52 protein-coding genes, 1 other RNA gene and 1 pseudogene (1 of these 54 running past the window's edge) are annotated in these 57,671 nt (G+C 39.9%); 24 read left to right on the forward strand and 30 right to left on the reverse strand.

What is annotated here, in order from left to right; genetic code table 11:
* Together ACTF6W_RS08685 and ACTF6W_RS08690 are read right to left on the reverse strand one after the other, a co-directional pair.
* Window positions 1-190: pseudogene (locus tag ACTF6W_RS08685) on the reverse strand (IS3 family transposase); the annotation flags it as partial.
* A gap of 57 nt (window positions 191-247) precedes the next feature.
* The gene (locus ACTF6W_RS08690) at window positions 248-1,186 is read right to left on the reverse strand and encodes a hypothetical protein (protein WP_438994147.1); all 939 of its coding nucleotides are present in this window, start codon (window positions 1,184-1,186) and stop codon (window positions 248-250) included.
* 222 nt (window positions 1,187-1,408) lie between these two features.
* On the opposite strand from ACTF6W_RS08690, the gene ACTF6W_RS08695 reads away from it, so the two are divergent.
* Window positions 1,409-1,912 (forward strand): ureidoglycolate lyase, encoded by a 504-nt coding sequence (locus ACTF6W_RS08695; RefSeq protein ID WP_438994148.1) that lies wholly within the window; start codon window positions 1,409-1,411, stop codon window positions 1,910-1,912.
* Between the two features lie 22 nt (window positions 1,913-1,934).
* A complete protein-coding gene (gene hydA, locus ACTF6W_RS08700; protein WP_438994149.1) occupies window positions 1,935-3,350 on the forward strand; it encodes a dihydropyrimidinase in 1,416 nt (471 codons plus the stop codon).
* 368 nt (window positions 3,351-3,718) lie between these two features.
* Here hydA and ACTF6W_RS08705 read toward each other — a convergent pair whose 3' ends face one another.
* The 10 genes from ACTF6W_RS08705 to ACTF6W_RS08750 all read right to left on the reverse strand — a co-directional run bounded on the left by ACTF6W_RS08705 (window position 3,719) and on the right by ACTF6W_RS08750 (window position 15,023).
* Window positions 3,719-4,618, reverse strand: a complete 900-nt coding sequence (locus tag ACTF6W_RS08705; RefSeq protein WP_438994150.1) for a dienelactone hydrolase family protein — start codon at window positions 4,616-4,618, stop codon at window positions 3,719-3,721.
* A 97-nt stretch (window positions 4,619-4,715) separates the two neighbouring features.
* Window positions 4,716-5,183 (reverse strand): hypothetical protein, encoded by a 468-nt coding sequence (locus tag ACTF6W_RS08710; protein WP_438994151.1) that lies wholly within the window; start codon window positions 5,181-5,183, stop codon window positions 4,716-4,718.
* Window positions 5,184-5,427: 244 nt separating this feature from the next.
* A complete protein-coding gene (rlmD, locus tag ACTF6W_RS08715; RefSeq protein ID WP_438994152.1) occupies window positions 5,428-6,684 on the reverse strand; it encodes a 23S rRNA (uracil(1939)-C(5))-methyltransferase RlmD in 1,257 nt (418 codons plus the stop codon).
* A complete protein-coding gene (locus tag ACTF6W_RS08720) occupies window positions 6,674-7,417 on the reverse strand; it encodes a TlyA family RNA methyltransferase (protein ID WP_438994153.1) in 744 nt (247 codons plus the stop codon). Before ACTF6W_RS08720 ends, rlmD begins: the two co-directional genes overlap by 11 nt.
* Window positions 7,410-9,347, reverse strand: coding sequence for a 1-deoxy-D-xylulose-5-phosphate synthase (gene dxs, locus ACTF6W_RS08725; RefSeq protein ID WP_438994154.1), 1,938 nt, complete (start codon window positions 9,345-9,347; stop codon window positions 7,410-7,412). Before dxs ends, ACTF6W_RS08720 begins: the two co-directional genes overlap by 8 nt.
* A gap of 20 nt (window positions 9,348-9,367) precedes the next feature.
* Window positions 9,368-10,270: a polyprenyl synthetase family protein gene (locus ACTF6W_RS08730; RefSeq protein WP_438994155.1), complete on the reverse strand. Its 903-nt coding sequence runs from the start codon at window positions 10,268-10,270 to the stop codon at window positions 9,368-9,370.
* Window positions 10,271-10,540, reverse strand: coding sequence for an exodeoxyribonuclease VII small subunit (locus ACTF6W_RS08735; protein ID WP_438994156.1), 270 nt, complete (start codon window positions 10,538-10,540; stop codon window positions 10,271-10,273).
* 51 nt (window positions 10,541-10,591) lie between these two features.
* Complete coding sequence (locus tag ACTF6W_RS08740) at window positions 10,592-11,518, reverse strand: histone deacetylase family protein (RefSeq protein WP_438994157.1); 927 nt, start codon at window positions 11,516-11,518, stop codon at window positions 10,592-10,594.
* Window positions 11,515-13,209 carry a long-chain-fatty-acid--CoA ligase gene (locus tag ACTF6W_RS08745; RefSeq protein ID WP_438994158.1) on the reverse strand — a complete coding sequence of 565 codons (1,695 nt, stop codon included), beginning with the start codon at window positions 13,207-13,209 and terminating at the stop codon, window positions 11,515-11,517. The genes ACTF6W_RS08740 and ACTF6W_RS08745 overlap by 4 nt, the downstream gene beginning before the upstream one ends.
* Window positions 13,210-13,235: 26 nt before the next feature.
* Window positions 13,236-15,023 (reverse strand): acyl-CoA dehydrogenase, encoded by a 1,788-nt coding sequence (locus ACTF6W_RS08750; RefSeq protein WP_438994159.1) that lies wholly within the window; start codon window positions 15,021-15,023, stop codon window positions 13,236-13,238.
* 96 nt (window positions 15,024-15,119) lie between these two features.
* Here ACTF6W_RS08750 and ACTF6W_RS08755 point away from each other — a divergent pair, with 96 nt between their 5' ends.
* From ACTF6W_RS08755 to ACTF6W_RS08775, 5 genes are all read left to right on the forward strand, one after another.
* Window positions 15,120-16,091 (forward strand): L-threonylcarbamoyladenylate synthase, encoded by a 972-nt coding sequence (locus ACTF6W_RS08755; RefSeq protein WP_438994160.1) that lies wholly within the window; start codon window positions 15,120-15,122, stop codon window positions 16,089-16,091.
* A gap of 2 nt (window positions 16,092-16,093) precedes the next feature.
* Window positions 16,094-17,521, forward strand: coding sequence for an FAD-binding oxidoreductase (locus ACTF6W_RS08760; protein ID WP_438994161.1), 1,428 nt, complete (start codon window positions 16,094-16,096; stop codon window positions 17,519-17,521).
* 10 nt (window positions 17,522-17,531) lie between these two features.
* Window positions 17,532-18,653: a DSD1 family PLP-dependent enzyme gene (locus tag ACTF6W_RS08765; protein WP_438994162.1), complete on the forward strand. Its 1,122-nt coding sequence runs from the start codon at window positions 17,532-17,534 to the stop codon at window positions 18,651-18,653.
* 18 nt (window positions 18,654-18,671) lie between these two features.
* Entirely contained in the window at window positions 18,672-20,720 is a 2,049-nt protein-coding gene (locus ACTF6W_RS08770) for a molybdopterin-containing oxidoreductase family protein (RefSeq protein WP_438994163.1), read from the forward strand.
* Window positions 20,721-20,782: 62 nt separating this feature from the next.
* On the forward strand, window positions 20,783-22,861 hold the full coding sequence (locus tag ACTF6W_RS08775; protein ID WP_438994164.1) for a pyrroloquinoline quinone-dependent dehydrogenase: 2,079 nt from the start codon (window positions 20,783-20,785) through the stop codon (window positions 22,859-22,861).
* A 59-nt stretch (window positions 22,862-22,920) separates the two neighbouring features.
* Here the strand turns inward: ACTF6W_RS08775 and ACTF6W_RS08780 are convergent, their stop codons facing one another.
* A complete protein-coding gene (locus tag ACTF6W_RS08780) occupies window positions 22,921-23,652 on the reverse strand; it encodes an SOS response-associated peptidase (RefSeq protein WP_438994165.1) in 732 nt (243 codons plus the stop codon).
* A 51-nt stretch (window positions 23,653-23,703) separates the two neighbouring features.
* On the opposite strand from ACTF6W_RS08780, the gene ACTF6W_RS08785 reads away from it, so the two are divergent.
* The 4 genes from ACTF6W_RS08785 to ACTF6W_RS08800 are packed head-to-tail and all read left to right on the forward strand — an operon-like array spanning window position 23,704 to window position 25,130.
* A complete protein-coding gene (locus ACTF6W_RS08785; RefSeq protein WP_438994166.1) occupies window positions 23,704-24,141 on the forward strand; it encodes an NUDIX hydrolase in 438 nt (145 codons plus the stop codon).
* The gene (locus tag ACTF6W_RS08790; protein ID WP_438994167.1) at window positions 24,116-24,277 is read left to right on the forward strand and encodes a hypothetical protein; all 162 of its coding nucleotides are present in this window, start codon (window positions 24,116-24,118) and stop codon (window positions 24,275-24,277) included. Before ACTF6W_RS08785 ends, ACTF6W_RS08790 begins: the two co-directional genes overlap by 26 nt.
* Before the next feature lie 11 nt (window positions 24,278-24,288).
* On the forward strand, window positions 24,289-24,522 hold the full coding sequence (locus ACTF6W_RS08795; RefSeq protein ID WP_438994168.1) for a DUF2842 domain-containing protein: 234 nt from the start codon (window positions 24,289-24,291) through the stop codon (window positions 24,520-24,522).
* Window positions 24,519-25,130, forward strand: coding sequence for a DUF1134 domain-containing protein (locus ACTF6W_RS08800; protein ID WP_438994169.1), 612 nt, complete (start codon window positions 24,519-24,521; stop codon window positions 25,128-25,130). The genes ACTF6W_RS08795 and ACTF6W_RS08800 overlap by 4 nt, the downstream gene beginning before the upstream one ends.
* Window positions 25,131-25,135: 5 nt before the next feature.
* Here ACTF6W_RS08800 and yaaA read toward each other — a convergent pair whose 3' ends face one another.
* Window positions 25,136-25,912 carry a peroxide stress protein YaaA gene (gene yaaA, locus ACTF6W_RS08805; RefSeq protein ID WP_438994170.1) on the reverse strand — a complete coding sequence of 259 codons (777 nt, stop codon included), beginning with the start codon at window positions 25,910-25,912 and terminating at the stop codon, window positions 25,136-25,138.
* 166 nt (window positions 25,913-26,078) lie between these two features.
* Here yaaA and ACTF6W_RS08810 point away from each other — a divergent pair, with 166 nt between their 5' ends.
* Entirely contained in the window at window positions 26,079-27,449 is a 1,371-nt protein-coding gene (locus ACTF6W_RS08810; protein ID WP_438994171.1) for an MATE family efflux transporter, read from the forward strand.
* Window positions 27,450-27,495: 46 nt separating this feature from the next.
* Here ACTF6W_RS08810 and ACTF6W_RS08815 read toward each other — a convergent pair whose 3' ends face one another.
* The 4 genes from ACTF6W_RS08815 to ACTF6W_RS08830 all read right to left on the reverse strand — a co-directional run bounded on the left by ACTF6W_RS08815 (window position 27,496) and on the right by ACTF6W_RS08830 (window position 29,856).
* Window positions 27,496-28,032, reverse strand: a complete 537-nt coding sequence (locus tag ACTF6W_RS08815; protein ID WP_438994172.1) for a cytochrome b — start codon at window positions 28,030-28,032, stop codon at window positions 27,496-27,498.
* Window positions 28,033-28,103: 71 nt separating this feature from the next.
* A complete protein-coding gene (locus ACTF6W_RS08820) occupies window positions 28,104-28,307 on the reverse strand; it encodes a DUF6460 domain-containing protein (protein ID WP_438994173.1) in 204 nt (67 codons plus the stop codon).
* A 151-nt stretch (window positions 28,308-28,458) separates the two neighbouring features.
* The gene (locus tag ACTF6W_RS08825; protein ID WP_438994174.1) at window positions 28,459-28,794 is read right to left on the reverse strand and encodes a hypothetical protein; all 336 of its coding nucleotides are present in this window, start codon (window positions 28,792-28,794) and stop codon (window positions 28,459-28,461) included.
* A 36-nt stretch (window positions 28,795-28,830) separates the two neighbouring features.
* Window positions 28,831-29,856: a threonine aldolase family protein gene (locus ACTF6W_RS08830; protein ID WP_438994175.1), complete on the reverse strand. Its 1,026-nt coding sequence runs from the start codon at window positions 29,854-29,856 to the stop codon at window positions 28,831-28,833.
* A gap of 98 nt (window positions 29,857-29,954) precedes the next feature.
* Between ACTF6W_RS08830 and ilvD the strand changes: the two genes are divergently transcribed.
* The 3 genes from ilvD (at window position 29,955) to ACTF6W_RS08845 (ending at window position 33,884) form a co-directional block, all read left to right on the forward strand.
* Window positions 29,955-31,802, forward strand: a complete 1,848-nt coding sequence (ilvD, locus tag ACTF6W_RS08835; RefSeq protein ID WP_438994176.1) for a dihydroxy-acid dehydratase — start codon at window positions 29,955-29,957, stop codon at window positions 31,800-31,802.
* 4 nt (window positions 31,803-31,806) lie between these two features.
* A complete protein-coding gene (locus ACTF6W_RS08840; RefSeq protein WP_438994177.1) occupies window positions 31,807-33,066 on the forward strand; it encodes a threonine synthase in 1,260 nt (419 codons plus the stop codon).
* A gap of 80 nt (window positions 33,067-33,146) precedes the next feature.
* Window positions 33,147-33,884, forward strand: coding sequence for an SIMPL domain-containing protein (locus ACTF6W_RS08845; protein ID WP_438994178.1), 738 nt, complete (start codon window positions 33,147-33,149; stop codon window positions 33,882-33,884).
* On the opposite strand, the gene ACTF6W_RS08850 is transcribed toward ACTF6W_RS08845, so the two are convergent.
* A complete protein-coding gene (locus ACTF6W_RS08850; RefSeq protein WP_438994179.1) occupies window positions 33,881-34,390 on the reverse strand; it encodes a dihydrofolate reductase in 510 nt (169 codons plus the stop codon). The two genes, ACTF6W_RS08845 and ACTF6W_RS08850, sit on opposite strands and share 4 nt — an antisense overlap.
* Window positions 34,390-35,184 (reverse strand): thymidylate synthase, encoded by a 795-nt coding sequence (locus tag ACTF6W_RS08855; RefSeq protein WP_438994180.1) that lies wholly within the window; start codon window positions 35,182-35,184, stop codon window positions 34,390-34,392. Before ACTF6W_RS08855 ends, ACTF6W_RS08850 begins: the two co-directional genes overlap by 1 nt.
* Before the next feature lie 58 nt (window positions 35,185-35,242).
* Between ACTF6W_RS08855 and ssrA the strand changes: the two genes are divergently transcribed.
* From ssrA to ACTF6W_RS08875, 4 genes are all read left to right on the forward strand, one after another.
* Window positions 35,243-35,558, forward strand: a transfer-messenger RNA (tmRNA) gene (gene ssrA / locus ACTF6W_RS08860).
* A gap of 106 nt (window positions 35,559-35,664) precedes the next feature.
* A complete protein-coding gene (locus ACTF6W_RS08865) occupies window positions 35,665-36,153 on the forward strand; it encodes an SspB family protein (RefSeq protein ID WP_438994181.1) in 489 nt (162 codons plus the stop codon).
* 23 nt (window positions 36,154-36,176) lie between these two features.
* Window positions 36,177-37,787 (forward strand): fumarate hydratase, encoded by a 1,611-nt coding sequence (locus ACTF6W_RS08870; RefSeq protein ID WP_438994182.1) that lies wholly within the window; start codon window positions 36,177-36,179, stop codon window positions 37,785-37,787.
* 22 nt (window positions 37,788-37,809) lie between these two features.
* Entirely contained in the window at window positions 37,810-38,034 is a 225-nt protein-coding gene (locus ACTF6W_RS08875) for a ribbon-helix-helix domain-containing protein (RefSeq protein ID WP_438994183.1), read from the forward strand.
* Here ACTF6W_RS08875 and ACTF6W_RS08880 read toward each other — a convergent pair.
* Complete coding sequence (locus ACTF6W_RS08880; protein WP_438994184.1) at window positions 38,024-41,665, reverse strand: AsmA family protein; 3,642 nt, start codon at window positions 41,663-41,665, stop codon at window positions 38,024-38,026. The genes ACTF6W_RS08875 and ACTF6W_RS08880 overlap by 11 nt on opposite strands.
* A gap of 150 nt (window positions 41,666-41,815) precedes the next feature.
* On the opposite strand from ACTF6W_RS08880, the gene ACTF6W_RS08885 reads away from it, so the two are divergent.
* The gene (locus ACTF6W_RS08885; RefSeq protein ID WP_438994185.1) at window positions 41,816-43,597 is read left to right on the forward strand and encodes a chloride channel protein; all 1,782 of its coding nucleotides are present in this window, start codon (window positions 41,816-41,818) and stop codon (window positions 43,595-43,597) included.
* Between the two features lie 58 nt (window positions 43,598-43,655).
* Window positions 43,656-45,950, forward strand: a complete 2,295-nt coding sequence (locus ACTF6W_RS08890; RefSeq protein WP_438994186.1) for an ATP-dependent helicase — start codon at window positions 43,656-43,658, stop codon at window positions 45,948-45,950.
* Here ACTF6W_RS08890 and ACTF6W_RS08895 read toward each other — a convergent pair.
* From ACTF6W_RS08895 to ACTF6W_RS08905, 3 genes are read right to left on the reverse strand one after another with little or no spacing between them, the layout of a single operon-like run.
* Window positions 45,947-46,729, reverse strand: a complete 783-nt coding sequence (locus ACTF6W_RS08895) for a head GIN domain-containing protein (protein ID WP_438994187.1) — start codon at window positions 46,727-46,729, stop codon at window positions 45,947-45,949. The genes ACTF6W_RS08890 and ACTF6W_RS08895 overlap by 4 nt on opposite strands.
* A 12-nt stretch (window positions 46,730-46,741) precedes the next feature.
* Window positions 46,742-47,524, reverse strand: a complete 783-nt coding sequence (locus tag ACTF6W_RS08900) for a head GIN domain-containing protein (protein WP_438994188.1) — start codon at window positions 47,522-47,524, stop codon at window positions 46,742-46,744.
* A gap of 38 nt (window positions 47,525-47,562) precedes the next feature.
* The gene (locus ACTF6W_RS08905) at window positions 47,563-48,216 is read right to left on the reverse strand and encodes a GIN domain-containing protein (RefSeq protein WP_438994189.1); all 654 of its coding nucleotides are present in this window, start codon (window positions 48,214-48,216) and stop codon (window positions 47,563-47,565) included.
* 165 nt (window positions 48,217-48,381) lie between these two features.
* Here ACTF6W_RS08905 and ACTF6W_RS08910 point away from each other — a divergent pair, with 165 nt between their 5' ends.
* The gene (locus tag ACTF6W_RS08910; protein ID WP_438994190.1) at window positions 48,382-49,320 is read left to right on the forward strand and encodes a 50S ribosomal protein L11 methyltransferase; all 939 of its coding nucleotides are present in this window, start codon (window positions 48,382-48,384) and stop codon (window positions 49,318-49,320) included.
* A 36-nt stretch (window positions 49,321-49,356) separates the two neighbouring features.
* On the opposite strand, the gene ACTF6W_RS08915 is transcribed toward ACTF6W_RS08910, so the two are convergent.
* From ACTF6W_RS08915 to ACTF6W_RS08930, 4 genes are all read right to left on the reverse strand, one after another.
* Window positions 49,357-49,617, reverse strand: a complete 261-nt coding sequence (locus ACTF6W_RS08915) for a hypothetical protein (RefSeq protein WP_438994191.1) — start codon at window positions 49,615-49,617, stop codon at window positions 49,357-49,359.
* A gap of 131 nt (window positions 49,618-49,748) precedes the next feature.
* Window positions 49,749-51,836, reverse strand: coding sequence for an NAD-dependent DNA ligase LigA (ligA, locus tag ACTF6W_RS08920; RefSeq protein ID WP_438994192.1), 2,088 nt, complete (start codon window positions 51,834-51,836; stop codon window positions 49,749-49,751).
* A 15-nt stretch (window positions 51,837-51,851) separates the two neighbouring features.
* A complete protein-coding gene (gene recN / locus ACTF6W_RS08925; RefSeq protein WP_438994193.1) occupies window positions 51,852-53,525 on the reverse strand; it encodes a DNA repair protein RecN in 1,674 nt (557 codons plus the stop codon).
* Between the two features lie 15 nt (window positions 53,526-53,540).
* Window positions 53,541-54,311 (reverse strand): outer membrane protein assembly factor BamD, encoded by a 771-nt coding sequence (locus tag ACTF6W_RS08930; protein WP_438994194.1) that lies wholly within the window; start codon window positions 54,309-54,311, stop codon window positions 53,541-53,543.
* A 191-nt stretch (window positions 54,312-54,502) separates the two neighbouring features.
* Here ACTF6W_RS08930 and ACTF6W_RS08935 point away from each other — a divergent pair, with 191 nt between their 5' ends.
* Window positions 54,503-55,459 (forward strand): zinc ABC transporter substrate-binding protein, encoded by a 957-nt coding sequence (locus ACTF6W_RS08935; RefSeq protein WP_438994195.1) that lies wholly within the window; start codon window positions 54,503-54,505, stop codon window positions 55,457-55,459.
* On the opposite strand, the gene ACTF6W_RS08940 is transcribed toward ACTF6W_RS08935, so the two are convergent.
* A complete protein-coding gene (locus ACTF6W_RS08940; RefSeq protein WP_438994196.1) occupies window positions 55,440-55,919 on the reverse strand; it encodes an Lrp/AsnC family transcriptional regulator in 480 nt (159 codons plus the stop codon). The two genes, ACTF6W_RS08935 and ACTF6W_RS08940, sit on opposite strands and share 20 nt — an antisense overlap.
* A 155-nt stretch (window positions 55,920-56,074) precedes the next feature.
* On the opposite strand from ACTF6W_RS08940, the gene hppD reads away from it, so the two are divergent.
* On the forward strand, window positions 56,075-57,103 hold the full coding sequence (gene hppD, locus ACTF6W_RS08945; RefSeq protein WP_438994204.1) for a 4-hydroxyphenylpyruvate dioxygenase: 1,029 nt from the start codon (window positions 56,075-56,077) through the stop codon (window positions 57,101-57,103).
* A gap of 75 nt (window positions 57,104-57,178) precedes the next feature.
* Here the strand turns inward: hppD and ftsZ are convergent, their stop codons facing one another.
* Window positions 57,179-57,671 carry the 3' end of a cell division protein FtsZ gene (gene ftsZ / locus ACTF6W_RS08950; RefSeq protein ID WP_438994197.1) on the reverse strand. It continues 1,172 nt past the right edge of the window, so only the last 493 of its 1,665 coding nucleotides appear in the window; its start codon lies beyond the right edge, outside the window; the stop codon is at window positions 57,179-57,181.

The following is a 57,671-nucleotide window of genomic DNA, read 5'->3' on the forward strand; positions in this document are numbered from 1 at the left end:
AATAAAGGTTTTGATTAATGCCTTCTATCCGACATAGCTCGGCTATGCTATGTTCACCGCGCAAGCCTTCAAGTACAATACGTATCTTTTCTTCTGAACCATAGCTCTTACGGGTTGCACGGCGTATATCTTTAACCGTCTCCTCCGCGCTTCCAGTTCTATTTGATTTGTTAGAGTGTTTACGTGTCATCTTCGTTCCTTCGTCATTACGATGAAACAAAAACAATCTCTTATGCAATACCCTTAATTAGTCCAACTTGGTCTGACGGGATACAGAAGTACCAATGGTTCTGTGCTTTGCTTCGATATGATTAATAACAATATCCGCATGATCTTCACCGTCCGGTACGACATCAATATTAACCCCTGAAAAAAGATTACTTTCAATAATACGATTTCTTAACTGATCAACATGTCTTTGCTCATAATAACTGTCCTTCGGCCAAATTATAAACTTCCTGAGGTATTCCTCTTTAACGGAACTAAGCCCTTCAAATTTAACATTGCCCATTCGGCGGCGGGTTCCGGGATCAGCGGAAAATGTGACATTTAAGACCTGCTCTCTATGATCAACTATAATATCGCTATCAACTTCGCCCGCAAAGGAGAAGCCATATTTAGGTAAGCTATTTGCAATATTTCTTTCCGAAATGATAACCGGAACCGCACGGGCAGTCTCACCTTCATTAATAATAAGCGCATCATTAATATTTCTTGATATTTCGTCATCAACACTGTTTCCGGTAAAGATAACTTCGATTTTACCATAGGAATAAACCGGCCCCGGCTTTACCTGAAAGGAAATAGAAAAATGATTATCATTTCGCATAAACTGCGGCTCAACTAAGCCATTATAATACCCTTCAGCACGTAGAATTTTTTCAAGAATTTCAACATCAGCATTAATATTACTTCTTAAATTAGCCACTGATACAAATGGGGCACCACTTCTATTTTTTAAAATCGATGCTTCTTCAAATGTTGATGAATTCTCATTAAATTCGGCATTTTCAATTCCTAAAATATTTATGTCATATGAAATTTCGTCCGCGGCATGGCTTAACGAAAAACTGCAAACCATAAAGACCAACAAACAAATAGCAGAAAATTGACGCAGCACGAGATATCCCCGCATCTTTTTCTTCGCTATTTGAAGACAATTATTTAAATGTAAATTATTGAACACAATAAATGGCCGTTGTTGTCATTAAGAACAGATTTGCACTTTCTTAACATTCTTTTTGAAAATTAAAAAACAATATATCAATCAATATATCAGAATTGTGGAATTTATGAGATGGGAATAGAAATCTATCAACAACCAAATTAGGCGCTTGCATCATGATTGCTTAGTCGCTTATTATCAACACATATATTAATGAATGATTTAAACTTTAAAGGGTCTTTTGTGAAATCTATTACCACGTCGAAAATAACACAGAATAGTTTTTCTGAATTTGGTAATATTATTGATACGTCAAACCCCACGGGCGAAGGGTTTTCAGTAAACGAAGGACGCGGAAAACGTTTTAATTACCCTAATATTTTTGATCATAAGAATGGTATGAATGATCCGGAGATTTCAATCTATCAAATTAAACCAAGCACATTACCCGTTGAAATCGCGATACTCGAACAACATCCGGATACAAGTCAACTTTTCTTGCCAATCACAGGTGGCGATTATTTGGTTGTTGTTGCACCAACAAATTCTGATGGATTACCTGACATTTCAAATATAAAGGCCTTTATAGCACCGCCTGATATTGGCATATCATATCATCAAGGGATCTGGCATTTACCGATGATGTCTCTTGAAAAGGCTGGCTCTTTTGCCATGCTGATGTGGGAAAGCGGCACAAACAATGATTGCATTATTCATCATTTAGTTGAAAAAATAACAATATTATAAATTGACCAGTGGGAGGAATAACATGACACAATTTGATACTATCATTCGAGGTGGAACAGTCGTAACTGCATCCGATACAATTCTATGTGATGTTGGTATCAAGGGTGAAAAAATTATCGCCCTTGGTGAAAATTTAACGGATGATAATGCAAACATTATTAATGCAGAAGGCTTGCTTGTTATGCCGGGCGGTGTCGATAGCCATGTTCATATTGACCAAGCGTCTGGTCCTGGTGTTGTTATGGCCGATGATTTTGATACAGGCACCCTTTCCGCCATGTGCGGCGGCAATACAACTGTTATTCCTTTTGCCCTTCAAGAAAAAGGGCAAACATTACGCCACGCGGTTGAGGACTATCATAAAAAAGCAGAAGGCAAGAGCTGGATTGATCATAGTTTTCACATTATCATTAGCGATCCAACACCAAGCGCATTAGGGCAAGAACTCCCTGCGCTCGTTGAAGACGGTTATACGTCATTCAAAGTATATATGACATACGAAGGGTTACATTTAAATGACCGTGAAATCATTGATTTATTAGAATCATCAAAACGTCATGGTGCCTTCATTATGGTTCATGCTGAAGGATATGATACCCTAAGGTATATGATTGAAAAATTAGAAGGAGAAGGACGCACCGAACCTGTCGGCCATGCCCTTTCCCGGCCACAAGTCGTTGAGCGCGAAGCTACCCATAGGGCAATTTCCTTGGCTGAGTTTATTGATGTTCCAATGCTACTGGTTCACGTATCCGGACGTGAGCCGATGGAACAAATCCGCTGGGCACAGCAACGTGGTCTTAAAATCTTTGCTGAAACATGTCCACAGTATCTGCTGCTTACCAAAGATGATCTTATGAAAGACGGCATGGATGGCGCGAAATATATCTGTTCGCCACCACCGCGTGACCCGGACAGCCAAGAAGCCTGCTGGGAAGGATTACAGCAAGGCGTCTTTAAAATTTTCTCCTCAGACCATTGCCCGTTCTTAATGGAAGGAACCAGTGGTAAACTTCGTGAAGGTAACAAAACCAAATTTAGCCGCGTGGCAAATGGCGTGCCGGGTATTGAAACACGCTTACCGATTTTATTCTCTGAAGGGGTTAAAAAAGGGCGTATTGATTTAAATGAATTCGTTGCTCTTGGCGCCACCAACCATGCTAAGATGTACGGCCTTTATCCCGAGAAGGGCACCATAGCCGTTGGCTCTGATGCAGATATCGCCATCTGGGATGCGGATAAAAAAGTGACCGTAACCCAAGACATTTTGCACTCAAGCTGCGATTATACCCCTTATGAAGGGCTGGAAGTCACCGGTTGGCCAGTGACTGTCCTTAGCCGCGGAAAAGTTGTAATGGAAAATGGTGAAGTTACTGGCAAAAGCGGCCATGGCCGTTACCTAAAACGCAAAAAATCACCGCACGCCGCGACTGGTTAAAGGTACTGCCAATTAATAAAAGATGATGACTTAAGGTTTAACTTTTCCGCTCAATTGTTCTGCATAACTTGCTAAAAAATCTATTTTTAACGGTTTTTTGTGGGCGCTTCCATACACATTATATTGGATGTTTTTCCTATCGTGGATTTCACTGTGGGGCATATTAACCGCAACAAATTCCGGATGGCTCACACGCGACTTGCCTAAGAAAAAGAAACTGCGTACGCCAATATTCTAAGGTATTCCAAATATAGTGACGCGACGGTTGAAAAGAGCATAGACTGTCATTTTTCTATTCTAGTAAGAAAATCAAACTAAAAAAGCAGGCCCGCTCAATGAACAGGCCTGCTTTTTACGTTTATTATTTTTTAGCCTCTTAAGTTTTCACCGAAGAATTCAAGTGTTCTATCCCATGCGAGATTGGCCATTTTTTCATCAAAACGGCCCGTGCTATCATTATGAAAACCATGACGTGTGCCTTCATAAATATGCATTTTATATGGGGCATCGTTTGATTTTAATACTTCTTCATAGGGCTCCCATGTGGCATTTACACGGTCATCAAGTTGCGCCAGTTGAACCATAACGGGACCTTTAACATTTCCGACAATATTATTGCCAGCTGGTGTGCCGTAAAATGGCACTGCCGCATCCATCACATCGGGAATGGCCGCCGCAAGATAGTTACTGATATAACCACCGAAGCAGAAACCTACCACACCGATTTTACCGCTTGAGAGCGCATGTGCTTTAAGAAATTTTGCAGCGGCAACGAAATCTTGTTCAATTTTACTACGGTCCAAGCTGCTTTGCATTGAACGACCCTCGTCATCATTGCCAGGATATCCACCAAGCGGATGAAGCGCATCAGGTGCAAAGGCTACGTAGCCAGCTTTCGCCAAGCGGCGAGCGACATCCTTAACATATGGATTAAGACCACGATTTTCATGGACCACAAGAACAGTTGGCGCTGTTCCCCCTTCAGCAAGTGAACTTGGTTGCACCAGATAGCCGCGCCCTTCGCCGTGCCCGTCCGGTGACGCAAAAGTCGCGTATGTTGCTTTAATATCTTCGTCATTAAAAGAGACTTGTTCAGCGGCCGCATAATTCGGGATAAGAGCCCCCGTTAACATTGCCATCGTGATACCACCAACGGCCAACGTCCCTAAACGGTCCATAAATTCACGACGACCCATCATGCCATGTGCATAAGCGTCATACCAATCAAATGCCTCTTCTGGAATTCTAAATTGAGTATTCTTTGTCATTTCTTACCCTTTCAATTGTTAATCATGTTTGAAAAGAGATTAACGAAAAAAAGATAAAAAGCAAATTCAACTAAATGTGATTATAAAAAGAAAGAAATTATTCGGTAAAACTATCTACGAAACTTAAGATAGACTGCATACGAATAATATCATTTAAATCATCATGGGATGCCCCTTGACGCAGGGCCTCTTCTTGACTGTCTTGCCATTGATTAATGAAGTTTATTTTTTTCCTATCATCAGGATTCTTTGCAAAACTTAAGCTAACATGATCTTCAAATGTAATAGCGCCAGCCTTAAAAAGCTTTGAACTTAATACCGCTACTTCATCTGCGGTTGCATTTTTTAAATCAATGGTACCAGCCACATCCTGCCAAATCGGTGAAACATCAACTTTGACAAATATTTCGGGCTCTTGCTGATTATTGAGCGTTTCCCTAACAGTTTTATACACACGTGCTTTTTCAGGCGAAATTGATGGTTTCTCATCAACCTCATTCTGCTTGCTGCCTGAATGTATTATCTCGTTAATATTCATGTTATAAGCTCTTACGCCGATCATCATTATTTTCCTTGCACGTTTCGGTTTCACGATAACTTTGCAAAGACTATGCCAATCCCTCATTTTTTGGAAAGCCCTTATTTTCTACGAACAATTCACTAACATATTGTTAAAAAAGGACTTTTAATAAAATTTTAACCATATTTTAAGGCAATTATTGCTTTTCTAGTGACAATATTTGCCGAGTATTCCCTTTGGCTATTCTTGTGAATAACAAAAAAATGTGGCGAAATAGTGCTGAAATACCTTATTTTTCAAAGATAGAAATTATTTCCAGATGCGGGGAAAATAAGAACTGATCAACGGGTGTCACAGAGCCCATTTTAAACCCTGCTTGAGTTAAACTTTCCACATCGCGCGAAAAGGTGATCGGATTGCAAGAAATCATCACTAATTTCTTTAGATCAGATTGTAATATTTCAGCCATCTGGTGTTTTGCACCTGCACGCGGCGGATCAATTATCGCAACATCGTATTTGTTAAGCTCATGTGGAAGCAGTGGGCGTAAAAATAAATCACGTAGTTCAGTACTAACTTGTTTTATACCAGACATTTGATTGGCGCTGACTTTTAAAGCGGTTAGCATTTTTTCATTATTTTCGACAGCATGGACATTGGCAAATTTAGCTGCAGCAATAGAAAAAGTGCCACACCCAGAAAATAAATCGACCACCTTATGAGCGCCCGTTATAGCTTCAAGCATGGCTCTAATAAGGGCATCTTGTCCTTGTTTAGTCGCTTGAAGAAATGACCCTTCAGGGAAAAATACTTTATTGCCCTCAAATGTTACAAATGGTTTGCGGCGTTCCGCGAGTAATTCATAACGATTGTTTTTTGGTGAAGTGTCGAACCAACTGATCCGTGCAAGGTCATTTTTTTCTGCGAATTCTGCAAGATCCATCCGAAGGTTAAGATCAATATCACCCTTCCCTTTTAATATAAGATCAATACCGTTATCACCCATGGTGATGGAAACCGACATTTTTTCTTTCTTTTTCAATAATCCTGATATCAATTTTTTTGTCGGCGCTATTAACGCCTTAATTTCTTGCATAAGTATGGGACAGACAAAAATATCAATTAAATTATGACTTCCTTTTTCGGCGTACCCAAAAACAATTTGTCCGTCCCCTCGTCCAATGGCTTGAAATGTGGTTCGCCGGCGACTACCTAAAGGGCTAATGATCATGGGGGCGATATCAATATCTTTAAGACCTTGATTTTCAAGAGCCGTTCTAATCAGTCCTTCTTTCCATTCACAGTAATAGTCCCGCTCGATATGCTGTAAACTACAACCACCGCATTTTGTATAATGTGGGCAAAGCGCATCAATTCTGTGATTAGATTTATGATGGATATGACGAAGTCGTCCTTTAGATCCATTTATTTTAGCATCTATCACATCACCTGGTGCGGTATAGGGAATATAAATCACATTACCGTTTAATTCGGCTAATCCGTCACCGCGTCCACCAATTTCATCAATGGTTACTTTATGGCTCATACCGTGCTCCAATTAAAAATTCGATATTTCCTTCTGGTCCTTTTATTGGACTTTGGGTAATGCCGATTACGTTCCAACCATCCATCTCATCTCGTAACCAATTTTCAATTTTGTCACACACTTCTTTATGTAGCTCGGGTTCTCTAACGACACCGCCTTTGCCGACCTTTCCTTTACCAACTTCGAATTGCGGTTTTATGAGTGCAATTAAAACACAGTCCTCTTGCGCGCGTTTCATTGGGGAGGGTAAAACAGTTTGAAGTCCAATAAAACTGGCATCACAAACGATCAAATTTACTTTTTCTGGAATTTCCGCGTCCGTTAAATAACGCGCATTGGTTTTTTCAAGCACGACCACACGTTCATCATTTCTGATTTTCCACGCAAGTTGGCCATGCCCGACATCTACGGCATAAACTTTTTTTGCCCCTTTCTCAAGACATACATCGGTAAAACCACCCGTTGACGCACCAACATCAATAACCGTCATATCAGTGACATCAATTTTGAACTCATCTATACCTTGGACGAGCTTAAGGCCACCACGACTAACCCAAGGGTGTTCTTTTCCACGTACTTCAAGATTGATGTCTTCTTTAACTTGTTGGCCTGGTTTCGCAATTTTTTGCTCACCAGTATAAACATTTCCCGCCATAATATAGGCTTGTGCCCGAGACCGGCTTTCCGCCAGACCCCGTTCAACAAGCAATTGATCAACGCGCTTTTTAGCCATTGACTTGTGAACTGGTTAAATCATTATGACCAAGGGCGTGAAGTGCTGTTCTAACGATATCCTCAGATGTTAAACCTGCCTGCTTATACATATCAGCAGGATTGCCTTGATCAATAAACACATCCGGCAACTTCATCGTGCGCACTTTAAGACCTGCTTCAAGCAGACCTTCATTTGATAAATAATCAAGTACATGACTTCCGAAACCACCAATTGAACCTTCTTCAATGGTAATTAAAACTTCATGCTCAAGCGCAAGTTTTCTTATCATTTCAAGATCAAGCGGTTTCGCAAAACGCGCGTCCGCAACAGTGCAGCTCAACCCCTTAGCATTAAATTCATCGGCAGCCTCTAATGCTTCTTCCAGACGAGTACCAAGTGATAGAATTGCAATTTGCGTACCTTCACGAACGATACGCCCTTTACCGATTTCAAGAACATCTCCTTGATCAGGTAGTGTAACGCCCATTCCTTCTCCGCGTGGATAACGGACGGCCGATGGTCCACTATTATGGGCCGCAGCCGTCGCAATCATATGCATTAGGTCTGCTTCATCAGCGGCCGCCATCACAACCATATTGGGCAGCGACGCCAAATATGTTACGTCGAATGATCCGGCATGTGTTGGGCCATCTGCGCCGACTAAGCCAGCACGATCAATGGCAAAACGAACCGGTAAATTTTGAACCGCTACATCATGAACCACTTGGTCATATGCGCGCTGCAAAAATGTCGAATAAATAGTTGCAAAAGGTTTATATCCTTCACAGGCTAATCCCGCAGAAAATGTAACCGCATGCTGTTCCGCTATTCCAACATCGAAACAACGATCTGGAAATTCTTCAGCAAATTTATCAAGTCCCGTACCAGATGGCATCGCTGCATTAATAGCAACAATTTTATCATCTTTTTTTGCTTCTGCGATTAGTGCTTTTGCAAATACACCCGTATAACTCGGCGCTTTAGCGGGTGATTTATTTTGCGTCCCCGTACTCACATCAAATGTTGATACACCGTGATATTTATCCGCAGCATTTTCAGCAAAACTATACCCTTTGCCTTTTTCCGTAACCACGTGAATTAAAATCGGCCCGCCACCAGCATCACGTACATTTTCAAGTACCGGCAAAAGATGTTCCATATTATGTCCATCAACCGGACCAACATAATAAAAACCCAATTCTTCAAATAACGTACCACCCGTGGCCATTCCGCGCGCATATTCTTCTGCTTTTCTTGCGGTGTTGCTGATTGGTTTAGGAAATTTTTTGACTATGTTTTTTGCGAAATCACGCAAATTTAAAAATGAACGCGATGATAATAATCTGGCAAGATAGGCACTCATTGCGCCAACAGGCGGCGCAATCGACATATCATTATCATTTAAGATAACAATCAACCTGCTTTTAAGTGCACCGGCATTATTCATCGCTTCATATGCCATTCCGGCGCTCATTGCACCATCGCCAATAACAGCAATAACATTTTCTGGCGCATTTTCATCTTTACCCGCGTTTAAATCACGGGCAACCGCCATCCCTAATCCTGCAGAAATTGAAGTCGAACTATGGCCCGCACCAAAAGCATCATATTCACTTTCTTTGCGTTTAGTAAATCCAGCAAGGCCACCGCCTTTTCGGATCGTGTGCATTTGATCGCGACGACCAGTTAGTATTTTATGAGGGTAACATTGATGTCCCACATCCCAAATAAGTTTATCTTTTGGCGTATTAAATACATAGTGAATGGCCGTTGTAAGCTCAACCACACCAAGACCAGCACCCAAATGACCGCCTGTTCGAGAAACATTATAAATCATGTCAGAACGAACTTCGTCAGCCAAATCTTTTAGTTGATCAGCCTCTAATTTTCGCACATCCTCTGGAAAATTAATTTCATCCAGTAATGGTGTATTTGGTTTATCACTCATATTTTATTCTTCACCTGACACTAATGCGCGCGATTAATTACAAATTTCGCCAATGACTTCAAAACCTCGGATTTTTCATCAAAAACATCCATATGGCTTACTGCATTGTTTATTAACTCATCCGCCAGTGCTCTAGCCTCCTCGACCCCCTTGAAAGAAACAAGGGTAGCCTTCCCAGCCTCAATATCCTTACCGGCGGTCTTTCCAATGTCTTCTGAATTCCCCTCAATATCAAGAAGGTCATCTACAATTTGAAAAGCCAAACCAATATTTTCTGCATACTTTTTCAACGCCATGCGCCGATCGTCGCTTACTTTAGCCAATATGGCACCGACTTCACAGGAAAAAATGATCAATTCACCAGTTTTCATGTGTTGCATACGTATTATTTCGTCCTGTTGCAAGGATTGATTTTCAGCTTTTAAATCAATCATCTGTCCGCCAACCATGCCTTTTGCACCAATGGCACGGGATAAAGCCAAAATTAGATCGCAGCGAATTTCCGCATCAGAGTGGGTTTTTTCATCCGATAATATTTCAAATGCTAGCGTCAATAAAGCATCACCAGCAAGGATCGCTGTGGCATCATCATATTTTTTGTGCGTGGTAGGAAGACCACGCCTCATATTATCATCATCCATTGCGGGCAGATCATCGTGTATGAGTGAATAGGTATGCACGCATTCTATTGCTGCCGCGACACGCAGTGCGCTTTCATTATCTATCGAAAAAAGAGCCGCAGACTGCACCACCAAGAAAGGACGAAGCCGCTTTCCACCAGCTAAAAGTGCATATCGCATCGCCGCAATGACATTTTCTTCCCGCCCTTCAGAAACCGGAAGAAGAGAAAGCATTTTATTTTCGATAACACTGGCGAAATCTTTAAGTGATTTTTGTGCCAGTTCTGCAGAACAGTCTGACATTTAATTTTCGCCGTCAAGAGGTGACGTATTTAACGCACCATTCCCTGATTTGGTAATTTTCTCAATGCGCGCAGTGGCATCTTTTAATTTTTCATCACAATGGGCTCTTAATTGTGTGCCACGTGTGTAAATATCGATGGATTTTTCAAGCGAAACTTGGCCACTTTCAAGATTTCTTACGATTTCTTCTAGTGCCCCTAGTGCTTCTTCAAAGTCCATCGCTTTTATATCATCTGGAATATCGACTTTTTTATCTGTGCTTGTTGCCAAAACTTGCTCCTGCGATCTTTTGAATCATTAAATTAACTTATAGCGGAAAAGTCACTCATCCATCAATGCAGAAACGTGCGCTTTCGCACATTCCCCTAAAATACCAAGATTATACCCACCCTCTAAAGTCGAAACCACCCGCCCTTTTGCATATTTTTTTGCAATATTCATAAGCTGCTTTGTCGACCAATAATAATCTTCAGTTTCTAAATTAAGGTCAGCGAGCGGATCAAGCGCGTGAGCATCAAACCCTGCCGAAATAATTACCAAATCTGGTTTAAAATCCTCTAATTCTGGCAATATACGACTTTCGAAAGCGCGCCTAAAAGCATTACTGCCACTTCCTGCTGCTAATGGAACATTAACAATAACACCTTTGCCTTGATCATGAAGATGTCCGGTTCCTGGATATAAAGGCGATTGATGGGTTGAACCATAAAGTAATCCCTTGGTTCTTTCAGCTACCGTTTGTGTGCCGTTTCCGTGATGAACATCAAAATCAATAATGGCTACTCTATGCATGAAATGGTTATTGCGCGCATATAATGCCCCAATTGCCGCTGAATTAAAGAGACAAAACCCCATCGATTGATCCGGTTCCGCGTGATGACCAGGAGGTCTAACGGCACAAAAAGCGTTCCCTATATCCCCCTTAATCACCAAATCTATTGCGTGACAAACTGCCCCGGCTGCTCTTAGTGCTGCTCTTTCTGATCCATTTGAAAGATATGTATCTCCATCGATCATGGCATTATTTTTTTCAGGTAAATTATTATTTATTTTTTGAAGAAGATCCTCATCATGGACTAATTTAATTTGGCCGCTTGTAGCTAATGGCGCATTTAATCGGATCAAACCATCAAACTTTTCATCCTCTAACGCACTGGTCACCCTTTCTAGTCTTTCTACACACTCTGGGTGTCCAAGAGGTGAAATATGATCCAAACAATCAGAATGAGTGATTAAGGCCGTTGTCATTTTGTCGCTTTGGACGCTTCATATATTGCTTTTTCTTCTGCAACCAATTCTTTTTTCGATAGCTTACCCACCATGGTCTTAGGCAGTTCATCACGAAATTCAATCTGTGATGGTCTTTCATGTTTTCCGATTTTGGGTTTAATGAATGCCATTAATTCATCGGCTGTAATCGGATCAATAGTGGTTCGCAATTTGACGAATGCTTTAGGTGTTTCTCCTAAATAATCATCAGGAATACCTATAACTGTTGTTTCTTCCACTGCAGGATGGTCATTAATAGCTTCTTCGATTGTACGGGGGAAAACATTAAAACCACCCACCAGAATTAAATCTTTATCCCGGTCAAGAATGTAAGTGAAACCATTTTCATCCATTTTGCCGACGTCCCCGGTTCTTAATGCACCATCAATCATCACTTCTGCCGTTGCATCATCCCGTTTCCAGTATCCTTTCATGACCTGTGGACCGCGCACACATATTTCGCCAACTTCACCAATAGGTAAAATTTTTCCTTTTTCCTCTCGGTCCATTATGAAAGCTTCTGTACCCGGAAGTGGGAAACCTATCGATCCGGGGATAGTACCCCCACCCATAGGACTAGCATGCGTTACAGGGGACGCTTCCGTTAATCCGTAACCTTCGGTAATTTCCAAACCAAATCGATTCATATATAAATTCCATAAATCAACGGGAAGCGGCGCGCCGCCGGACATGGCCATTTTAATCTTACAAATGCCAATATTATCCGCACCTTTATGATTAGCGATTGCCGTATACATTGTCGGTACGCCGGAAAAAAGGGTGATATTTTCCTTGGTTAATAATTTTACGGCATCTTCTAATTCAAATTTCGGCACAATCACTATCCTTGCACCAACCTTAAGCCCCATATTCAAGACAACTGTTAATGCAAATATATGAAAGAAAGGCAGAAAAGCAGCAACATTTTCTGTGCCAAATTCAAGCATAGGCGGCCAAATTTCAAGCTGTCTCATATTGATATATAGATTGGAATGACTAAGCATTGCACCTTTTGGTACACCTGTGGTTCCACCAGTATACTGCAATACGGCTATATCTTCATCCGGGTTAATTTCGACAGGTGTAATCTTACCGTCATTTTCAAATAACGAATTATAATCGACGTAATTATCATCCTTTACCACTTTGGCAATAGCGCTGGATTTAAATAATTTAAAAAGAATATTTTTTGGAAAGGGTAAGGCCTCTGAGAAATCAGCAACAATTAATTTTCTTATACCCGTTTCAGACACGACCCTTTTCATTTTGGGATAAAGAGCATCCAGATTTAACGTAACCATAATTTCAGTATCAGAATTTTCGGCTTGGAATTTTAACTCACTTTCAGAATAAAGCGGGCTATAACTTACAACTGTCCCACCAATTTTCGAAATGGCAAAAAAGGCAACAATAAAATGCGGACAGTTCGGAAGAAATAAACCGACTTTAGTTCCTTTTTTAACGCCTAACTCCTGTAATGCTTTAGCCGCTTTATTTACCTGATCTTGAAGTTCGCCATAAGTGAAGGATTTACCCAAAAAATCTAAAGCAATATTATTAGGTACTTTATTTGCCGTTTCATCTATCAGAGTGCTTAAAGGTTTTCCTTCAAATTCTTGATCCCATTTTACATGGTCCGGATATTTTTTTAACCAAGGATGTTCGATCATATTTTTCTCTCTATATTTTTTAAAATTTACGCGAAATTATTTTTATCTATCGCGTAGAATAATTCATCCCCTGCTTTTATTGCTTCTGCTAAACCTAAAACGGTCGGAACGATCTGTTCCGCATAATACCTAGACGTGATAATTTTACCTTCTAAAAATTCTTTATCAATATCCCCATTATCCAATCTATTTCGCGCAGACAATGCCCCTTTTGCCATTAAATAGCATCCCACTGCCGTACTCAACATTCTTAAATATGGAACGGATCCCGCCATTGTATTCGTTATGCTTTCATTATGCTGACTGAGCAGCCATTCGGCACATTCTTTCGACATTGCAGTTATCTTACTTAAATTTTTCTTTATTACTGCAAACTCTATGGTTTCAGGAAGTTTTTCCGTAAAGTTAGATATTTCATCATGCAATGCGCGCCAATGTTTTCCATTATCTATTGATAACTTACGCCCAACAAGATCCATTGCCTGAATGCCATTGGTGCCTTCATAAATAGCATTGATCCTTGCGTCTCTATAAACTTGCGCGATACCCGTTTCTTCAATATATCCCATTCCACCAAAAATTTGCATCGCCAAAGATGAGTTTTCAATCCCTAAATCAGAACCATATGCTTTTGATAAAGGCGTCAACAAATCAGCAAGACCCCGATATTTTTCTGCGGTTTTCTCATCTGGATGATGTTGTGCCAGATCGATTGATTTGGCATTTAAATAGGCTATTGCACGTACGGCTTCAGTGGTTGATTTAATCGTCATTAACATTCGTCGTACATCCGGATGTTCAATAATCGGTGATTGATTACGTGTTTTTAATGACATCCCTTGAACACGTTCATTGGCATATTCAAGCGCCATTTGATAGGCTCTCTCGGACAAAGCAACGCCTTGAGAGCCAACGGCAAGACGCGCATCATTCATCATCGTGAACATCGTCATCATGCCTTTATTTTCTTCACCGATTAAATATCCAACACATTGATTATTATCACCATAAGACATGGTACAAGTTGGACTACCATGAATACCCATTTTATGCTCAAGAGATACACAAGTCAGATCGTTTCTTTTTCCAAGACTGCCATCGTCATTAATTATATATTTTGGTACGATAAAAAGACTTATACCCCGTGTTCCTTCTGGTGCATCAGGCAATCGCGCGAGAACTAGGTGAATAATATTCTCTGCCATCTCGTGTTCACCGTACGTAATATATATTTTTTGACCTTTAATAAGATAACTGCCATCAGATTGTTTCTGTGCTTTTGATCTTAAAGCGCCTACATCTGATCCCGCATTTGGTTCAGTCAAATTCATTGTTCCTGACCATACACCAGAAACCAATTTCTCAAGATATGTGTTTTTCTGCTCTTCGGTGCCATGTTTTCCAATAGCGAGGATGGCACTAGAGGTTAACATCGGGCATAAACTAAAGGATGAGTTTGCGCTTTCCACCATTTCCGTAATCGGCAAACCTAATGCGTGCGGCAGCCCTTGACCACCATATTCTATATTTGCCGTAATTCCATTCCAGCCATTCTCACAGTATTGTTGATATGCTTCTTTAAATCCCGGAGGTGTGGTTACAACACCATCTGAAACGGTCGAAGGATTTAAATCCCCAATACGATTAAGAGGAGATAATACATCTCCCGTAAACTTTGCTCCTTCAATTAAAATCGCTTCAATTAGATCATCATCTGCATCTTGAAATTTTTCCAATGAAGTCACTTCTTTGACATCAATTACATCATTCAATGTAAAATTCATTTCTTTGACAGGAGCTTGATAATCAGACATTCTTTTATTCTCTATTATTGATACGGACTTGTTAAGTTACGTCATACCAATTATAGAACAGTATTAAGGAAAAATATTCAAGCATATTGTAGCATAATGGCAAAGAGTCGTATTTATAAACCCACAGCAGAAGCCATAAGCATGGCCTCTGACATTCTTAAAAAAGGAGAGGTTGTCTCTTTCCCGACTGAAACCGTTTATGGACTTGGAGCTGATGCCACTAATTCAGATGCAGTAGCCAAAATATTTTCGGCAAAAAACAGACCTTCATTTAATCCACTTATAATCCATTTACCCAATACTCAAATGGTTGAAAAGTATGTTGAGCTTTCGCAGCTTACTAAAGATCTTTCAAATATTTTTTGGCCGGGTCCTTTTACGATGGTATTACCACTTAAAAAGAATAGTGGAATTTCAACATTGATAACTGCCGGATTAGAGACGGTGGCCATAAGAGTACCATCACATCCTGTTGCACATACCTTATTGAATGAATTTAATGGCCCAATCGCTGCACCAAGCGCCAATAAATCGGGTCAAATTAGCCCAACGACAGCACAACATGTTGATCAAGAATTTGGTGATGAATTAGAACTAATTATTGATGGCGGCCCTTGCGACAACGGACTTGAGAGCACAATTGTTAAGGTTGTTTATGACCAACTTACAATATTAAGGCCCGGCAATGTCACAGTAGAAGAAATCCAAGAAAAAATAGAAGTTAAAATAGTAACCGACACACAACCAACAGATAATCCAATCGCACCAGGACAGTTAAAAAGTCATTACGCGCCAAACGCGAATGTGCGGCTTAATGTCATAAACCCTGAGATGAATGAAGCATATCTTGCTTTTGGTGATACTAACCAAGTTGAAAATATGCTAAATCTTAGCCCAAGTGGTGATCTAGAAGAAGCAGCTTCGAATTTATTTTCTATGATGCGCTCATTAGATCAATTAAATTTAAAAACAATTTCGGTTGCCCCTATTCCTAAATCAGGGGTGGGTGTAGCCATAAATGACAGATTAGAGCGCGCCGCTGCGCCTAAGGATTTACTAAAGGATTAAAAGTGCCCCTTTCAAAAAATCATATCGATGCTTTAATCAAAATTTCAGGACCAAAAGGGTTTACCATCGACCCGGAAATAATTGCATCACATACATCGGAACCACGTGGAAAATTTCGTGGAGCAACACCACTGGTTTTATTTCCGGACAATACTGAATGCGTCAGTCAAATACTTTCATATTGCAACGAACATAATATTAAAATTGTACCCCAAAGCGGTAATACTGGATTAGTCGGCGGCAGCATTCCTGATCAATCAAATGAAGAGGTTTTATTAAGTTTAAAACGTATGAATAAAATACGGGAAAAAGATGCCCTTAATCAAACCATGACAATAGAAGCTGGTGTTATTTTATCAGACGCACATGATATTGCCGAAAGCATGAATTCAATTTTTCCCATGCATATCGCATCAGAAGGATCAGCTATGATCGGCGGTAATATATCATCTAATGCTGGGGGAATTAATGTACTCAGATATGGAAATATGCGTGACCTAGTACTTGGATTAGAAGTCGTGTTGCCTAATGGTGATGTTTGGGACGGTCTTACGGGACTTAGAAAAGACAACACAGGCTATGATTTAAAGCAGCTCTTCATTGGCGCTGAAGGAACGCTTGGTATTATAACGGCGGCTACATTGAAATTATTCCCAGAGTATAAACAAAAAAATACCGCTTTTGTTGCTATCCCTGACCCAGAAGCCGCCATAAATTTACTATCGCTCGCCAAACAAATTAGTGGTGATAACTTAATCGCATTTGAAATATTACCAAGAATTGGCCTTGAATTTACAATTAAGCATATGAACGACTGCCGCGAGCCACTAGAAGAAAAATACGATTGGTATATCGTTTTAGAATGTGCCACTTCCGTTTCAAATGATCTCATTAATTTAGAAGAAGTACTTGAAAAAATCCTTGAAGAAGCCATGGAAAGTGGCCTTGTACTAGACGGAATTGTCCCTAAAAATGTATCCGAACAGAAAGCCGTTTGGAATTTACGCGAATTCATGTCCGAAGCCCAAAAATTTGAAGGTGGTAGCATTAAACATGATGTCGCAATTCCAGTGTCAAAAATACCTGAATTTCTAGAACTCGGAACTGAAGCCGTTAAAAAAGCATGCCCGGGCATTCGTCCTGTTCCCTTTGGCCATATTGGGGATGGGAATATTCATTTTAACCTATCCCAACCAATTGATATGGATAAACAAGAATATCTTGCCCGTTGGGAAGAGATTAATCATCTAGTCCACGAAATTGTTGTTGATTTAGGCGGAAGTATAAGTGCAGAACATGGCATTGGAACACTAAAGGTCGATGAATTAAAACATTTTAAATCTAGTGTCGATATTGATACTTTAAAATCCATTAAACTGGCTCTCGATCCTAAGAATATTATGAATCCCGGCCGCATCATTAAAATTTAAAGGATAAAACATGGTTCAGTGCCCTCCCGCCTCCGTTGGAATGTCGGTCAGTGAAATTGATACTCCCGCCTTAGTAATTGATTTAGACATTTACGAGAGAAATTTGGACAAAATGGCCCAAATGATGAAATCCTCAGGAAAAATCTTTCGCCCTCACGCTAAAATGCATAAATCCCCGCTAGTAGCAGACGATCAAATCAAAAGAGGTGCCATTGGTGTATGCTGCCAAAAATTATCAGAAGCTGAAATAATGGCCGATGGCGGAATAAGCGATATTTTGATAACAAACGAAATTGTTGCCCCCGGAAAATTAGATCGCGTTGCCGAACTTTCTAAAAAAATAAAATTGGGTATCTGTGTCGATAATCTAGACGCTACTCAGGCATTGAATGAAGCCTGCGCAAGGAAAAATACAAATATTAGAGTTTTAATAGAAATTGATGTTGGCGGTAATCGTTGCGGTGTAACAAATTCTACTAACACAGTTGCATTAGCGCAATTCATTATAAATTCATCTCACTTAAATTTTGGTGGCTTGCAAGCCTACCATGGAGCCGCCCAGCATCTTCGTACCCCAAAAGAAAGAGCTGATACCGTTAGCAGCGCAGCAAAAATAGTGAGTGAAACTAAAAAAGCCTTAAGTGATGCGAATATTGACTGTGAACTTGTCACCGGGGGCGGTACTGGAACATTCATGCATGATAAAGATTATAATGAATGGGATGAACTTCAATGTGGATCATACGCCTTTATGGATGCGGATTACGGTAAAAATCAACTTAGTGAAATTGAAAACGGCACAGGATTTGAACACAGTCTATTCATCCAGACAATGGTTATGAGCACGAACCAACCAAATATGGTGATTTGCGATGCAGGACTTAAAGCAATTGCATCAGATTCAGGAAATCCACTAATAAAAGGTTTTGAGCATTTAAATTACCGGATGACATCAGATGAACATGGTAATATCGATCTTGATGATAATACGACATTTAACTTAGGGGATCGCGTTTTATTGATCCCGGGTCATTGCGACCCTAATGTCAATTTATATGACTGGTGCGTTGGCGTTCGTAATGGTATTGTTGAAAAAATTTGGCCCGTCGCTGCACGCGGCGCTATATCTTAGTTTACAAGGACCACTAAATTGGAAAAAGCATATTCAACTTGTCCTCATGACTGCCCGTCTACTTGTGCTCTTGAAGTTGAGAAAATAGACGAAAATACAATAGGTCGATTGAGAGGTTCTCAGGAAAACACTTATACTGCCGGAGTAATTTGTGCCAAAGTCGCTCGCTATGCAGAACGCACACACCATCCCGATCGATTAACAAAACCACTTAAGAGAACTGGCCCTAAAGGATCAAGTCAATTTAAAGAAATAAGCTGGGAAGAAGCACTTGATATAACGGCAAACGCATTTAAAGATGCGACTGAAAAACATGGCCCAGAAACTGTATGGCCCTATTCTTATGGGGGAACTATGGGCCTAGTTCAAAGCGGTTCAATGGAAAGACTCCGTAATGAAATGGGCTATAGCAATATGCGCGGCACCACATGCGGCGCCCTTGTTAATGCGGGTTGGGTAGCCGGCACAGGCCGTAAAATTGGTCCCGACCCACGCGAAATGGCCGATGCGGATTTAATCGTCATCTGGGGGACCAATGCCGTTTCAACACAAGTCAACGTTATGAACCATGTGGCACGGGCTAAGAAGAATAGAAATGCCAAAGTTATTGTAGTCGACCCTTATAAAAATCCGACAGCAAAAGCCGCTGACATTCACGTATGTTTAAATCCCGGCACCGATGGTGCCCTCGCCTGCGCAATGATGCATATCGCATTTCGTAACGGTTATGCGGATCATGAATATATGGAGAAATATACGGATGTTCCAGGTGAACTAGAAGCACACCTTCAAACACGTGGCCCAGAATGGGCAAGTAAAATAACAGGCCTCAGCGTTGATGAAATCGAAGAATTTTCCAAGCTTTATTGCCAAACAGAAAGAGCCTTTATTCGGCTTGGTTTTGGCTTATCGCGCTGTCGAAACGGCGCGGTAAATGTACACGCCGTTAGCTGTCTAGCGAGTGTTACGGGAAAATGGCCTAATAAAGGGGCAGGTACTTATTTCAGTAGCAGTGATCTTTATCATTTTGACACGTCTTTTCTTAAAGCAAGTGATTTAAATAAGCCAGGGATAAGAACGATTGATCACCCCCGTGTTGGCGCAGCGCTTACTGGGGAAAATAGCGATCTAAATGATGGCCCTCCTATTACGGCAATGATCGTTCAAGGCACAAACCCTATGTCAATTGCACCAGATCAAAATAAAGTCCGTGAAGGGTTTTTGCGCGATGATTTATTTTTATGTGTCCACGAACAGTTTATGACAGAAACGGCCCTCATGGCCGATATTGTTATGCCGGCTACAACATTTCTTGAGCATGATGATATTTATAAAGGAGGCGGGCAAACATATATTGGTTTAGGCCCTAAAATCATTCAAGCTGTTGGTGAAAGTCGTCCTAATGATATTGTTATCAATGAAATCGGGAAAAGGCTTGGCTGTAAACACCCCGCTTTTTACATGTCTACCAATGAAATTATCGAGGAAACGTTAAAAGCCTCGGCCTACCCTAATCTTGACCATATGACTGAAAACCATTGGCATGACTGTGTTGAAAATTTCGACAGTCATCATTTTGTTAATGGATTTGGTTGGCCTGATCAAAAGTTTCGCTTCAAACCAGATTGGAAAGCAATTGGTGAACGGGGAGACGAATTACCATTACTACCTGATCATTGGGACAATACTGACCCCCGCGATTATGAACATCCATTTAGATTAGTCACACCACCCGCACGAAATTTCCTAAACTCATCATTCAACAACACACCTTCTTCGTTAAAAAGAGAACAAAAACCAGTTTTATTTATCCATCCAGAAGATGCTATTGCAGCAGGTATCGATGATGATCAATTGGTAAACATTGGTAACAACCAAGGAAATCTTAAAATTCGTGCTAAACTCTTTGACGGTGTCAATCCCGGTACATTAATTGCTGAGGGCATTTGGCATAACAGTAAGTTAAATAATGGACTTGGTATTAATGTTCTAACAAACTCAGAAATTGCGGCTCCCGCAGGAGGTGCAGTTTTTCATGATAGCGCAGTCTGGCTCAAGTCAGCTTGACTCTAACCCTTGATATCGTTAGATTTTTCTTATCAAAACTCAACCTTCTTGGAGACACAATAATGAAAAACCTTTTTCTTGCATTGGGAGCCTTAGCAACAAGCTATGTAACTTCCGGTGCAGTTGCAGACGAACCGGGCACCGCGAATGGTGAATGGCATCACTATACGGGGGATATAAAGGGTTCCCGTTATACACCGCTTGATCAAATCAATGCGGATAACTTTGAAGACCTTGAAATGGTCTGGAACTTTTCTACCAAAAACCTCGGTACACGCGGCGAATATAAGCTTGAAGTGACACCAATTATGGTTGATGGCGTTATTTATGCAACTGCCGGAACACGCCGTACAGCGATTGCATTAGACGCTGGTACAGGTGAATTGATGTGGCTTCACAGCATGCGCGAAGGTCTTCGTGGTGGTATGGCCCCTCGTCAGCTTTCCGGCCGCGGCCTTTCTTATTGGTCCGATGGTAAAGGTGATGACCGCATTTATTATGTAACAACGGGTTACCGTTTGATCGCGCTTAACGCCCACACAGGTGTTCCGATCAATTCATTCGGTACAGATGGCAATGGTATTCTTGATCTTAAGATTGGTGCCGTTCAAGGTAACGAAGTTCAAATCGATCTCGTCACTGGTGAAATCGGCCTTCATGCAACACCAACAGTAGCGGGTGATCTGATCATCGTTGGTTCTGCCATGAAAGAAGGGATGACCATTGATAACTATAACAATACCAAAGGTCTTGTTCGTGCGTTTGATGTTCGTACCGGTAAAAAAGTATGGCAATTTGACCCTATTCCGCGCCCTGGCCAATTTGGTAATGACACTTGGCTTGATAATTCATGGGACCGCAATGGTAACGCAGGTGTTTGGACACAGATCACTGTGGACGAGAAAAACGAGCTTGTCTTCCTAGCGGTTGAAAGCCCATCTTCTGACTTTTATGGTGGTCACCGTCCTGGAAACAACCTTTTCGGTGAGAGTTTAGTTGCGGTTGATCTTAACACAGGTGAATATAAATGGCATTTCCAAGTGGTTCATCATCCAATTTGGGACCACGATTTGTCATCTGCCCCTCTTATTATGGATGTAACCATTGACGGAAAAGACCGTGAGATTATCGCCCTTCCGACAAAACAGTCATTCATTTACGCATTTGACCGTATCACTGGTGAGCCGATTTGGGATATTCCGGAAGTACCGGTCCCGCAAGGCAGTATTCCGGGCGAATGGTATTCACCAACACAACCAATGCCACCAATGCAATTGATGTATGGTCGCGGGAAATTAGATTTACCAAACGATTTCATCGATTTTACCCCTGAATTACGTCAAGCAGCCCTCGATAAGATGCATCTATGGGACTGGAGCAATGGTGCTATGTATAACCCACCTATTGAAGGTGATGTGAACGGTGTACTCGGTGCGATTAACATTGGTGCTACAAATGGTGGTACAAACTGGCCGGGTGCTTCATTCGATCCTGAATCAGGGATCGTCTATGCACCAGCATCCATGATTGCAATGGACAATCTTTCAATGGCTCCTCCGCCAGAAGGATATTCAAATGTGAACTATATCGCGGGCCGCATAGGTGAACCTTTCCGCATGCGTAATGCAGCGGGTACAGGTCAAAACCCTGATGCACCGAAAGAAGTGAACTATCCTGTTTATGATGGCCCACCTGTTGAAATTCCAGGACTTAATGTTGAGGGTCTTTCAATTCTTAAGCCACCATACGGTGTGGTTGCGGCGATTGATATGAACAAAGGTGAAGTCATCTGGCAAGTTCCTCATGGGGAAACACCGGACAATGTTCGCAATCATCCTAAACTACGTGGCATGGATATTCCGCGCACTGGTCAGCGCGGTGCGCTTGGTGTCGTGGTAACAAAAACATTGGTTATAGCTGGTGATTACCGTGTGACTAATCCTGGTGATCGTGAGCGCGGTGCAATGCTTCGTGCTTATGATAAAATGACAGGTGAGAATGTTGGCGAAGTATGGATGCCAGCGGGCCAATCCGGTTCACCAATGTCATATATGATGAATGGCAGACAATTTATTATTGTCGCTGTTTCCGGTGGTGCTTACCCAGGTGAGTTCCGTGCGTACGCTTTACCTGACGATTAAAATTCAATTGTATTGAGGGCTAAAAGTTATTAGCCCCCAATATAACTTCTTCATTAAAGCTAAAATAATTTAAACTGATCTTTGGTTGCAGGTTTTATGCAATCGTCACCATCATTGCGTGCGCTATTCACAAATGGACTAACTTCAAACATTTCTAATTTATGATCAATCGCAGTCGATAATTTATCAAATATTTTTCTATCGGGCGGATCCTGAGGTCTCAGCCACAAATCATAATCTTGTGGTTCTATAATCACGGGCGAACGATGATGGATCTTTTTAACGGCTCCGTTTGCTTCTTTCGTCACCAATGATACCGTCTCAAGCCAGTCTTCGCCATCAGGGCCTGTCCATGCTTCCCAGATACCTGCAAACGTAAAAGCTTCCCGATCTTGTAAACATATATGATATGGAATTGGTGACGCACCACCTCGTTTCCATTCATAAAAACCATCAGCAGGGACCAAACATTTTCGGCGCCTAAATGGCCCCCGAAATGAAGGTTTATCGGCTATCGTTTCTGACCTAGCGTTAATAAGTGGTCGGTCCATTTTTATTTCTTTTGCAAAATGTGGCACCAGTCCCCACCGCATTAAAGCTCCCTCGCGTTCAGGCAATGGTTGATCAGGAATTATGGAATGATCTTGATCCGATCCTTTTAATCGGATGACAGCGACAGGCTGCGAAGGCGCAATATTAAACCGAGACGGCACCTGAAAAGGGTACCCCATATCCATAAATTCGACAAACTTGTCATAACTTTGAGATGTTAATGAATATCTTCCACACATACTTTTATTTCGCTATAGTTAGATAGATAAATAATAACTGAAAAAATATATATGAAAAGAGAATACCCAAAGCATCCCATCCCAGCCGTCGGCACCGTCGTATTCAATGATGAAAAAATTTTGTTAATTCAAAGAAACAAACCACCAAAAGCCCAAGAATGGAGCATACCAGGTGGAGCGCAAAACTTAGGCGAAAAAATGGTTGACGCCGCAGCAAGAGAAGTCCTTGAAGAAACCAACATCACTATAGAAAATATTCAATTATTAAAGGTTGTGGATTTTATCGATAACGATAATAATGGCACCGTTCGTTTTCATTATAGTTTAGTCGATTTTATGGCGGATTATAAATCTGGTACGCTTACCGCAGGAGATGATGCCTTAAACGCAAAATGGGTTCCCATAGATGAATTAAATAGCTATAACCTATGGTCAGAAACCGTTAAATTAATAGAAGATGCAATTGTACATAGAAAATCCCGACGATGAAAAGCAAAAAGGGCACCTAAGCCGCTTTTTCTCTAGCTTACGCAGACATTTAAAAGTGCTTCTTATCGCCGCATTCTTTTCTACGATTGTTTATGGTGGAATGTATATTGTCATGATGCTAACGGGTAGAGTTTAAGGAAACCATTGATGTCTGATAGCCCACCGCCAAAATTTAGTAAACTCTTATGGCTTCTTTTAATGTTAGCGCTAATGACAATTTATATTTTAGTTGTCGCACGTCTTATTGATGCCTTTTTTTCAGGTAATATAATTATCGAAATGATATGCTATATTGTAGCTGGTATTGTATGGATTTTTCCTGCTAAGAAAATTATGTTTAAGATTAATGGAACAATTACCGATAACGGGGACCAAAAGTGAAAAACTTAACTAAACTCTTTTCAATATCCTTCATTCTTCTTTTAACGGCTTGCGCAAGTAAAAATAAACAACCTGCGCAACCGGTACAAAGTGAACGCCAGAATATGGATAGCACCAATCAAGACCCAACATATGATAAAGAAAATGTTATTAATGCTGCATCAGAATTTTTTGGTGGCGGCTCAGAAGCCGTAGCCAGCGTCATTGAAAAAGCCTTTGCGGACTTAGGTAGACCAAATGGGTATATCATCGGCACTGAGGCCAGCGCTGCACTTGTCGTTGGTGCGCGTTATGGTGATGGCACGCTTTCCCATAAAATCGAAGGTGATAGTCGTGTTTATTGGACAGGACCTTCTATTGGTATTGATGTCGGCGCTAATGGATCTCGTGTTTTTGCACTCGTTTATAATCTTAATGACACGCAAGAACTCTATCAACGCTTTCCTGCCGTTGAAGGAAGTATATATTATGTCGCCGGTGTAGGGATGAATTATCAGCAAGTCGATGAGATTGTAATCGCCCCCATTCGCATGGGCGTAGGCCTTAGGGCCGGGGTAAACTTAGGATACCTTCATTTCTCAAAAGACAGAAGTTGGCTCCCGTTTTAATACTACTAGACGCTGACGACTTTATGATATTCGAAGGTATCTTCATTTGACAGTGCCGGCATAAATTTATAACCGTCCATATCAAATTTTTTAATCTCTTCTGCCTTTTCTAATTTATTTTGAATAATAAAGCGCGCCATCATACCTCGGGCGCGTTTTGCCATCATCCCAGGACCCTTCGCCACACCTTCTTTAACAATTTTAAAGACGGGTGTAATAACGCCGCCATTTAGTTCTTTTTCGTTAACCGATTTAAAATATTCATTTGAGGCACAATTTATAATAACTTTATTTTTTTGTTTCTCAAGCAGTTCATTTAACCCGTCAGTCAGCGTATTTCCCCAAAATTCATATAGGTTTTTACCTTTTGGATTTTTTAGACGTACACCCATTTCAAGCCGATAAGGTTGCATCAAATCAAGAGGACGTAGCATACCATAAAGACCAGATAAAATTCTAAAGTGGTTTTGCGCAAATTCTAAATCATCTTCGGATAATGTTTCCGCTTCAAGGCCGACATATGTATCACCCTTAAAAGCAAACGCAGCCTGCTTTGAATTTGTTAAAGTAAATGGCGTTTCAAAATCACGATAGCGTTCATAATTTAAATCAGCAATTTTTTCACTGACTTTCATCAATCCCGCAATATCATTGCGTGTCATTTTTCTAGCCGTTTTAATTAAAGTCTCACTTTGATCCAAATAGTCAGGAACTGACCAGTTTGGATTTACTTCATCATTTTCAAAGTCTAACTTCTTAGCAGGAGAAACAACAACAATCATTCTTCATATTCCTTGTTTATAATGATTCTAAATATTCATATACAAATAACATAATCGCACCGAATTAACAGCATAATTTAATATATCAATAATGCTATTGACTTTGTTATTTTTAACACCATTTAATGAAGCAATATAAAAATTATAATCAGGTACATCAGGTCGTATGTCAGAAGTAGAAAAACCCAAGAAAAAAACTCGTAGCTTCGATCTAACGAAAGGTGCCGTTCATAAACATCTGATAAGAATGGCATTGCCTATGATTATTGGCTTATCCGCCAGCATGTCTTTCACATTTGTCGATAGTTATTTTATTGCGAAGCTTGGCACAAACGAGGTCGCGGCTATGGGATTTGTTAGCCGCATGGTGATGATTTATTTCTCAGTTGCGATCGGATTAAGCGCAGGTGTGACCTCTGTACTCGCGCATCTAGCCGGCAGCGGCGATCAAGATGAAGTTAAAAAACTCGCGACCAATACTTTAATTATGACCGCGATTTTATCCTTAGCAATATCAATTTTTGGCTATCTCACCATTGATCCGATCTTTACAGCAATGGGCGCTAATGAACACGTACTTCCGCATGTGCGTGAATATATGATGATTTGGTATTTATCCCCTTTATTTGTCATATTACCAATGACTGGTGGTGGTGTCATGCGTGCACTTGGTGATACAAAACTTCAAGGTAATTTGATGTTAGTCTCTGCATTTGCCAATGCAGCACTGGATCCATTGCTCATTTTTGGGTTATATGGTTTTCCGGAACTTGGTTTTGCCGGTGCGGCTTGGGCCTCTCTCATTACAAGGTTCATAAGCTTTGCTGTTATTCTCTATGCTCTGCATTATCAATATAACGTTATCTGTTTTAGTAAGGAAACAATCAACACATTCGCCGCATCATTAAAAAAGATTTTACATGTCGGCATTCCGGCGACCGGAACAAATATTATTATCCCAATCGTGGCCGCAATTGTCATTTCCATCGTTGCTAGGTACGGCACAGAAGCCGTCGCCGCGACCCACGTTGCGACAACAATTGAAATGATTTCACTCGTGCTCTTCTTTTCAACGTCCGCAGTGGTCGGCCCTTTCATCGGGCAGAATTTAGGGGCACGTAAATTTGACCGAATTGATGAATGCATTAAAAGCGTCAGTATATTCTGTATGGCATGGGGTCTTTTTGTTGCGATCGCAATCGCGCTTACAGCACCGACACTGGCCGGCCTATTCAGAAAAGAACCCGAGATTATTGCGCTTGCGCAAAGCTATCTCTACGTTGTTCCAATTTCCTACGGATTATATGGAATCGTTATGAGCGTAAACGCAATGTTTAACAGTTTAGGAAAACCTATGCCGGGTGTCGCAATTTCAAGCATTAGAGTATTTTTTCTGCAACTACCGCTCTTTTATATTGCTTCAGAATTCTATGGCCTTGAAATCGCGTTTATTACAATTAGCATTTCTAACGCCATTGCAGGTGTAATTGGCTACCTCTGGATAAAAGACACAGTTAATAAACTAAAGCATGCATAAAAAAGGGCCCAATTAAGGACCCTTTCTTGAATATAAATCTTCTATTTTACCATGGTAGCATGCGGCGTAGCACATTATCTTTCTTGCCGTAATGATGATAAAGCGCCATGACAATATGAATTACCACTAATAAGACAGTAACTTTTGCAAATACACCATGAAGTGTTGCAGCAAGTTCTGCTGTTGAATCAACTTTATCGACCAGCGTTGGGAAATTAAATAAACCAAACAGGGAAGGACTACCACCTTTAGCTTGAACGATCATGATACCACTTATTGGCAAAGCGATCAGCAATACATAAAATAAAATGTGTAAACCATGAGCACCTAACGCTTGAAGTTTCCCTGTGCCCTCTGGTAACTCTGGCACTGGATTTTTCGCACGCCAGCCAAAACGAAGCAACATTAAAAACAAAATCATGATACCAATTGAAAAATGATAACCTGAAAGCCCCAATTCTCTATAGGCTTCTTCTTTGAAATTTCCACCTAGCCAAAATTGTCCGACAATAATTAGAAACATTCCCCAGTGAAATGTTTTAGCAACCCAACCATATGAGTTATTTGTATTTTGTGACGACATATTCTTATACCCTCCGATATATCTATTGTGTACCCATAGTAATTGTTAAAGGCGCCGTTCAATCGGCATTATTATTTTTTCTTACTAAAAAGTTTTGCGAAAATTGTTCGAAAGTTAAAAATAATATAAATAGGAATAACGATAATCGCACCAAGTATAATGTACTTACCTGCCCAATTAATAACATCAAGGATAACTTCAAGGATACGTCCCAATGTTTCAGGAACATTATTAATTAGTTCCACCGGATCAATATTAAAGAAACTAAGAAGCAAACCTACACATAACGAGGCAATAACTAACTTCTAAATTAACGATGATGTCGTTTTATCCATTAAATTTCCATCTCAGAACAACTTAAGTCACTAGATATTGAGCTATTTTTATGTTCATTGTCAATAGACTAGTAAAAACGGGTCTTAGATCTTAGCGGCCTTGCACATTATTTCTTTTCGCAATTTCTTCCGTTTCCATGGCATTTCGTAGTTGGCTCATTAACAAATCAATCGCTTGTTCTTGTTCATTACTATTAAGCTGAGTTTTCGACAATATGCCCAATCCGTTCATAGCTTTAACATAATCTTTTTCTTTGCTTGCTAAAACAATAGTTTCAACTTGCTCCCGTATTTCCCTATCTGACATAGAAAAGCTATCCATTAAACGCTCTTCTAATGTTTTTTTTGCTCGTTCTTGATTACTATCACAGGCGAATAATAAAACCGAAAGCGAGAAAATTAGTATTATGTTCTTAATGAAATACATTGAGTCTCTCTAAAATACATATAATCCAATATCTTATCAAAATTTTTCTATAATTTCAATAATTCGGTCCATATCAGAATTTGTGGTATTAAACGCTGTAACCATTCGTGCTTCAACATATGAACTTTCACAAGACGAAAAATATTCTATGCCTGCACTTTCAAATTCATCGTGTAATTCCGGCTTCATTTTTACAAACATGACATTTGATTGTTGTGGATACTTAAATTCAATCGCTTCGGATTTTTCAATTGCTCTAGCTAATTTTAATGCCATTTTATTTGCATGCTTGGCATTGTTAAGCCAATGATCATTTTCAAAATAAGCCAAAATTTGAGCTGCGATAAATCTGGATTTTGATATTAAATGTCCTGACCTCATAGAACGATAAACAAATCCTTGATCATCCGATTGATTGAAAAATATTGCTGCTTCGGCACCCATAGTACCGTTCTTGGTTGTTCCAAATGAAAGGGCATCCACACCGACCTTCCAAGTTAGTTCTGCCGGACTACAGCCAACATTATCAAGAGCATTGGCAAATCTAGCCCCGTCCATATGAAGTTTTAATTTATGTTTTTTAATAACCCTAGAAAGGGCTTCTATTTCATCAGGCATGTATATTGTGCCGGCTTCTGTGCTATTCGCAATGGTTACGGCTGCTGGTTGGTTATGGTGTGGTTCGTCCACTATATATCGCCCAATTGCACCTTCTAATGCAGCGGGGGTTAATTTCCCATTCTGACCACAAATCGGATGAAGTTTTGCACCGCCGGTTTGAAATTCAAACCCACCACATTCATCTGCATAAACATGAGAATGCTCATGGCAAAATGTCACGCCATATGTCGGACAAAGTGTAGATAAAATGAGTGTATTGGTTGCTGTTCCAGAAACCAGATTATGGGATATGATATCCTCTTTTTCAAAAATCTCTCGAAATTTTTCCTTAGATCTATTACTCAACTCATCTTCACTATAAGCAAGAGCCTTACCGTCATTGGCACGCATAATTGCCTCGAGCACTTTATCTGAAATTCCAGTAATATTATCACTACGCATTAAATGCACTCCTTTGTGTCACTTATGTATCGACAAATGACACAAAATAGGTATTTATTACAGTAGTTTTTTTAATAGCCTATAAGAAAGATTGAATAATGCCCGCATATCGTTCCAAAACCTCCACTCATGGTCGTAATATGGCCGGTGCACGTGCCCTTTGGCGCGCCACAGGTGTTACAGACGAAGATTTTGGTAAACCTATTATTGCTGTTGCCAACAGCTTTACTCAATTTGTACCGGGACACGTCCATTTAAAGGATCTTGGTCAATTGGTTGCCCGTGAAATTGAAAAACACGGCGGTATTGCAAAAGAATTTAATACGATTGCCGTGGATGACGGTATTGCCATGGGACATGACGGCATGCTCTATTCACTTCCAAGCCGTGAAGTCATCGCCGATAGCATAGAATATATGGCTAATGCTCATTGTGCTGATGCACTCGTTTGTATTTCTAACTGTGATAAAATTACCCCGGGTATGTTAATCGCGGCTATGCGCCTTAATATTCCGGCTGTATTTGTATCAGGTGGCCCGATGGAAGCTGGCAAAACGGACGGTATTGATCACGGTCTTGACCTTGTAGATGCAATTGTGATGGGTGTTGACCCCAATGTTGATGATGAAATGGTTGAAAAAGTTGAACAATCTGCTTGCCCAACATGCGGATCATGTTCTGGTATGTTTACCGCCAATAGCATGAATTGCTTAACGGAAGCACTAGGCCTTGCTTTACCGGGCAATGGTTCCGCACTTGCGACCCATGCAGATAGAGAGCAACTCTTTTTGGGTGCTGCAAAAACGGTTATGAATATCACCAAAGCCTATTATCAAAATGATGATGAAAGTGTTCTTCCAAGAAGCATTGCATCATTTAAAGCATTCGAAAATGCAATGACACTTGATATCGCAATGGGTGGATCAACAAATACTGTACTTCATTTGCTTGCGGCAGCAGCAGAGGGCGAATGCGATTTTACAATGGAAGACATCGACCGTCTTTCAAAAACAGTTCCAAATATATGTAAGGTTGCACCAGCAACAGAAAATTATCATATGGAAGATGTGCACCGGGCTGGTGGCGTTATCGCCATATTGGGTGAACTTGAAAAAGGGGGGCATATTCACCGTGATTGCAGCACTGTGCAAGAACGTTCAATCGGCGAGGTCATTGATTACTTTGATGTAAACCGCAATCCACCAGAAGATGTAATTGAATTTTATAAAGCGGCACCAGGCGGCGTGAGAACGACTGTCGCCTTCTCTCAATCCAAACGTTATGAATCGCTTGATCTGGACCGGGTAAATGGCTGTATCCGTTCTGTTGAAAACGCCTATTCACAGGATGGCGGATTAGCCGTTCTTGAAGGGAATATTGCGTTAGATGGTTGCATCGTTAAATCAGCAGGTGTCGCAGAAGAGAACTTTACCTTTAAGGGACCTGCTCGTGTCTATGAAAGTCAAGATAGCGCGGTTGAGGGCATTATTGGCGGTGAAGTTAAAGCAGGCGAGGCCGTAATAATAAGATATGAAGGTCCAAGAGGGGGGCCAGGAATGCAGGAAATGCTTTACCCGACATCTTACCTTAAATCTATGGGATTGGGTACTGCATGTGCATTAATAACGGATGGTCGTTTCTCTGGGGGGACATCAGGACTTTCGATCGGCCATGTTTCTCCTGAGGCCGCATCTGGCGGCGCTATCGCACTTATTAAAAATGGCGACATTATCGAAGTTGAAATCCCAAATCGCATAATCCGCGCAGAAATTTCAGAAGAAGAAATGGAAAAACGACGTGCCGCAATGGAAAGCCTTGGTGAAAAAGCTTGGCAGCCTAAAGAAATAAGACACCGCGTTGTTACAAAAGCATTAAAAGCCTACGGATTGATGGCGACATCCGCAGATAAGGGTGCCGTTCGTCAGATAGACCATTTAAAAGGATAAACTAATGTCTAACTCCGTAGAATATAAATCTACTAAGGCTCTTTATGATGCGCGCGCCTCTTTTGTGACAAACCTTGAATGTTCCATAACAGGTAAAGACGATTATAAAGCAGGGGAAATCCACGGATTGTCTGAAGCAGGTAGACCCCTTCTCGTTCGGTATGATCTTGATGCTATTAAGAACAGTGTCACGAGACAAGAAATTGAAAACCGCCCTGGCGGTTTCTGGAAGTACCGTGAATTCCTTCCGGTTAATACGGGCGATGCTATGACCAGCCTTGGTGAAGTAATGACACCATTAATGCCATTAAATTATTCTGTGCCTGATGGATGCGATGTGATTGTTAAAGATGAAGGACGACTTCCAACTGGTTCTTTTAAAGCGCGCGGCTTAGCTCTTGCCGTTTCTATGGCAAAGGAACTTGGCCAAGGTCACCTTGCCATGCCGACAAACGGCAATGCGGGCGCGGCACTTGCAGCATATGCCACATACGCCGGTTTAAAAACGACCGTATTTTGCCCTGATGATACGCCGATCGTAAACATCCGCGAAATTGAACTTCAAGGGGCGGATACTTATACCGTAAATAGCTTGATCAATGATTGCGGGAAAATAGTTTTTGAAGGCAAAGAAGAAATGGGCTGGGCCGATATTTCGACATTAAAAGAGCCATACCGCATCGAAGGTAAAAAAACCATGGGATTAGAGCTCGCCGAGCAGCTCGGATGGGAAATGCCGGATGTAATTTTCTATCCTACAGGTGGTGGTACCGGCCTAATCGGCATGTGGAAAGCCTTTGACGAACTTGAAAAAATTGGTTGGATCGGATCAAAGCGTCCTAAAATGGTCGCCGTTCAAGCAGAAGGCTGCGCGCCGATTGTTAAGGCCTATGATGACGGTGAAGAGCATGCCCCCTTATGGGAAGATGCATATACACATGCATGGGGTATTCGTGTTCCTATTGCCGTTGGTGATTTTTTAATTTTACGTGCCGTGCGGGAAAGCGGTGGTTTTGCCATTGCCGTGAAAGAAGATCATATCTTTGATTGCCGCGACCGTGTTGCGCAAAAAGATGGTGTATTATTATGCCCTGAAGGGGCGGCCACATTTGCCGCATGGGAAATGGCGTTAGAAAATGGTCAAGTAAACAAAGATGATAAAGTGATCCTTTTTAATTGTGCAACTGGATTAAAATACCCTATGCCAGAAACAAACCAGGTTTTAGATAAGAATAAACCTATCGATTACAATAAATTCAAATAATTCAATGCGTTATTGCATCACAAATTTGACATGATCTCCGAATAGATTAAAAATAAGTTTTATTTATTCGGAGATTTATTATGATTAAAACCTCTCTTATTACGCTTCCTTTAGCCGCTATTTTATTCATACAACCCGCAGCAGCTCAACAAATGGCGCAATGCGAAGGGCCACTCATTAGCATGGAAGGCGCTGGCGAAGTGGAAAGCATTCCTGATATTGCCGAAGTCATGCTTAATGTTAAAAGCGAAAATAAAACGGAAGGCGAAGCGCTTGAAGACTTGTCTAGAAATCTACAAAAAATCATTGATGTCTTAGAAGGTTTAAAGGTCCAAGAAGAGCATATACGTACAGAAAGCATCAACATAAATCCCGTCTATCACCAACGTAACCGCCAAGAGATTGTCGGATATCGCGGTACCTCACGAATATATTTTAAAACATTTGATTTGGCTAAAATTTCCGATCTGATGAATGGTGTGATGGCGGGTAGTGATAATCTTTTCTCTAATATCAGCTATTCTTCATCAGAGAAAGAACAGCTCGAAGATCAAGCCCGTGAGAAAGCTTTTAAAAAAGCGTATCATAAAGCCAAACTATATGCCGAATTATCTGGTAATAAACTCGGTCAAATTTGCACAATCAGCGAAAATCGCATTTATAGCAACATCGAACAGTTTGGCATTAACCGCCGCTCAGATCAAATGATGGCCATGGAAGCGGCACCCGCCAAAATGGGAAACCTGAACATACCTATTAAACCGGGAATGATGAAAACAAACGCGCAGGTTTCAGTGGTTTATCAGCTTGAAAATTAGCTTATACGATCGAGCACTATAAAGCTGTGTTCGTGGCTGTCTTTTTCTCCCTTTTCATGATCTTCTCGTGAATACTCAAGCCAATCTTTTTCATCGAGTTCCGGGAAATGTGCATCACCATCTATGTCCGCGTGAATACGGGTTAAATATAGACGGTCAGCAATTGGCAGCGTTAGTGCATAAATTTGTGCACCGCCAATGATCATAATTTCTTTTTCTTTTTTAACATCGGCCATTCCATGGGCAACATCCAGCGCCATTTCAAGACTGTGGGCGGTAATCACACCTTCTTGCGTGAATGTCGTATCACGCGTAATGACAATATTCGCACGACCAGGTAAGGGTTTTCCTATAGACTCAAATGTTTTTCGGCCCATAATGACCGGCTTATTCATCGTGACCTTTTTAAAATATTTTAGATCGGACGAAATTTTCCATGGCATGTCATTGTCTTTGCCGATGGTATTATTTGTGGCGGCAGCAACAATCAGTGATACTTTAACCATTATACAGCCACCAGTCCTTTGATATGCGGGTGTGCTTCATAATTTTGAAGTTCGAAATCTTCGAATTTGAAATCAAAGATATCTTTCACATCCGGATTAATCGCCATTGTTGGTAGTGGTTTAGGATCGCGGCTTAATTGAAGATCAATTTGTTCCATATGGTTCATATATAAATGTGCATCACCAAAGGTATGTACAAAATCGCCAAGACCAAGATCACATACTTGCGCGATCATCATGGTAAGCAGTGCGTAAGACGCAATATTAAACGGCACCCCAAGAAATACGTCAGCACTACGCTGATAAAGTTGGCAACTTAATTTTCCATCAGCAACATAAAATTGGAAAAGACAATGACAAGGAGGTAACGCCATATGATCCACGTCAGCCACATTCCAAGCGCTCACAATCATGCGACGACTATCCGGGTCATTTTTTATTGTATCTATTAAATTTGTAATCTGATCCACTATTTCACCATTCGGCGTTGGCCAAGAACGCCACTGATGTCCATAAACCGGGCCAAGGTCACCATTTTCATCTGCCCATTCGTCCCAGATGCGAACACCATTATCTTTCAAATATTTGATATTGGTATCACCCGCAATAAACCACAAAAGTTCATGAATAATCGATTTTAAATGAAGCTTTTTGGTCGTTACCATCGGAAAGCCGTCTTCAAGGTTAAAACGCATTTGATGACCGAATACACTTCTTGTTCCGGTACCTGTTCTGTCTTCTTTTGTGGTGCCTTCATCACGAATGCGACGGGCAAGATTAAGGTATTGTTGCATGATATTCCAATTAGATTTCTATAGCCTGATACATAAATGACATAATTATTTCAGCAAATCTATTTAAATTTTAACTCTTTACCCTTATATATAGGGAGTCGGGCAACCGACTATGGCAATAAACTGTTATATGGAATAAACGTTACGGACCCGGGGGCGGTACCCGGCGCCTCCACCATTATCTTAAGTTATTGATTATGGGGGCGAAATAGGATCGACGTGCGCAATAAAGATATCGCTTTTGCTCAGCATGATACCGCTGTGACGGATCAAAACTCTACAAATGCAAACGATAATGAAGCATTTGCTGTAGCAGCTTAATAAGTTTCGCTACGCGGGGTTCGGTGGGCACCTAGCAACAGAAGCCCACCACTTCTTATAATAATCAAGCCGAATGAATGAAAATGACTCGCCCAGAATAAATCTTGTAGCTATAATCTTTTTATTAAAGAGTCGTACAGAAAGAAGTAAGAAATTTAAATGACCGATGAGACAATCAAATATGATGAAATGGTGCAGGACGCGTTAATTGGCGTTGTTCGCAATTTGCTAATAGATACTGCAAAACATGGGTTACCAGGCGAACACCATTTTTATATTACTTTTCAAACAACACATCCAGATGTGATCATTCCTTCGTATTTAAGAGACAGATACGAAGAAGATATGACAATTGTTTTACAAAACCAGTTCTGGGACTTAAAAGTTGAAGAAGATTTTTTCGAAATTGCGCTAAGTTTTAATCGCAATAAAGAACATTTATCTATTCCTTTTGAAGCGTTGTTAGGCTTTTTTGATCCAAGCGTTGATTTTGGCCTTCATTTCAATTCAGAAATTGATGCAACTGTCGAAATTGCAGAAGCCGAAGAAGTTGAAGAAGTCGCTATTACTTCAGCAGATAACACAGAAGATAAGACCGATGGCAAAGACAACATCGTGACACTTGATGCTTTTCGAAATAAGAAATAATCAACAATTCCGGAAATAAATCCATGACATCTCCAAAATATACCGACATGTATGCTCAAGGACCGAGCGATACAGAATACCGTAAAATCACATCTGATTATGTTTCAACAATTGAAGTAGACGGAAAAGAAGTTTTAAAAGTGGATAAAGAAGGCCTGCGTCTATTAACTGCAGAAGCAATGAGAGATATTTCCCATCTGTTAAGAGCGTCTCATTATGAAAAACTTGCAAAAATCCTAGAAGATGACGAAGCATCAGATAATGACCGCTTTGTCGCAACGGAACTCTTTAAAAATGCGAACATCGCTGCGGGAATGGTACTACCGAGTTGTCAAGATACTGGAACCGGGATCATCATGGGTAAAAAAGGACAGTATGTCTGGACGGAAGGCGATGATGCGGAAACCTTAAATCAAGGTGTGATTGATACCTTCACGCAAACGAATTTAAGATATTCACAACTTGCACCACAAAGCTTATTTGAAGAAAAAAACACAAAAACCAATGGCCCAGCCCAAGTTGACGTTTATGCAACAGAAGGTAACGAATATCATTTTCTATTTGTTGCTAAAGGTGGCGGCAGTGCGAACAAAACATTTCTTTATCAGCAAACACCTGCGGTATTGCGAGAAGATAAATTAACAGAATTTCTAGATGAAAAAATCCGAACATTAGGAACGGCTGCCTGCCCTCCTTATCATTTAGCCATCGTAATTGGTGGTTTAAGCGCCGAACAAAACCTTAAAACCGTCAAGATGGCAAGCACACATTATTTAGATGATTTGGCGACCGAAGGCGGTGAATTCGGTCAGGCCATTCGCTGTCCTGAAATGGAAGAAAAAGTACTTAAAATGACACAAGACTTTGACATTGGAGCGCAGTTTGGTGGTAAATATTTTTGCCATGATGTCCGTGTTATTCGTATGCCCCGCCATGGTGCCTCGGTTCCAATCGGCATTGGTGTATCCTGTTCGGCTGACCGTCAGGCAAAAGGTAAAATAACAAAAGATGGAATATTCCTTGAGCAATTAGAGCGCGACCCAGCCGGCTTTATGCCGGATATTCCAGAAGATAAATTAAGTGATAGTGTTGTAAAAATTGATTTAAACCGTCCCATGGATGCTGTTCGTGCCGAACTTAGCAAACATCCTGTTCGCACAAGACTTTCATTAACAGGAACCATTGTTGTTGCTCGCGATCTCGCTCATGCGGCGATTTTGAAAAAACTGGAAGACGGCGAACCAATGCCGGATTATCTTAAAAATCATATTGTATATTATGCAGGTCCCGCGAAAACACCCGAGGGCTATGCCTCGGGTTCATTTGGTCCAACAACGGCAGGACGTATGGATAGTTATGTGGACACTTTCCAAGCAGCCGGCGGAAGCCTGATTATGCTTGCCAAAGGAAACCGTAGCAAACAAGTTACCGACGCATGTGCAAAACACGGCGGTTTCTATCTTGGCTCCATCGGTGGTCCAGCAGCGATATTAGCCAAAGATAACATCACGAAGGTAGAAGTTCTCGATTTCGAAGACTTCGGTATGGAAGCCGTTTGGAAAATTGATGTAAAAGATTTCCCTGCCTTTATTATCGTTGATGATAAAGGGAATGATTTCTTCAAAATGCTATAACAAGTTCCAATTGGATAAAAAAATGAGCAATGACGATGAAATTCTTAAAAAACATTCCGTTGTCATTGCCGGGCATCAAACCAGCATCACACTTGAAAATATTTTCTGGTCAAAACTAAAAGAAATCGCCCATAAAGATCAGAAAAGTTTAAAAGAGCTCATCACTGAAATTGATCGTTCCCGCACAACAAACCTAAGCAGTGCCATTCGTGTCTATATATTAAAACAAGCGACTATTAATCATTAGTCGGTGGCTTATTAAACAATCTTTCTAAAAGCTTGGTGCCCAGATCTTCCACAGATCCTGGTTTTTTTTCATCTTCAACTGTTGCTTTTGATGCTGGCTCTTCAAGCTCAGGCTCTATAAAGGTCTCAAGTGGGGATTGTGGCTCATTGCGAGGTTCTTGTTCTACTTTAGGCATTTGCGCCGTTCCACCAGCAGGTGGTGATTGCGGAGCTGTTCCACCAGTTCCTGAAGGAGCCGCAGGTTGACCGCCAAATATATTCCCTAACCCGCCGTTTCCTTCAACCATATTTTGAAGAAGACTTGCCGCGATTTTCTGGCCAATGAACCCTTCGAGTGCTTTCGTATTATATTTAATTTGCGGATTATGAAGGTCACCAACAATATTAAGCCCTATTGGTGGTGCATCGGGATGTTCACTGAGTGCCATATCACCGGTTACATTCAAATTCCACTCCGCTAAATTAATAGCCATATTTACGGCGCTATCTGCGCCAAGCATTTTAATATCAAAGGGACTAAGTTCAATAAAACCATTCTTCATCGTGATAATACTATTACCCCCTTGATAAGGAGTTTCACCACCTGATAATGTCGCCGTCAGTAAACGTAGAAAACCGTTTTGGTTGCTAAGATCATTTAATTGCTCACTTAATCTTGGAATATCCAATCCACTGATTGCGCCAGGAGAGGCCACTACCTCACCATCACCATTTAAAGATGAAATAAGTGCACGTTGACTAACACCTTTCCCGGTAATTGATTGGTTCATATCAAAGCTACCGGATACAGGACTAATCCCTGCAAACGTTGATGTTGCTTCTGCTAATGTTGCACCAGTTAGTGCAAGATCCATTTTCAAATCGCCTGTGCTATTAAAATTTCCGGCTACATTTACGTCGCCACCAAATAACTTACCTGTAAAGTTATTGATATTGATAACGCCATCTTTTAGGACCGCCTCAAAACGTGGGTTTTCAAAATTATAATCATCATATTGAATAGCGTTTGCTGTTATTCTAAAAGTACCATCATATTCATTAAGTACTTCTAGTTCCATTGGCTCTTCGCTCCATTTACCCCAATCCTCTTCAACGGGAACTTCGGGTTCTGGTTCCATGAAATCTTTAACGGGAATTTGATCAAGTACCATTGTGAATTCAAAATTACTTTTCTGTCCTGGCGCAAGATCCGCATTTAGTGCACGTAAATCACCATTACCAGTAATTTTTGTTGGTCCAAGTTGCCCTGCAATATTTTTAAGTGAAATATCGCTCATATTCCCTGAAGCGGTCATTTTAAGTTCAATAGGTCCAAGTTCTGTATTAGAAGGTCTAAAATCAATGCCAAGACCACGAATAAATTCGCGCATATCTGGTCCGGAAAGATCGACAGCCATATCAAATGAGGAAATTTCATATTCAGCAGTTAAGTTTGTCCGTCCTTTTAAAGCAATTTCGCCGCCTGCTAATGCGAGAGTTCCATCCACATCAACCAATCCTTTAGTACCTTTAATGGATGAATTAATTGAAATCTGACGATCGTCAGCTGCCGCCGGTTTCGTTCTGGGAAGGTCAAATTGATCTATTAAACTTGCCAAACTCGGATTGGACCCCACAATATTTAAATCCATTGTACCAATTTCCGGAAGCTGCTTTAAAGTTTCACTTCTAACATCGCCTTTAACATCAATCTTGCTGCTGCCTAAAGTTGATTTTATATCGACATTCATCGCTTCAAAATTTCCGTTCATACGCGTATTAACGGCTACAGAACCGACATCCGCAATATCAAAATCTGTCTTAAAACGATAAGCTCTTTGAAGGGGTACAAGGGATGATGCTGTCGTATTAAAGGACGTTTCAAATTTTGGATCATCTTTTAATGAATTACCAATAAGAGAACCGTTTAAATCAAAGCCCGCATAATCGGTCACATCAATTGTCTTTGCGTTTAAGTTACCATCAAACAACTCTCCTCTAAGATTTACTTCTTTAACAGCAATCCCAGTTGTGGTTAAGCTATTCATCTTAATATTATAATTGGCATCGAAATCTGCAAGCATTGCAACTAATTCTTTTAAATCTAGCGGCTCATCATTTTGTTCCGGAAGATAGTTATCAACATTTAAATTGCTAATTTCGGCATCAATTCCAAAAGATGGCCTCTCTTGCAGGGCATAAGATAAGCCACCTTTAAATTGAAATGTATCAAGTGCACCATCAATCCCATAAACTTGAATTAAATTCTCATCAGCGCGAACTGCACTGGCATAGGATAGTCTTGTTAACCGACCCGTTGGGATCGTTGACACATCAACCTTCAACCACTCAAGAAATGCTCTTAAATTCCCAGAGCCGAGTTTCACATCACCTATAAATTGGGGTTTATTTTCAGGTAAAGATAAAACACCATTCCAAGAAAGGTCAGATCCACCGGGCATATTAACCCCGGCATTTGAAAATTCGATACCACCATCATTTGCCGTTAATGTCATTTCTAACTGACTGGCGATTTTTTCATTATATTGAAGCGCACCTAGTTTAAATTCAAAGGCTCCTTCCAAATCTTTTAAATATGAATAATCCGGATTATCATCATTTGATGAATTGTTTTCATCAACTGCGGCTGCAGATAAAAAGCTATCCAAATCAAAACTATTAACATTTAATCCACCTTCAAAACGTGTGAGTGCGCCAAAGGTAGCTTTTAAATTTCCGCTACCTCTGCTTTCACCCATTTCAAATTCAAATGTAGATATATTGATTGCATCGCCACCATACGCGACTGTAGTTTCTAATGTTAGCGGCTGATTATATTTAGGTCCATTTAGATTGGTATTGGCCGTATCCAACAATGAAACGGCCGTCATTAAATCTCCAACGTCTCCGGCAACTAAATTGATTTTTCCATCACCTGCAGGACTTTGACTATCAATATCAACACCACCAGAGAATTTAATTTCAACGTCATTATCCATAAGACTTGAAGCTATATTGATAGGAACTTTACGCCCTTCTCGGATCCTACCTATCATAATTTGCGCAGATACAGGTAAATTTTTATAACGGACATTACTATCAATTTCAAAAGGACCACTTAGGCTTTCCATTGAAACATCCGCATTAATATTTCTTAAAACTTCTTGGACGTTCGACGTAAAGTCTTGATAACTAATTTGACCATTTTCAATTTGAAATTGCTCAAAGCTTAATTCAGTTGTTCCTCCACTATCAGAATTACTTTCCGAACCAAACTCCCAATTCCCTTTACCATTTGCATCAACTTCAAGCGCAATGACCGGTTCAACAAGAATAAATTTCTTAACTTGGAACTCACCCCTTAATAACGGGAAAAAAGCAACATTAACATCGACTGATTTTAAGGTCACAAAATTTTCTGCGTCGCCACCCTCAACATTTGATATACTGACGTTTTCTGCAGAAAAAGCAGGAGACGGCAATATCGCAAGTGACAGATCACCATTAATTTTCACCGTTCTTTCACTAAGGTCAGAAGCCGTCGTTTCTATTTCAGCTTTATATTTATTCCAATCAACAAAGCTAGGCGCCACAAGTGCCCCGCCTATAAGAAGAACCAATAATATTCCGGCAATAATGCCTAATTTTTTCATTTAATATCCGCCGTTCATCAAATAATAATGATTAGTTTTTAGCTATTCGCCACTTTTTAATTATACATAACGTGAAAATAGTGGCAATAATTGATCAACATATTATGAATATTATATATATATTTTTATTTAAGGGGAAAAAAATCAAATATGTTGGAAAAGGAAAGCAGTTCTAATCAACAATCTTTCTTAAGTCAGATGCAGATCGGGAAATATATGAACGTTAATGGTAAAACAATCGGTATATTGTTTGCTGTTCTCGTTGGTGCACTTGTCGCTTATGCGGCCATTGGTATCCGTTTTCTTATTCATATTGCGCAATTATATTCTCTGGGTACTTTTTCTGAAAATATCTATGATTTTGTTGACACTTTAAAATGGTGGCAAATTCTTGGGTCTACTGTATCAGGTGGATTAATCATCAGTTTTATATATTTCTTTTTTATGAGTGAGAAAAAAACAGGTGCCATCGCAGAGGTTATGGAGGCCTATACTTATAAAAACAGAAAAATGAATATTAAAGATGGTATTTTTAGTGCGATTTCGGCGGCTATTGCATTGGGTACAGGGTCAGGCGCAGGCCGTGAAGGTCCTGTTGTACATTTAGGGGCAACATTATCTGTCTGGGTATCAGATAAATTACATTTACCGCCTAAAATGTGCAGAACTTTGTTTGGTTGTGGTGTAGCTGCGGCGATTTCCGCTTCATTTAACGCGCCGATAGCAGGTGTTTTCTTTGCACTTGAAGTTATCCTAGGACATTATGCACTTCATGCTTTTGCACCAATCGTAATTTCATCCGTTACCGCCGCCATTATTTCTAGAATTCATTTCGGTGACTTTCCCGCTTTTATTATTCCCGATTACCAAATTATCAGTTTTTATGAGTTTCCGGCATTTTTAGTATTAGGATTTATCAGTGCTATATTTGCAATGATAATAACGAAATCGGTCTTTTTCGCCGATGATATGGCGAGTAAACTGCCCTTCCCCCCATGGGCGAGACCACCATTAGGCGGATTAGCGGTTGGCCTTATTGCTATTTTCTGTCCTTATATTCTAGGAGTAGGTTACGGTACTACTGACGCTGCTCTAAAAAATATTATTTCCTTTGATTTACTTTGTATTTTAATCATTGCAAAAATTGCGGTCACTTCAATTTCACTCGCCTTTAGATATGGTTCAGGTATCTTTAGCCCATCACTTTTACTCGGCGCCTTAGTCGGTGGCGCATTTGGGTTTATTATATCTTTAATATTCCCTGAACAGGCAAGTAATAGCGGCCTCTATGCTATTGTCGGCATGGGCGCCGTATCATCTGCCGTCCTGGGTGCACCTATATCAACAATATTAATAATTTTTGAACTTACTGGTGATTATCAAATTACACTTGCCTTAATGGCTGCCGTCGTCACTGCAAATATGATCACCAACCATTATTTAGAATCGTCATCTTTTTTCCATCTTCAATTAAAACGTAAAGGTATAGATCATGAGGGGAGCCGCGCACAAAAATTAAGCCGACAGATTATAGTTCAGAATATAATGACCAATGATTTTGCTGTGGTGGTTACAGATACTGATATTGAAAGAGTTAAAAATCTTATTCTTAATTCAAAAAACAACAGTCTTTTCGTTGTTGGTGATAAGTTTAATATACGTGGAATTATAACATTGAATGAATTACGTCACTCACTTGATAGTGACAATGAAATTGAAGAAATGAATGCGGATAAAATTTGTAGACAGCAAAACTTCCATCTCTCTACAAATGACACTCTAGAGCAAGCTATCTATCTATTCAAACAAACCGGCGAGGACTTTATTGCAGTTCTTGATGATAATGATCTTACAAAAATTGTAGGAGTTCTCTCCCAAGTAGAGCTGCTTCGTAGTTATAATAAAGTGCTTATTGAAGCCGAAGATTTATAATCTACATTTTAATCGTTTTTCATCTGTCAATTTTTCTTAAGTACGCTATATATGGGCAATGTCTGATCCATTTGACCTAGATAATTTACCCTCAACGCCATCGCGCGAAGAAAATTCTAATGCGAATATTCCGCCCTTCTATTTAGAGGGTTTGAATGCCCCGCAATTAGAAGCAATTGAAAATATTGATGGACCACTTCTTGTTTTGGCGGGGGCCGGAACAGGAAAAACACGCGTCTTAACCACTCGTTTAGCTCACATATTAGCTACCGAACGTGCATTCCCGAATCAAATTTTAGCGGTAACATTTACCAACAAAGCGGCAATGGAAATGAAGGAACGGGTTGGTTCAATCATTGGTGATGCCGTTGAAAGTATGTTTTGGCTAGGCACATTTCATTCTATATGTGTGAAAATATTGCGACGCCATGCCGATCTCGTTGGCCTTGGGACGAATTTCACGATATTAGATCAAGATGACCAAATCAGACTTTTAAAACAATTAATCCGTGCTGCAGATATTGATGAAAAAAAATATCCACCAAGGATGCTCGCTGGTCTCATTGATAGCTGGAAAAACAAAGGTTTTCTTCCCGCTCAGGTTCCTGCTAATGAAGCACACTCATATGCCGAAGGAATGGGAATAAAATTATATGCGGCTTATCAAGCCCGTTTAAAAGAATTAAATGCAGCGGACTTTGGTGATTTAATTTTATTATGTGTAAATCTTTTTCAAAAACATCCAGATGTTCTCAGAGAATATCAAAGCCGATTTAAATATATTTTAATCGACGAATATCAAGATACTAATATTTCCCAGTATCTATGGCTTAGACTGCTCGCCATGTTACATAAAAATATATGCTGTGTTGGGGATGACGATCAATCGATTTACGGCTGGCGCGGCGCAGAAGTCGGCAATATTTTACGATTTGAAAAAGATTTTGAAGGTGCAAAAGTTGTAAGGTTAGAGCAAAATTATCGTTCAACAACACATATCCTTGGTGCGGCCAGCGGCCTCATTACCAGCAATCAAGACCGTTTAGGAAAAACACTCTGGACCGCAAAAGAAGGTGGTGAAAAGGTTACCATTAATGCCGTTTGGGATGGGCGAGCGGAAGCGCGGGCTATCGGCGACATGGTCGAAGATTTACAACGTCAAAAACAGCCTTTAAATGAAATGGCCGTGCTGGTTCGTGCTGGGTTTCAAACACGTGAATTTGAAGAAAACTTTTTATCACTTGGTATCCCTTATCGTATTATTGGCGGCGTTAGATTTTATGAGCGCGCAGAAATCCGTGACGCAATGGCGTATTTAAGAGTTACAAATAATCAGGATGATGATCTCGCATTTGAAAGAATTATTAACGTCCCCAAGCGCGGGATTGGTGACAGTACAGTCGCAAAGCTGCACCGTATTGCACGTGCCGCGACAATGTCATTGATGCGGGCGTCACGTGATATTATCGAAACAGAAGAAATTCCCAAAAAAGCGAGAAATTCGTTATCTACATTAATTGCTAATTTTGATCGCTGGCGGTCACTTACTTCTGATATCAGCCACATGGATTTGGTGGATACGATCCTTGAAGAAAGCGGATATTATGAGAAATGGAAAAATGATAAATCACCGGATGCACCCGGAAAATTAGAAAATTTGTCTGAACTCATAAGGGGTATGGAAGCTTTTGAAAATTTAGAAGAGTTTTTAGAACATGTATCGCTCGTCATGGAAAACACTGCTAAAAGCCAATATGATAGCGTAAGTATCATGACTTTACATGGATCAAAAGGACTTGAATTTGATACTGTGTTTTTACCGGGCTGGGAAGAAGAGCTATTCCCAAGCAAAAAGTCCTTAGAAGAGTTAGGCGAACAAGGCCTTGAGGAAGAAAGAAGACTTGCATACGTTGGGATAACGAGAGCGAAAAAACGCGCCCATATATTTTATGCTGCAAGCCGATATATGTTTGGTAACTACATGTCACTAATTCCTTCACGTTTTATCGCCGAACTCCCTGACGAACACGTCGAAAAACATGGTCAACAAGGATTAAGCAGCCTCGATCACGGTACATTTGGCCGTTCTTTTGATGCTGCGCCTAATTTAGGATTTAATTTTGGTGAAGGGCGTGAGAATTATCAATTAGATCGCAGTAAAGCCAAAAAGCGCCCAACATCTTCTGCGCGCAAAGCACCCGTCACAAAATCTTCTTTTTCCATAGGTGATCGTGTTTTTCACGACAAATTTGGTTACGGTAAGGTCACATCAATAGATGGCAATAAACTTGTGATCGACTTTGAAATGGGTTCAGTACGCAAAGTGATGGATAGTTTTATAAATCCTGCTTAACGAATTTTTATTTTACTATCTCTTTTTGCTTTTAAATCGAGAATCTCTTTCGGCTTACCAAAAACGTCAACACTGCCTGAACCCGAGCCATCAAAAACTAGTTTCTCTGTGGCATAAACTCTTGAATTTCCGGAACCGGATACATCAATCTCGACGACTTCGCAAACAAGGTCTTTTGCATCAACATCGCCTGAACCGTTTATTTCAATTTCCATTCTAGTGCAACTACCACCATCAAACTCGACATTTCCTGATCCATGAATTTCTACATCGACGTCATCGCCAGCGATTTCATCCATTTCAACATCACCTGAACCATGCACCTCAATCACCACTTCTTCACTTTTACCTGTGACATATATATCGCCTGAGCCATGTATTTGAAGTTCTAGCTCTTCGTTATCTACGCCGACAATCTCAGCGTTACCGGATCCATTGATCTCAAATGCTTCAATATTCGGCATCGTAATGGTAATATCTAAATTACCGTTATTGCCTCGGCCAAAACCGAACCAACCACCAAATCGCTTTTTATTACTGATTTTTAGAGTATCTCCATCACGGTCAAAAACTGTATTTTCAATACGTTTCTCATCGCCTTCGACCTCAATAGAATAATAATCATCAATAATTACGTTCACATTGGTCGACGTGTTTAGTTCGATTTTATCGAAATCAGTGATATCTGATATTACTTTACGTTCTTGTGCGTAAGCGAGCGAAATAGCGGCCACAGAAATGGCCGCCGTTAATAATATTTTTTTATAAATCATACTCATATAATACACCGATTAATGAATTCGAATTTTGCTTCTGCGTTTCGCCTCATGGTCTATCACAGTTTGGGGCTTGCCGTAAACCTCAACATTACCAGAACCATGGCTATCAAACGTTAATGAGTTGCTCGCGTACACTTCGGTATCTCCTGAACCGGCGACTTCTACATTAACATCCTGGCATTGCATATCTTTTGCCTCTACATCACCTGAGCCATGAATATCAATTTCAAGCGACTGACATGTTCCGCCGTCCAGTTCAACATCACCTGAGCCATTAATAGATATTTCTACATCTTTGCCCATGACTTCACCCATGGAAATGTTGCCAGAACCATTAATGCTAATATCCAGTTCTTCTGACTGTCCCTTTACAAAAATGTCTCCTGAGCCATTCACATTTAACGCGAGTGATGAATTATCAACACCTTCAATATCAGCATCACCTGAGCCATTAATTTGCATAGATTCTATGTTTGGCATAACGATAAAAACTTCCATATCCTGATCACTATCATAATTAAAACGACCTTTTTTATGTTTTATTTTTAAAGTGTCATCTTTCATTTCAAGGACCGTATTACCAATACGTTCTTCATCACCAACCATTTCAATTGAATATGTACTTCCCATCTTAATGTTTACATCAGATGAAGTATTTAATTGTACTTTCGTGAAACCTGATAGATCAGATGATTTGGTAATATCTTCCGCTAAAGTTTCTGTTACTGATGAAGCATAGAGTGCAGCCGTTAGTGCTGCGCCGGATACACCGGCAATCTTAAATAATTTATTCATAATAACCTCCTAGATTATCTTCCGTGTTTATTATTTTTTTAATGAATGGTTATATTGCTAAACCATCCATCGCTTTTTGTTACTTCACCCGGGTTGCCATAGACTTCTATGCTACCCATGCCGCTAATATCGGCATCTACTTTTTCGCTGGCAAAAATTTCAATATTACCAGCCCCCTTCAAATCTACTTCGACTTGCCTACAGTGCAAATCTTCGGCTTCAATATTCCCAGCTCCTTTGAAATCAAGAATAAGCCATCCACATTTTCCTTCGACTTCGATGTTTCCCGCACCTTTCAAGTCAAATTCAACCTCTTCACTGTCAACTCCTTTGATGTCGGCATCTACTGCGCCCCTTAGATCCAAGCCAGTAAATTTCGGCATCGTAATTGTCACTTTTGGGCTATCTGTACCTGCACGGTCCCATATTTTTTTATCGCCGTCTTTATAAATTACAAGCTTTTCACCGCGCACCCTCATCAAAAGGTGATCAACAATTTCTTCTTCGCCTTCAATTTCAATTGAATAATCTTCACCAACCATCACATCGATTTCGATACCAACTTCATCAATTCTTATTTTATCAAAGCCACGAAGGTCTCTTTTTACAGTAATTTCTTCGGCTTTAACGGGCGAAAGACCAATCATCAAAACTGATGTAAAAATAAATAATGCTGAAAAATACTTTGTCATATTGGGTATCTCCTATAGATTGATATTATATTTAAAGTCTCAAGCTTGAACAATAGCCCAACAAACCGCTTATCGCATTTTGCATGCACTTTATCGCAATTCTTCATTTGTTATGCTGGAAATTCACGTCCATTACGTATAAACCTGACCCTATCGGAAAGTTTAATGACATCGCATGACCATATGACAGATATGAAAACCTGGAAAATAAGCATTACATCTTTAAAAGAATATGTTCCCACTATAGAAGAGGTTTTATACAGCCTAGATTTTGAACATTTCCCTACTGTTTCTAGCTTCGAAATTATTGGAAATGAAGACTATTGGACGGTAGAAGGATATTTTAATAACGAACCGAACAGCATAACTTTATCGTCAGAAATTAAGCGAACGGCTGGAATTTTTGGAATTGAGGCTCCAAGAGCGGAAATTGAATTATTGGACAATAAAAACTGGGTTGCCGAATCCCAAATCTTATTAAAACCTATTGAAGCCGGAAGCTTCTTTCTTTATGGACAGCATGATTTCAACGACATCCCTGAGGATAAAATCAGCATTCACATCGAAGCCGGCGAGGCCTTCGGAACTGGTGGCCATGAAACCACCGCGGGCTGTTTATTGCTTTTAAGCAAATTATCTGAACATATAAAACCATCAACTATTCTTGATCTTGGTAGCGGCAGTGGGGTTTTGGCAATAGCGGCTGCAAAATTATGGAACACAAAAATCATCGCTGCTGATATTGACCCAATTGCTACAAAAACAGCTAAAGCGAATATCTTACAAAATAATATTCCCTTGATAGAAGATAATAAAAGTCAAGATAACGGTATTATATGTTTAACAAGCGATGGATTTGAAAACAGTATTCTAGCAAATCATGCACCCTATGATTTAATAATTGCGAACATTCTGGCTAAACCATTACAAATTCTTGCAGAAGGTATTACCGATAATTTAAAAGAAGATGCATATCTCGTTTTATCAGGATTATTAGATGTTCAGGAAGAGGCCGTATTAAACGCTTATAAAGCACAAGGCTGGGAATTATTTGACCGCCAAATCATTAATGAATGGCATTCATTACTTCTAAAAAAGATATAAAAAATGCGACTTTAGAAATTCAAAGTCGCATTCTAATTATGAAACTGCTTCAATAGAAGACTGATTATCATTACTATGAGTTTTTACCCAATTATCATTCATTGATTGATAACCTTTGTCACCAAGTAGTTCTATAAAATCATAATCTTCTGTACTCTCTTTTACAAAAGTTGAAACCGTATCAATTAATTCATTGATATCTTGTGTGTAAGTTGTTTCAAGAAGATCTGTTTTAGGTACATAGTTATATTCCTTCAACAGATCCATGAAACTATACGCTTTGAATATATTTGTCATTGATCTATCCTTAAATCTGCTGAATATTAATCTCTTTAGATGCTGGTAATCTTGTAAGAGACGTTATACCCATTCATATATGTAAGGAGTAGAGGGAAAAATTCACCTACAGCCATGCAATAATTGCATAACTAAATAAGAGCTAACCATTCTTCTTCGGTCAGCGTTTTAATACCTAATTCGTTAGCTTTCTTAAGTTTTGATCCTGCACCAGGGCCAGCAACCAATATGTCGGTTTTCGTAGAAACAGAACCGGCCACTTTTGCACCAAGGTTTTCCGCAGACGCTTTTGCCTCTTGTCTGCTCATTTTTTCTAATTTTCCGGTAAATACTATAATTTTTCCCGCGATCTCTGAATTTCCTGTTTCAGGTGGTGTAAATGCTTCTACGGTTATTTGAGAAAGTAAATCGCGAATAACCACCATATTTTGTTCTTCATCGAAGAAATCAATGATGGCATCAGCAACTTTCTCTCCGATCCCATCGATGTCCAAAAATGATTGATATTCAGAACTTCCTTTATCTGTTGCTATCTCAATATTATTTAAAAAATTTTCAATCGTTAAATAATTGAGGCACATTAAACGCGCATTCTGCTGACCTAAATGTCTAATTCCTAATGAAAATAGAAAGCGGTCCATCGATATTACGCGCTTATCATTAATCGCATTCCAAAGATTTTGAACGGATAAATCACCCCAGCCCTCTCTATTCTTTAATGAAGTCACTGGCGATGCATTATCTTTTTCTTCAAGTCGAAAAATATCTGCAGGGCTTTCAATCATACCTTCATTGAAAAAGAACTCAATTTGCTTACTACCTAGTCCATCGATATCAAAAGCATTCCGTGAAACAAAATGACGTAAACGTTCAACCCGTTGAGCTGGACAGATTAAACCACCTGAACATCGCCAGACAACTTCATCGTCTTCACGAATTAAATGACTATTACAGGATGGACACACATCTGGAAATTCAACTGGTGTATTATGCTTTGATGATTTAACCACTGCAACAATCTGTGGAATAACATCACCAGCTCGCTGCACTAAGACTTCATCACCGATTTTAACGGCTAACCGCTCGATTTCATCCGCGTTATGAAGCGTAGCATTTGATACAACGACCCCACCAACGGTAATCGGCTCTAATCTTGCGACGGGTGTAATAGCCCCTGTTCGACCGACTTGATAATCAACTGCATTTAAAGTCGTTAATGCTTTTTCTGCGGGAAATTTATGTGCAATCGCCCAACGCGGTGCGCGCGCGACCATGCCGAGACGCTCCTGATAATCAAGACGATTAACTTTATAAACGACGCCATCAATATCATAATTCAGTTTTGATCTTTTCTCAGATATCAGCTCATAATGTGATATAATTTCTTCAACATCAGTATTCACAAAAACCATGTCATTTGTCGTAAAACCCCATTGCTGAAACTTTACTATAACATCACTTTGTTTGCTCCCTAATGGATCAGAATGCTCGCCCCAGCTATACGCAAAGAACTTAAGTGATCTAGATTTTGTAATTTTACTATCCAATTGACGCAAAGAACCTGCAGCCGCATTGCGGGGATTTGCAAAAGGCTGTTTACCCGCCGCAATTTGCTTTTTATTAAGGGCGTCAAAATCATCCTTGGCCATATAAACTTCACCGCGTACTTCAAGAACATCCGGCCAGTCACCGCCAGATAATTTTTCTGGAATTTGATCAATAGTTTTTAAATTATCCGTAATGTCTTCACCGGTTTTACCGTCCCCACGGGTTAAACCTTGAACAAAAATACCATTTTCATATCTCAATGAAGCTGATAATCCATCAATTTTCGGCTCAGCCAATAACTCCACTTTACTATCATCGTTTAAATTCAAGAACCTTTTAACTCGCCCGTGAAAATCATGGACATCAGCAGCATTAAATGCGTTATCCAAAGATAACATAGGACGTTTATGATCTACTTTTTTAAAACCGCTATTTGGTAAAGCACCTACTTTTTTGCTTGGGCTATCTGGACGAATAAGCAACGGAAACTTCTTTTCAATAAGATTATTTCTATTGCGTAATAAATCATATTCTGCGTCTGTGATTTCAGGGTTATCTTTAGCATGATATAGTTTATCATGATGTGATATTTCTTTTGCAAGCCTAGCGAGCTCTTGCTCTGCTTGTCGACTATCAAGGTCATCAATATCAATTTCACTGAAATCATTCATAAAACTATCCGTTCATCAGGAGCAATTTAAAAGATTATCTGCGGCGGCTCTCGCCTCTTCAGTCACTTCTGCACCTGCAAGCATTCTTGCAATTTCTTCTCTTCGTTTATCTTTACTTAATGATGTTACACCTGTTACAACACTACCGTCAGCATCTGAAGTCATTTTATTTATATACCAATGACTGTTTCCGCGTGCCGCCACTTGTGGGGAATGAGTGATAACCATGATCTGGGCATTTTTCGCAAGCTCTGATAACCGACCACCAACTGCATTGGCAACCGCACCACCTACCCCTTGGTCAATTTCATCAAATATTAAAGTAGCAACACTGGTTTTTCTCGCAAGAACAACTTTTAATGCTAAAATAAATCTTGATAGTTCTCCACCTGAAGCAATTTTAATAAGACCACCAAAGGGGGCACCAGGATTAGTAGATACCCTGAAATCTATTCTTTCACCACCATTAGCATTCCAGTTTTCTTTTTCTAGTGGTTCGATAAAAGTTTTAAAACGCGCCTTATCCATTTTTAACGAAGGCAATTCAAGATTAACATTTTTATCAAGTAAGTCAGCCGCTTTTTTTCTTTCCTTCGTTAATAAGACGACATTTTTCTCAAACTTTTCTTCTGCGATTTTAACTTCACTTTTAAGGCGACTTACTTCTTCATCGCCATATTCAATAGTACTTAACTTTTGCTCAAATTCACTTTTTAAGTCAACGAGGTTATCAACTTGGCAATTATGTTTTCTGGAGGCCGCTCTTAATGAAAAAAGCCTCTCTTCTGTATTCTCCAAATCATAAGGATTAAATTCGAGATTTCTTATAGTGTCTTCCAGTTCTGCAATTGCATCAGTCGTCTCATTGGCTGCCCGCTCAAGACTTTCCGAAACCTTTTCTAATAATCCCGGTGCTTGTGCGGCCATTCTTTCCATTTTTCGAATTGTTGCTCTAAGTACTGTATCCACGCCTTTATCACTGAGAAGTTTATCCAATAAATCACCTAAACCTTCAGAAAGAGTTTCTCCTTGCATCATTCGGCTGCGCTCTTTCGCCAACTCTTCTTCTTCGCCTAACCTTGGATTTAAAGCATTCAATTCATCAAGGTTATGGCGAATATATTCTTCGTCTTGTTTCGCGCGATCTAATTTATCTTGTTCATTAATCAGTAATTCTTTTAATTGAATTAAAGTTTCATAGCTCTTTGAAACCTTTTTTTTAATTCCACTATAATCACCAAAATCATCCAATAAATCTCTATGACCAGTAGGATTAAGAAGTCCCCTTTCATCATGTTGACCATGGATCTCAACTAACGCCTCTCCAATTAACCTGAGCAAGGTAAGGCTAACAGATTGATCATTTATAAATGCTCTACTGCGCCCATCTTTTAAAACTATTCTTCTTAAAATGACTTGGCCATTCTCAAAATCTATTGCTTGTTCACTAAGTAAAGCCCAAACCTTATGTTTATCAGATAATGAAAATTCTGCGGTTACTGACCCTTGGTCTTTACCATGGCGAATTAATTCTTTACCACCCCGAAACCCTATTGCCAGTCCAATACTGGATAATAAAATTGATTTCCCTGCCCCAGTTTCACCACTTAAAACACTAAGACCGTCTTCAAATTCCATTCGAAGGCGGTCTATAAGTACGATATCTTTAATCGCAAGTGAAACGAGCATAAATAAATATACCTCTTAGTTAGCCTGCCGTTGGATTAAATCAGTAGCAAACTCATTCCATTCACTCTCAGGAAAATTCAAAGCAAGAACCTCAGCTGATTTCTTTGCTTCTGTAGATATTCCGAGAGCTAAATAGGCTTCGGTAATTCTTAAAAGAGCTTCTGGCGTATGACTTGTCGTTTGATACTCTTTTATAACATTATTAAATCTACCAATAGCAGCAAAAAACTCGCCATTTTGTTGATAATAACGTCCGATCTCCATTTCTTTACCAGCAAGATGGTCGCGAGCTAGTTCGATTTTTACTCGTGCGTCTTTGGCATAATCTGATTCTGGAGAAAGTCTAATCACATCATTAAAAGCGTTTAATGCTTGTTCAGTATTATTTTGATCGCGTCGTACATCTGCAATTTGCTCATACAAGCTCAAACCTATCATATAACGCGCGTAAACTGCGTTTTTATTGCCCGGATGTAATGCAAGATATCTCTGAGCCGCTAAAATAGCATCTTCGTAACTATTGGCCATATAATATGAGTAAGTAGACATAAGTTGCGCTCGTCTCGCCCAGATAGAATAAGGGTGTTGTCGCTCTACTTCATCATAAGCGATTGCTGCAAAAAACCATTGCCCACGATCACTATATTTTTGTGCTTCAATATAAAGCTGCTCTACTGGCAAATCTCTATAAGCGAGCTTTTCTCCACCACATCCACTTAAGGAGACAAATAAGAGTAATGTAAAAATTACTTTTTGTACCGGTGTTATCAAAGACATAATTTTCATAGTTAGTCCATTTTCAGATTCAAGAATAGATTAATACCGCACATATATAACATGCTTCAAGATAAAACCACCACTGCTATTATTAAAAAATTATGCTATTTACTCAGAAAAATAACACTAGACTTGATTATTTGCATAAAATATACATGTGTTATATAGTAACAAATTCGAATCTAATATAGTAGGATCAAATGAAAGTTTTAAATAAAACAATAGTAACAATCACCTTCTTGATGACTTTGCTATTCGGAAATTCCATATATGCTAAAGACTTAAAGGTGGTCACAAGTATTAAGCCATTACATTCATTGGCCGCTCGTGTCATGGGTGAACATGGTGAACTAGAGCTACTCGTTAACGGCGGTGTGACCCCGCATATATTTCGAATGAAACCCTCTGATTTTAAAAAAGTTGTAAATGCGGATGTACTTTTTTATATTTCACCAAGGTTTGAAACTTTCTTAAAAACTACGTCTCTCGTGGATAGACCATCTTTAAATACAATAGCTTTTGCAGATCAAGAAGGAATAAAATTATATCCTTACCGTGATAGTAAAGTCTGGTTTGCTGAAGAAGGTGAAGATCATCATGGACATGATCACAGCGCAATGGACCTTCATATATGGCTAGACCCAAGCAATACAAGACGCATAGTGACCATAATTGAAGAAACATTGTCCGAATTAGATCCAATGAATAGCAATAGCTATGGACGTAATGCTAAGCTACTTATTAAAGAATTATATGAACAAGAAGAGTTAATCCGTGAGTTATTAAGACCTCTTCGTGACAGTGCGATGATCGTTTATCATGATGCCTTTCAATATTACGAAAGGGCCTATTCCTTAAGAAGTATGGGAGCCATTGAGCTTAGTCCTGATAAACCGCCTAGTGTGAAACATATTTCTGCATTAAAGAAAATTGCTGAAGAGCGCAATGTGACTTGCGTATTAGCGATCCCCGGCACTCATCCAAAAATTGCAATGACCGTAATGGGGGATACAAAAGCAGGGTACGGCGTTGTTGATCATCTAGGACAATATTTAGAGGCCGGCCCACAAAGTTATATGCAGCTTATGTTTGAAATCACGCAAAGAATTGTAGATTGTCAGGAAAAAGAAGAAGCCCTTATGTTTGGTGCAAATTAAGCGGCAGAGCTGTTGTATATTTAACCTGTCTTAAAGTGAAAAATGACGTTGATTCCGATATCAATGGATGATTAAGCAGATGCCCTGCTAAAAACTTTTCGAAAACTTCAACATTTGGCACAACAACAGTTAATGCATAATCATGTTGTCCCAATATAGCGTAACATTCTGTTACTTCTGGACGTTGTTCTATAAAATTTTCAAACTCTGTTCTAGTATCTTCTCCATGACGGCTGAGACGAACATGAATAATCGCAGATACATTAAGGTTGCTTTTCTTTTGATCAAGCAAAGCTACTGTCCCTTTGATGACCCCAACATCTTCTAAATTTTTTATACGCCGCCAAACCGATGTGGCAGAAACGCCCGTAATTTCAGCAATATCCTGATTTGTCAGCGTGGCATCCTTTTGAATGAGGTTAAGTATTTTTATATCCGCCTCATCAAGTGAAATTTCCATTTTGTATTTATCCTTTATATGAAATATTAATTCATTTTTTGCAAAAAAAACTATAAATTAAAAACAAAATTTCATCAATAATGGTTTATATTTTCTTTAAATGAATATTTTTAATAGTAAAGGAAAATGAATTGGCCGACTTATTTGAAAACCCAATGGGTGTTGATGGATTTGAATTTGTTGAATATGCCTCACCTGAGCCAGAGAAGCTGCGTGAGCTATTTAAACAACTTGGCTTTAGAACGATTGCCAGGCATCGTTCTAAAAATGTAACACTTCATAAAGCAGGTGGCGTCAACTTTTTGATCAATGCTGAACCAAATAGCTTTGCTCAGCGTTACGCTTTTGCACATGGCCCAAGTATTTGCGCAATGGCTTTCCGCGTTAGAAATTCTAAAGAAGCATATGATCATGCCATTGCTCAGGGCGCAAACCCTGTTGCACAAGAAGTCGCGCCAATGGAACTATATATTCCAGCTATTGAAGGTATCGGTGGTAGTCGTCTTTACCTTGTAGACAGATACGGTGAAAATTCAATTTACGACGTAGACTTTATCCCTTGTAAAGAAGACAACGTTGAAGAAATCGCCGACACAGGGTTTGAATTTATCGACCATTTAACGCATAATGTATATACGGGACGCATGAGTTACTGGGCAGATTTTTATGAAAGAATTTTCAATTTTAAGGAGTTGAAATTTTTTGATATTGATGGTCAAAAAACAGGCCTTACTAGTAAAGCAATGACGAGCCCGTGTGGCAAAATTCATATTCCATTAAACGAGTCTAAAGATAACTCTTCACAAATCGTTGAATATTTGAACGAATATCGCGGTGAAGGTATTCAGCATATCGCACTATACACAAATAATATTTATGATACTGTCGATATCTTAAAGGCGCGCCAAGTGCCCCTTCAAGATACAATTGATACATATTATGACCTTATTAATGATCGCATTGATGAACATGCAGAAGATGTTGAAGAATTAAGAAAACGCCGCATCCTTATTGACGGCGGAAAAGAAGATGGCGTGTTGCTTCAAATCTTCACAGATACAGTAATTGGTCCTATATTCTTCGAAATCATCCAACGCAAAGGAAATAATGGTTTTGGTGAAGGAAACTTTAAAGCATTATTTGAATCGATTGAACTCGATCAAATGAGACGTGGTGTTATTTAAACCGCTTCTAAAATTTCCATTAAAAAAGGCGGCTTATATAAGCCGCCTTTTTATTTTAGACATAATTATCCTACTTTAATTCGCTTGGCGTCTTAAAAAAGCAGGGATTTCCAAATGATCTTCCGATGGAACCTCTTGAACTACAGGATCCTTTGAAACCTCTGACGCAACTATTTCGGGCTTCACCTCTTCGTTTGTCTTGGAAGGTTCTTTTTCTGCTTTAACTTCTTCAGAATTGTCAGTAACTGAACCATTACCAAAATCAAGCATATCACCTTGCTTCATTCTAGGCTCATTTTTAATAACCGGTTCTTTTTGAACTGCAGCTTCTTTCTTATTACCTAATAAGTTCTGGAAAAGACCTAGCTTCTGACGCGGTTTTTCACGTGGCTCACTATTGGCAAGATCCGCTTCATTATAAGGATCAGCAATTATTTCCGGCTCAACCATTCTCTCTTCAATGGATGGTTCCGACATAACTGGCTCAGGTGCGATAAAAGGTGCGTCTCGGTCTTCAGCAACATTTTCCTCAACCTGAGGCTCTTCCATAGATTGGCGCGCTTCAGAA

Source organism: Pseudemcibacter sp. (assembly GCF_965661635.1).
Taxonomy (GTDB): Bacteria; Pseudomonadota; Alphaproteobacteria; order Sphingomonadales; family Emcibacteraceae; genus Pseudemcibacter.

Excerpts from the sequence above, each read along its gene's own strand:
- ACTF6W_RS08865 (WP_438994181.1), top strand. The coding sequence starts at position 35,665 with ATGACCGATGAGACAATCAAATATGATGAAATGGTGCAGGACGCGTTA.
- ACTF6W_RS08710 (WP_438994151.1), bottom strand. The coding sequence starts at position 5,183 with ATGATGATCGGCGTAAGAGCTTATAACATGAATATTAACGAGATAATA.
- ACTF6W_RS08855 (WP_438994180.1), bottom strand. The coding sequence starts at position 35,184 with ATGCAACAATACCTTAATCTTGCCCGTCGCATTCGTGATGAAGGCACC.
- ACTF6W_RS08815 (WP_438994172.1), bottom strand. The coding sequence starts at position 28,032 with ATGTCGTCACAAAATACAAATAACTCATATGGTTGGGTTGCTAAAACA.
- ACTF6W_RS08795 (WP_438994168.1), top strand. The coding sequence starts at position 24,289 with ATGTCTGATAGCCCACCGCCAAAATTTAGTAAACTCTTATGGCTTCTT.
- ACTF6W_RS08765 (WP_438994162.1), top strand. The coding sequence starts at position 17,532 with ATGGTTCAGTGCCCTCCCGCCTCCGTTGGAATGTCGGTCAGTGAAATT.
- ACTF6W_RS08780 (WP_438994165.1), bottom strand. The coding sequence starts at position 23,652 with ATGTGTGGAAGATATTCATTAACATCTCAAAGTTATGACAAGTTTGTC.
- ACTF6W_RS08740 (WP_438994157.1), bottom strand. The coding sequence starts at position 11,518 with ATGACAACGGCCTTAATCACTCATTCTGATTGTTTGGATCATATTTCA.
- ACTF6W_RS08915 (WP_438994191.1), bottom strand. The coding sequence starts at position 49,617 with ATGACAAATATATTCAAAGCGTATAGTTTCATGGATCTGTTGAAGGAA.
- ACTF6W_RS08850 (WP_438994179.1), bottom strand. The coding sequence starts at position 34,390 with ATGGTTAAAGTATCACTGATTGTTGCTGCCGCCACAAATAATACCATC.
- ACTF6W_RS08940 (WP_438994196.1), bottom strand. The coding sequence starts at position 55,919 with ATGGAAATTTCACTTGATGAGGCGGATATAAAAATACTTAACCTCATT.
- ACTF6W_RS08880 (WP_438994184.1), bottom strand. The coding sequence starts at position 41,665 with ATGAAAAAATTAGGCATTATTGCCGGAATATTATTGGTTCTTCTTATA.
- ACTF6W_RS08905 (WP_438994189.1), bottom strand. The coding sequence starts at position 48,216 with ATGACAAAGTATTTTTCAGCATTATTTATTTTTACATCAGTTTTGATG.
- ACTF6W_RS08910 (WP_438994190.1), top strand. The coding sequence starts at position 48,382 with ATGACATCGCATGACCATATGACAGATATGAAAACCTGGAAAATAAGC.
- ACTF6W_RS08875 (WP_438994183.1), top strand. The coding sequence starts at position 37,810 with ATGAGCAATGACGATGAAATTCTTAAAAAACATTCCGTTGTCATTGCC.
- ilvD (WP_438994176.1), top strand. The coding sequence starts at position 29,955 with ATGCCCGCATATCGTTCCAAAACCTCCACTCATGGTCGTAATATGGCC.
- ACTF6W_RS08885 (WP_438994185.1), top strand. The coding sequence starts at position 41,816 with ATGTTGGAAAAGGAAAGCAGTTCTAATCAACAATCTTTCTTAAGTCAG.
- ACTF6W_RS08755 (WP_438994160.1), top strand. The coding sequence starts at position 15,120 with ATGGCAAAGAGTCGTATTTATAAACCCACAGCAGAAGCCATAAGCATG.
- ACTF6W_RS08750 (WP_438994159.1), bottom strand. The coding sequence starts at position 15,023 with ATGTCTGATTATCAAGCTCCTGTCAAAGAAATGAATTTTACATTGAAT.
- dxs (WP_438994154.1), bottom strand. The coding sequence starts at position 9,347 with ATGAGTGATAAACCAAATACACCATTACTGGATGAAATTAATTTTCCA.
- hppD (WP_438994204.1), top strand. The coding sequence starts at position 56,075 with ATGGGTGTTGATGGATTTGAATTTGTTGAATATGCCTCACCTGAGCCA.
- ACTF6W_RS08730 (WP_438994155.1), bottom strand. The coding sequence starts at position 10,270 with ATGTCAGACTGTTCTGCAGAACTGGCACAAAAATCACTTAAAGATTTC.
- ACTF6W_RS08825 (WP_438994174.1), bottom strand. The coding sequence starts at position 28,794 with ATGTATTTCATTAAGAACATAATACTAATTTTCTCGCTTTCGGTTTTA.
- ligA (WP_438994192.1), bottom strand. The coding sequence starts at position 51,836 with ATGAATGATTTCAGTGAAATTGATATTGATGACCTTGATAGTCGACAA.
- ACTF6W_RS08720 (WP_438994153.1), bottom strand. The coding sequence starts at position 7,417 with ATGGCTAAAAAGCGCGTTGATCAATTGCTTGTTGAACGGGGTCTGGCG.
- ACTF6W_RS08830 (WP_438994175.1), bottom strand. The coding sequence starts at position 29,856 with ATGCGTAGTGATAATATTACTGGAATTTCAGATAAAGTGCTCGAGGCA.
- ACTF6W_RS08775 (WP_438994164.1), top strand. The coding sequence starts at position 20,783 with ATGAAAAACCTTTTTCTTGCATTGGGAGCCTTAGCAACAAGCTATGTA.
- ACTF6W_RS08810 (WP_438994171.1), top strand. The coding sequence starts at position 26,079 with ATGTCAGAAGTAGAAAAACCCAAGAAAAAAACTCGTAGCTTCGATCTA.
- ACTF6W_RS08895 (WP_438994187.1), bottom strand. The coding sequence starts at position 46,729 with ATGAGTATGATTTATAAAAAAATATTATTAACGGCGGCCATTTCTGTG.
- ACTF6W_RS08890 (WP_438994186.1), top strand. The coding sequence starts at position 43,656 with ATGTCTGATCCATTTGACCTAGATAATTTACCCTCAACGCCATCGCGC.
- ACTF6W_RS08785 (WP_438994166.1), top strand. The coding sequence starts at position 23,704 with ATGAAAAGAGAATACCCAAAGCATCCCATCCCAGCCGTCGGCACCGTC.
- ACTF6W_RS08870 (WP_438994182.1), top strand. The coding sequence starts at position 36,177 with ATGACATCTCCAAAATATACCGACATGTATGCTCAAGGACCGAGCGAT.
- yaaA (WP_438994170.1), bottom strand. The coding sequence starts at position 25,912 with ATGATTGTTGTTGTTTCTCCTGCTAAGAAGTTAGACTTTGAAAATGAT.
- ACTF6W_RS08840 (WP_438994177.1), top strand. The coding sequence starts at position 31,807 with ATGTCTAACTCCGTAGAATATAAATCTACTAAGGCTCTTTATGATGCG.
- ACTF6W_RS08845 (WP_438994178.1), top strand. The coding sequence starts at position 33,147 with ATGATTAAAACCTCTCTTATTACGCTTCCTTTAGCCGCTATTTTATTC.
- ACTF6W_RS08745 (WP_438994158.1), bottom strand. The coding sequence starts at position 13,209 with ATGATCGAACATCCTTGGTTAAAAAAATATCCGGACCATGTAAAATGG.
- ACTF6W_RS08930 (WP_438994194.1), bottom strand. The coding sequence starts at position 54,311 with ATGAAAATTATGTCTTTGATAACACCGGTACAAAAAGTAATTTTTACA.
- recN (WP_438994193.1), bottom strand. The coding sequence starts at position 53,525 with ATGCTCGTTTCACTTGCGATTAAAGATATCGTACTTATAGACCGCCTT.
- rlmD (WP_438994152.1), bottom strand. The coding sequence starts at position 6,684 with ATGAGCCATAAAGTAACCATTGATGAAATTGGTGGACGCGGTGACGGA.
- hydA (WP_438994149.1), top strand. The coding sequence starts at position 1,935 with ATGACACAATTTGATACTATCATTCGAGGTGGAACAGTCGTAACTGCA.
- ACTF6W_RS08900 (WP_438994188.1), bottom strand. The coding sequence starts at position 47,524 with ATGAATAAATTATTTAAGATTGCCGGTGTATCCGGCGCAGCACTAACG.
- ACTF6W_RS08705 (WP_438994150.1), bottom strand. The coding sequence starts at position 4,618 with ATGACAAAGAATACTCAATTTAGAATTCCAGAAGAGGCATTTGATTGG.
- ACTF6W_RS08935 (WP_438994195.1), top strand. The coding sequence starts at position 54,503 with ATGAAAGTTTTAAATAAAACAATAGTAACAATCACCTTCTTGATGACT.